Here is a 50,052-nt window from a genome sequence, read left to right as displayed (position 1 = left end):
GCAACCCCGAAAGTTGAGTTAATGAAGTTCTAGAGCAAGAAAATGTCCCTGTGCAGATTATGAAACAGGCCCTCACTCAGAATGAAGATGTTGAACAGAAAGTTGCGAAAGCCGCAGACGATTTGAAGTTGGTAAACATCAAACTCAACAATGAAATTGCTGAGCGAATAGACATCGAATCTGAACTCGCCAATACGAAGACCGATTTGGCAGAAGCACGCGACGATTTATCAAAAGCCCAGGTAAAAACGGAAGAAGCGCAACAAAGTGCGCTTCAGGACCCACTCACGGGTCTTCCGAACCGTTTATCATTTGAACAGGGCCTCAACCAGGGGTTGATCCAGGCAAAACGGCACGGATGGGGACTTGCCGTCCTATTTATTGACATCGACAAATTCAAGAGTATTAACGACTCTTATGGTCATGATATTGGAGATCAGGTGCTGCTGATGGTGGCAAATCGTTTAAAGTCTTTTGTACGCGATGAAGACATGGTCAGTCGCTGGGGAGGTGACGAATTCGTATGCCTGTTGTTCGGAGTCAAACAAGAATCTGACGGAACTTACATTGCAGAGAAGATGATAAGTCTTATTTCAGAATGTTCCGAATTTAATGGGCATGTTATTTCTATAATGGCCAGTATTGGTATTGCAATTTATCCAGCAGATGGAGATACGAGCGATATTCTTTTCAAAAATGCCGATACAGCAATGTATAAAGCCAAGGGCACAGAGAAGCGTGTTGTGCTGTTCCGAGAACTTGGCGAACGGAGAACGGGCTAACAATGAGTGTGCTGGGTGAAGCCTCTGCGCTACAGGTGGCGATAAGATAAGATGACGCTACTGGACTGCCCCGCAAGCCCCAACTGCGTTTCCAGCCAGGCCACGGACCCGGCCCGCCGGGTGGAGCCTCTGCCATATCCTCCCGCCCAAGAGCATCTGGCCCTGAAGACCCTCCTCCAGGTGCTCCGCGACCTGCCGCGCACGGAGATCACCGAGCAATCTCCTTCCCTGGTCAAGGCCGTGGTCCAAAGTGCCCTGTTTCGCTTCAAGGACGATCTGGAGTTCCATTTCGACCACGAAGCCGCGGTCATCCACATCCGCTCGGCCTCGCGCACCGGATACTGGGACCTGGGCGCGAACCGCCGCCGCGTGGACCGAATCCGCGCGGACTTCGTCGCGCTTCTGGCCAAGATGTCCTGACGCTCCGCCAAATCGACATTTTTCGTGTACCGGATTGTCCATCGCCGCGAAGTCTACAGGTAAATCGATCGAAGGAGAAAAGGCATGATTACTTTGAATCCAAGTATTTTGGAACACGACGGCAAAAAAGCCTTCGTTGTTTTGCCTTACGAGGAATTCCAAAAGGTTCGGGAGGAACTCGAGGATTACGAGGACCTCAAGGATCTTCGCGCGGCAAAAACAGAAGAAATGAACGCCCCCGTCACCCTACTCGGCACTGTTCGGGAAGAACTGAACATCTGAGCCAAAACCGGCGGCATCGCTTTGTCGTGACCGCGCCGCCGATGTGTCTGGCATCAGTCCGACTTTTCTCGCCCCGCTAACACGTCGAACTACTCCGCGCGGACTTCACCGCGCTTCTGGCCAGTCAGTCCTGACGAGCTTCCCCGCAAGCCTCACTCTCATACGCAACTTGATCATGATCTCAAGGAAGAATGGCAAAAGCTTTCTTGTCAATAGTCCGATACACTCTGAAATCTCGATCATCCAGGGTCACGACGTTCAATATCCGAGATTCCGAGGCAAGAACAACGAGGCTGGCATCAGCGAAATCCATGGGCAGGTCGGCATATTTGCCCATGAGGGTCTTGGCGGATTCCAGTGCCTGAAGATCCGTTGGAACGATCGTGACAATGCCCCGCAGGACATAATCCATGGCAGCCTGCTGGGCTTTCAGGGAAAAGTTCAGAAGATACAGGACTTCCGTCAGCACGGGCTCCGTCGAGTACAGCTTGCCGGAAAACGCGCCAAACCACTCGACGCACGCCCCATGAGAGGTTTCACTTGCGTCGATCAGCGCAACCCAGGGGCCGGTATCCAACAGGGCTTTCACGACTCGTGGCCCTGCATTCCTTTAAGAATGTAGCGGCGGTGGTTTCGGCCCAGATCAGGAATTCCGCTGTTGACGACGCCGATCAGGTCCGACGCCTTATTGATGGGCTTGTCCTCCTGCCCCTGGACGACGTCGAAACGTTCAAGAAAGTCCTTGATGGCCAATCTGGCGATGTCCGACTTTTTCAAACCGGTTCGCACTGAAAGATCTTGGACTTGTGTCATGTATTCTTCAGATATGCGGATTGTCATTTGCATAATCGCCCCCTTTGTAATCAAAACGACTACAGGCTATGCGTCCGACTCCACCAAGTCAATAAAGCTGTGATCAACCATAAAATCACTAACCCATCAGACCAGCCCGGATCTGAACGACCAAGGAAAATCATGAGCAAAACCATGCCTCAACTTTCCGATAAACAAATACACGGCATCCTTTTCGACAAAGACGGCACGCTGTTCGACTTTCACCGAACATGGCACTCGGTCATAACCAAGGCGGCGGCCATGGCTTCCGGAGGCGATGAAAGGCTTGGCCGCATCTTACTGGAAGCGGGAGGATTTGATCCGGCGACGTGTCGGTTTCAGGCTGATTCGGTCATTGCCGCGGGCCATGCCGGAGAGCTGGCCGAGCTTTGGCGGGGGTTGGGCGCAGTACTTCCTTTGGACGACTTGCAAGGGCGATTGGATGCGCTTTTTGCCGAGGAGGCCCTGGCAAGCGCCGTGCCCGTGACGGATCTGCGCCCGCTGTTCGCGCGCCTGACCCGACTAGGCCTGCGCCTGGGCATCGCCACCAACGACAGCGAAGCCTCGGCCTCGGCCACCGTGGAGCGCTACGCCCTGAAGGAATTCGTGGGCTTTGTCGCCGGATACGACAGCGGATACGGAGTCAAGCCCGGACCGGGCATGGCCCTGGCTTTTTGCGAGGCCGTGAATCTGCCTCCGCACCATGTGGCCGTGGTGGGCGACAGCGGCCACGACATGGCCATGGGGCGTTCGGCCGAAGTCCGCTTGTGCGTCGGCGTGCTCACCGGCGCGGGAACCATGGCGTCCCTGGCTTCCCAGGCCGACGTGGTCCTGCAGGACATAACCGGGTTGCTGGAGCTTCTGGACTGACAGTCATCAGAAAACACCGTTCTCGACAGTCCGTTCAAAAACCCCAAGTGCAAGGAGCAAAAAAAGTGCAAGCTCGAAGCGTATTAATTGATACGTGAGAGTTTGAGCTTTTTGCGGTAACGCGGCAATTGGTTTTTTTTCAGCGGACTGTCAGCGGATCAACGAAATGTGGCGAAACCCAAAGGCAGTGAGGACTGCCCGGGCTACCAGCAGGGCGGCCACGACCACGGCCATGATGCAGACGGAAAAGGCCGCTGCCTGATTGACCGCGCCGCGGTCCTCCAGGAGCAGGACCGAGACCGCGGCCACCTGGGTGGACGGGGTGACCAGGAAGATCACCGCGGAGAGTGTGACCATGCTACGCATGAAGAAGAACACGGCCACCCCCACCAGAGTCGGCCACATCAGGGGCAGGGTGATCTTGCGCATGGTCCGCGCAAAGGTCGCCCCCAGGGTGGAGGATGCCTCGTCAAAGGTGTGGCTGATCTGCTTCATGCTGGTGGAGGCGATCAGAAAGCCCTGGGCGTGGTAGTAGTAGACGTTGCAGATCGCTATCAGGAACAGGGTGCCGTAGAGGGGATAGATGGGATTGCCCGGGGAGTTGAAGGCCAGGATGTAGCCCAGCCCCAGGACCATTCCCGGTACGGCGGCCGGGACGATGCACAGGAAATACAGGGGCGAATCCAGCACGGTGCGGAATTTTTCCGTGACGTACGCAGCCAACCCCGTGGCCGCCACGCCGACGACCGCGGCCATCAGCCCGATGGAGATGCTGTTCCACAGCGGCTGGATGCCGCCCTGGACGTCGAATCGATAGTGCCGCAGCGACAGGTCCATCCGGTACGGCCAGAGATGAGTGAAGCTGGCGAAGATCACGATGCCCACCACGGCCAGGATGGCCAGGCTGATCAGCACCGCGTACCCGGTGAACAGAGTGTCCCGGAGGCGATCAGGCCGGACGTCCAAAGGCTGGGAGCCCTCGGAAATCTGGGCGTACCCCCGGCGGTTGATCCATTTCTCGAAGGCCACGGCAACGGCCACCGGAGCCAGGAGCACCATGCCGATGACCGTGCCCAACTCGAAATTGGCCTGGCCGATGACCTGATTGTAGACCTCCGTGGCCAGGACGCTGTAGTCCCCGCCCACGACCATGGGATTACCGAAATCCGTGATCACCAGGGTAAAGACCACGAAAGAGGAGGCGATCAGGGCGAAGCGGGTGGAAGGCAGGGTCACGGTCCAGAAGGTGCGCAGCGGACCGGCCCCCAGGATGCGCGAGGATTCGTAGAGCCGGTTGTCCGCCAGGGCCAGGGCCGCGGAGAAGATCAGGAAGGCGTAGGGAAAAACGTAAAGCACGCTGGAAATCACGATGCCCCAATAGCCGTAGATGGAAAAGTCCGTGCCCAGGGTGCGGTTGATCAATCCATTGCGGCCCAGAAGCAGAACCAACCCCTGGGCCTGGACCAGGGACGGAGCGAACAGCGGCACCAGGGCGATCAGCCGGAACAGGTTGCGCAGCGGCATTCGGGTCCTCTGGACCGCGTAGGCGAAGCCGTAGGCCAGAACCACGGTGATCACCGTGGTCACCACGGTCACCGCGAAGCTGTTGGACACCAGACGCAAAAAGCGTTGCGAGCCCATCACCGCCGCGTAGTTGGCCAGGCCAAGCCCGTCCGGGGTCTGAAAGCTGCGCCCCAGGATATGCACCAGGGGATACAGCACGAAGACCAGCAAGGGCACGGCGATGGCCGCGGCCACCAGCACCTTGAGCAGGGGTTCCCAGTTAAACGACACGTTGGGCGCAAGACCGTCGGCCCGCAAGTCCTGCACGCCCCCACCCCGGGATGGGTCCGGATTCATTGCCACTCCAGCACGCGCACGGACTCAGGGGCCACGGCCACGCACCGGGACATGCCCACTTCCAGCCCCTCGGCCACCCCGTGAACCTCGGCCAAGAGACGCACGCCGGGAAGGCTCGATCCGTCGCTCCCCGAACCCACGTCCTTCCCGTTGTGATGCAGATGTAGGCTCACCCGGGTCAGGTTGCCCAACCGCGTAATCTGCTCCACCACGGCATGCAGGCGACACCGGGCGTCCTGCTCGGCCAGAAGCTGGATGTCCTCCGGACGAATGCCCACGATAGTGGGCCTTGTCCCGGCCGGTCGGCCGTTTTCCGGCACCGGCAGGCCCAGATCCGCCGGAACGAGGTTCATCCGACCAATGAACTCGGCCACGAACCGGTTTCGCGGCCTACGGTAGAGATCCATGGGGGTCCCGACCTGCATCACCCGCCCGCTTTGCATGACCACGACCTTGTCGGCCATGGTCAATGCCTCTTCCTGGTCGTGAGTGACCATGATCGTGGTGATGCCCAGCCGCTGTTGCAGCTCCCGGATTTCCACGCGCAGTTCCTCGCGGACCTTGGCGTCCAAGGCCGAGAGCGGCTCGTCCAGCAGAAGCACCGCCGGTTTCGGGGCCAGGGCGCGGGCCAGGGCGATGCGCTGCTGCTGGCCGCCGGAAAGCTGGTGAGGATGCTTTCCGGCCTGATCATTGAGATGCACCAGGCTGAGCATCTCCTCCACCCTCCGTCCAACATCCTTCTTGGACCAGCCCCGACATTCCAGACCGTAGGCCACGTTGGCCGCGATGGTCATGTTCGGGAACAGGGAATAGGACTGGAAAACCACCCCGAAGTTGCGATTGCGGGCCGGAACCCGGGACAAGTCCCGGCTGTCCAGGGAAAGTTCCCCGGCATCGTGCGGCTCCAGCCCGGCGATGACCCGCAACAGGGTCGTCTTTCCGCACCCCGACGGCCCAAGAAAACAAACCAGGGACCCGTTCCCGATGGAAATGGAAACATCGTCCAGGGCCTTCAAGTCGCCGAATCGTTTGGTCACATTCCGAATATCCAAGGCCATCGCGTCACCTCGACCGATCGATGTTTCAACGGAAAGCGGTCTTCAGACATTCGCCTGAAGACCGCGTAAAATTGGACGTTTTTTGAACAGCCTGCTTAGCGCTCCAGCTTGTCCTGCCACTGCTGCAGAATCCGGTCCCGGTTTTGCGCGGACCAGGCGAAATCCATGTCCACCATCACCGTGCCGATATCCGCGGGCAGTCCGGCCTTGCGAAAGGATTCCGGCATGGACCCGCCGCTGACCGTGACGATTTCCTTCCACTTGTAGTACTCGTCCACCGCCGCCTTGCTGACCGTCCAGTCCAGGAACCGCTTGGCCGCTTCCTTGTTCTTGGATGACTTCATCAGGCCGGAGGCTTCCAGCTCGTTGCCGGCCCCTTCGGAGGGAATGACCATGGTGATGGGATAGCCTTCGTCGATGTTCTTGATGGCCCGCAGGGCAAAAGAGGCCCCCACGGCGAACTCCCCGGCACTGGCCACGTTGCAGGGCCGGGAACCGCTCTTGATGTACTGGGCGATGTTCTTGTCCAACTCGGCCAGATACTTCCACCCGGCCTCCTCGCCCTTCATCTGTAGGATCGAGGCGATCTGCAGATACCCGGTGCCGGAGCTGGCCGGGTTGGGCATGACCACTTCGCCCTTGAATTCGGGTTTGAGCAGATCTTCCCAGGAAGCGGGCATGGGCAGATTTTTGCGCTGGAGGACTTCGTTGTTCACGCAGAACGCGGCCATGTACCCGGTCTTGGCGAACCAGCGGCCGTCAGGGTCGCGGAACCGGGCCGGAATCCGCTCGATGCCCTTGGGTTGATACGGTTCCAGCATCTCCAGAATCCGGGGATCAACCATGTTCGTCACGGCCCAACCCCAGATCACGTCATGCCGGGGATTGGCCGCCTCGGCCAGCATCCGGGCATGCAGATCCCCGGTGGACAGCCGCAGCATGTTCACCTTCAGCCCCGGCAGATCCCGCTGCATGGCCGCCAAAAACGCCGCGGCCTCGTCCTCTTCGTAGGACGTGTAGACAGTGATCTCGTCGGCCCGGACCTGGGCCGCCGAAAAACCGATCGCCGCGCAGCAGACCACGGCGCAAACCAAAACGAACCGCAACGCGTAAGAGCCAAAAATCTTCATCCGATTGCTCCTTTCTGGGTTTGGGTAAAAAGAGAAGTTCGCGAAACAGCCTTCAGAGCCGCCTCCTCCCTGCAACTACCCTTAATCCAAAGCCCGGAACAATCACTTCGCGTTACGTTTGAATGACAATTGCGTGACGGTGACAATAAAACCAAGGAAAGCGTGAGACGGTATCCGGTCCGAAGATGAGGCGATGTCTTGACTCCAACACCGACACGGGATAACTAGTCAGCTAACTAGTCTTTTGGTTGCCCGTCGATTCAATTCCAAAGCAGAGGTGAAGTGATGCAGACATGGCCGGTACAAGATGCCAAGGCTCGTTTCAGTGAGTTCCTTGACGCCTGCGTCTCCAAAGGTCCCCAGGTCGTAACCCGCCGGGGAACCGAAACAGCGGTGCTGTTGCCCATTGATGCATGGCGACGCCTCCAAGCCGCGGCCCGTCCATCCCTCAAACAAATCCTGCTGATGGAATCTCCACGTACTGAATCTCTTGCTCCGGAGCGGGGCCGGGCGCGTCGCCGTCAGGCTCAAGAATGGGAGTAAGCCATGTACTTGCTGGATACCAATGTCGTCTCGGAACTGCGCAAACCTCGCCCGCACGGAGCCGTCATTGCCTGGCTTGAATCCGTTGACGAGCGTGACCTGTACGTGTCCGCGGTGACGATCGGGGAAATCCAGGCGGGCATTGAATTGACCCGGGACCAGGATGCCCTCAAGGCCAAGGAAATCGAGGCCTGGCTGGATTTGCTCACGGATGCCTCCAATATTTTACCCATGGATGTCCCCGCGTTTCGACTTTGGGCGAAAATGATGCACCGCAAATCCGACACCCTCTATGAAGACGCCATGATCGCCGCCATCGCCGCCGTACACGGCCTGACCGTCGTCACGAGAAATATCTCCGATTTCAAAGTCTTCTCCGTACCCACCCTCAATCCGTTCACCTTCAACGCGCACACGTAAACGACACGGAAACAGTAATCCGGTATCGTCGTTCAGATCATCATTCGCCCTCTTCACCCCGCCATCGCGGCCAAACCTCCGCCGCGCGATCCGCTTTCCCCTCCTCTCGACACTCTTTCCCCGGCCCGGTGCAGAGCCAGAAAATCCCTGGCCCCTTCCTTGCCCAGATACCGGTCCAGGGTTCGCCGGTCGGTTTGGAGCAAGTCGACCAGGACCAGGCCGTCCAGGACGTCGCTGAATTCCCGGTCCACGTTGAATCCCAGCATTTTTCCGCCCAACTTCAGATACTGGCGCAGCAACACCGGAACCCCGGTCTTGTGGCGGTCGATGTCCGTGATGATGTCCGAGACGTCGTCGATGGTCTTGGACATCATGGTCAGCAGGGAGTCGTCCAGGCGGAACAGCCGACGTTGGCGAAAGGGGCGGCGGGGGCGGACGTGGTCGGCCAGTTCGTGCATGTGGCCATGGGCCCGCAAAAAGCCCACCATCAGTTGCCGGGAAAAGCGGTGGTACTCGTTGTCGATGCTCACCGGGCCGAACAAGGTCCGGTATTCCGGATGGCGCAAAATGAACCGGGCGATGCCTTTCCAGAGCAGGAGCAAGGGGGCGTAGTTCTTCTGGTATTCCGGGCGCACAAAGGACCGTCCCAGTTCCAGGGCCGGAACTACCTTGTCCCAGAATCCGGACCGAAACGAGAACAAGGTGCTGGTGTACAGCCCCTTGGCTCCATGATTCTTCAGAATCACGTCCGTGCGCCCCAGCCGGTAGGCCCCGGCAATCCGCCGCTCCCGTTTGTCCCAGAGAAACAGGTGCAGATAATGGGCGTCGAAGATGTCCAGGTCCACCTCCTTGCCCGTTCCTTCCCCGGCCAGTCGAAAGGTCATTTCCCGCAGCCGACCGATTTCGTGCAACAGATGAGGGATGTTCCGGGCCTCGGCCAGATGGACGCAAAATTCATCGGTTTCCAGCAGGATCTGGTCCGCGGACAGGGAATGCTGTTCGAGATGCAGCGGGTTCCCGGCGGCATGCGCGGCCTCCGTAAGCCGTCCGCTTGAACGTTCCATTGGCGGCCCGTCCGACGCATTCGACGGCAAGAGCGGGTGATGGCCCGTCGGGTTATTACGTCGCGACTTGGCTCCGCATTGCAGAAGATAGGTCCGGTGCCGCAGATATCCGATCATGTCGGCGTCCGTGGGACAGTTGGCCAGGTGCTTCGGTCCCAGGGGCCGACCGATGCGCACGCGGACTTCCGAACCGGCTTTGCGCATCAGGGCATGGGGGAGCAGCACGGTCCGCAGCAGCGGATGGATCAGTCCGGCCACGTGGAACAGCGGACCGTTGGTTCCCTGGAAGAACATCGGCACCGCCGCGGCTTCGGTCTTACGGATGATCCTGGCCACGGATTCGCTCCAGGGCGGATCGGCCATGGTCCGCCGCCGAACCTGCAAGTGGGAGACCTCCCCGGCCGGGAATACCCCCAACAATCCGCCCTCTCGCAGCCAGGCCACAATCTTCTTCAGAGCCGCCCCGTTAACATGCACCGTGTTCGCCCCACCCAGGAAGGGGTCCACGAACAGGAACAAGTCCCGCAACACCTCCACCCGTTGCAGCAGGTGATTGGCCATGATCTTCAAATCCGGCCGCCGCTTGCGCAGCACCGCGGCCATGACCAGCCCCTCCAGCGCTCCGAAGGGGTGGTTGGCCACCACGACCACCGGTCCGTCCTTTGGAATGCGCTCCAATTCAGCGTCGTCCAGGACCACGCTGATGTTCAGGGCCTTCAGCGACCGGTCCAGGAAATCAACCTGGTCTTGGCCCCCCAGCGTCTGATCCAGACCGGACAGGACTTCCCCGTACTTGCGATTCAAATAGCTCAGGGCCAGCACTTTCTCCAGGGAAGGCTTGGCCAGGCCGAACAATTTGTTGGGCAGCGGGCGGATAAAGGGTGAAGGCAGGTCGATCAGGCAAGGCGAAGCAGTAGCTGTGGCGCTCATCACGGACATCCTCCGGCTCTAGACGGTTGGTTTGGAGTGAGATGCCCATCCCCTACCCAAGCTTCCGGCCAGAAACGTGACCATCCGGTGACCGCAAGGTGGATTTTAAGTGACAAAACGTAATGTCACCAAAACTTCACGAACATGACATCTTTGTTCACCGGACGATCATCAAAACGACACGGAGGCAATTTATCCGGTTGCGAGTTGTCATTGAAGAATCCATGGAGGTTCTCTTGTACCCACAATCTCATGCTCACTCAGCGGCTCTCTCCGCGCAAGAACTCGGCCAATCCAGCCTGGATCTCGGCGTGGTCCAGGATATCTTCGAACATGCGAAACCGCTCGGTCACCACGAAAAAGCTTCAAACCTGAATTTGGGTTTTGGTTTTTTCTACTATGGACTGGCCCGAGCCCTTCGGCCCAAACATACTCTGGTCATCGGCTCCGGCCACGGCTTCAGCGTGATCTGTCTGGCACTGGGGCTCAAGGACAACAAAAAAGGGCGGCTGACCTTCGTCGACCCGTCCTATTCCCTGTCCCAACACGGCCCGTTCAAGACCATCGGCGGCCAAGACAACTGGTCTGATCCGGAAGCCGTCCGATCCCGCTTTTCCCGCTTTGGCCTGGAAGACATCGTTCAGCATTTCAAGATGACCAGCATGGAATTCTTTACCGCTTACAAAGACCTCAAGCTTCCGAAAATCCAACTGGCGTTCATCGACGGCAACCACTCCTACAAAAACGTGCGCGAAGATTTCCTGGGGGTCCACCGCAACAGCACGAAAAATGCGTATGTCCTGCTCCATGACACGAACATCTATATCCGTGAAATGCTCAACCATTCCGGAGTCAAACGCTGGTTGAAACATCTTCGCGACCACCCAAAACGCTTTGAGGTCGTGGACTTTCCATTTTCCTCCGGCGTGGCCTTGGCCCGCATCCGCGACAACACCCCATGGAGGCCTGAACAGTGACCGCGTCCCTTCTTGTTATTCTGCTGCTTGGCTTGGGAGTCTTTCTTTTTTGGCGCTTTTATTGGTTTTTTCGCAATCCCGAGCGCCGGGAGCCGACAGGCGAGGGACTGCTCAGCCCGGCTGACGGCAAGGTGGTCTACGTGCGCAAGGTTGAACCCAGGGAACCGGTGCTGACCATCAAAAAAGGCCAGGAAGCCCGGATCATCGACATTCTCAAGGAAGACGACGCCAAACCCAAGGTGATCATCGGCGTGTTCATGAGCCCGTTTGACGTCCACTACAACCGGGCACCCATTAGCGGAGAAGTACAGACAATCACCCACTACCCGGCCCAGTCCACGAACCTGCACATGGGCCCCATGCACTGGCGCAGCATCCTGAACCGCCTGCCCCTCTACCGCAACTGTCTGCATATCATCCAGAACGAACGGACCGTGACCAGGATCAAAGGACTGTTCAAAGGTTCGGACCTGACGGCCTACATCATTCAAATCGCGGCCAAAAGTGTCAGCGGGATCGACGTCTTCATTCCCATCGGAGGGTCCGTGCAACGGGGAGAGGTGTTCGGAATGATTCGGATCGGCTCTCAAGTGGACCTGGTCGTCCCCTGGAGAGCGGACATGGAAGTCAAGGTCGTCCCCGGAGACAGGGTGCGGGCGGGTGAAAGCATCCTCATTGCCTGAGGTCCAGAGGCTTTCAGGCGTACCAAGTCAGCTAATCAGGGAGGTGAATCATGGAACCGATGACCAAGGCCGATCTGCACGTCCACTCCAAGTACTCCAAGCGTCCGTCCCAATGGGTGCTGCAAAAGATCGGATGCTCGGAAAGCTACACCGAGCCGTTGCACATTTATCGCATGTTGCGGGACAAGGGCATGGACCTGATCACCATCACGGACCACAACACCATCGAGGGCAGCCTGGACATCGCCCACCTGCCGGACACCTTTGTCAGCGAGGAGATCACGGCCTACTTCCCCGAGGATCGCTGCAAGGTCCACGTCCTGGCCTACGACATCACCGAGGCCCAGCACCGGGAAATCCAGAAATACCGGGACAACGTCTTTGATCTGGCCGGGTATCTGCGCCGGGTCGAAATCCTGCACGTCCTGGCCCACCCGCTGTTCTCGGTCAACGACAAGCTGACCAAGGCCCATTTTGAACAGTTGCTGCTCCTGTTCAAGCATTTCGAGATCAACGGGGCCCGGGACGAACACCTGAACATCAACCTGAAGCGCATTCTTGGAGGTCTCTCCCCGGAGGACATCCAGCGCCTGGAGAACGTCCACGACCGGGCCGCCCTGCCTCCCGAGCCCTGGATCAAGCACCTCACCGGCGGCTCGGACGACCACAGCTCCCTGAACATGGCCCGGACGCACACGGTGATGCCTGGACGCCGGGACACAGCCGACTTTCTGAACGGCGTCCGAAACGGCGAGGCCATTCCGGAGGGCGTTTCCTCCTCTCCCCAGACTTTGGCCCACAACCTCTACAGCATCGCCTATCAGTTCTACGCCCAGAAATTCGAGCTGAGAAAACACGTCAACAAGGACATTCTGCTCAAGTTCATCGACCGCAACCTGTATCCGGGCCGGGAGGAGGAATCCGGGCTGCTGGGCTCCCTGCACGCCCTCTGGTCCCAGAGGATTCGCCCCAGAATCGGACCCGGCTCCCGTCGCAACCCTCCGGAGCAGCTCCAGGACCTGCTACGCTACGAGACGGCCCGGCTGATCTGGAACGACCCGGAACTTATGTCCATCGTCCGCTCCAGCGACAACGGGCGGGAGGGTCAGGGCAAGGCGTGGTTCTCCTTCGTGAACCGCTCCGCCAACCAGGTCATGAAGCATTCAGCGGACCACATGCTGCGCAAAATCGCCCAGGGCAGCATCTTCAACATCTTCCACTCCCTGGGCTCGGCCGGAGCCCTGTACACCCTGCTGGCCCCCTACTTCCTCTCCTACTCCATGTTCGCCCACGACCGGAAATTCAGCCGGGAAATTCGGGAAGCCCTGGCTGCGGACAAAAGGATGTCCAGGGAAGAGCAAGCTGGAGGGCGGGAAGCCCGAGATGATGCCCGGAACGGGTCACGCGTGGACGCCGCCCCCCGGGTGGCCCATTTCACGGACACCTACTACGAGGTCAACGGCGTGGCCCTGACCCTTCAGCAGCAGCTTTCCCTGGCCCAGGCCACCAGCAAGGACATGACCATCATCACCTGCGCCCCGGACGAGGCGGTCCGGGCCGCGGACGGCGTGCAAAACTTCACCCCCATCGGCGTCTTCGAACTGCCGGAATACCCCGAATTGAAGCTGTTCTACCCGCCGGTGCTGGAAATGATGCGCTTTTGCTTTGACAAGGAAATCACGCACATTCACTCCGCCACCCCGGGCCCCATTGGCCTGGCCGCCCTGGCCCTGGCCAAGCTGATGCACCTGCCCATCTACGGCACCTACCACACCTCCCTGCCCCAATACACCCAGTGCCTGACCCAGGACTTTGCCATGGAAGAACTGATGTGGCGGTTCACGCTCTGGTACTACGACCAGATGGACCTGGTCTTCGCTCCGTCCCACGCCACGGCCAACGAACTGATCGCCAAGGGCCTGCGCCCGGAAAAGGTCCGGGTCTATCCACGGGGCATCGACATCGAGCGCTTCCACCCCTCCAAGCGCAACGGTTTCTATGAAAAGCGCTTCCAGCTTCGCGACGAGACCAAACTGCTCTACGTGGGCCGGGTGTCCAAGGAAAAAAACCTGCACGTCCTGGAGCAGGCCTTCCGGGATCTGGCCCGGGAACGGAACGACGTGCGGCTGATCATCGTGGGCGACGGCCCGTATCGGGAGGAGATGGAGCGCAACCTCGGCGGCACGCCCGCGGTTTTCACCGGCTACCTGGACGGCGAAGCCCTGGCCCAGGCCTACGCCTCGGCGGACGTCTTCGTCTTCCCCAGCACCACGGACACCTTCGGCAACGTGGTCCTGGAAGCCCAGGCCTCCGGCCTGCCGGTGATCGTCTCCGCCGAAGGCGGACCCCAGGAAAACCTGATTCCCGACCAGACCGGATTCATCGTCCCCTCCACCACGGCCCAAGCCTACCGCCAGGCCATGACCACCCTGCTGGACAACCCGGACCTGCTTCAAAAAATGAGCGCCCAGGCTCGAAACTACATGGAGAACCGCTCCTTTGGCCGATCCTTTGATCAGGTCTGGGCTTATTACGGGCAAACAGGGTGAAACGCGGGTGCTTCCAAGAGGGTGGCCTTGCCATGTCGGGCCATCCGGCTCCCTTAGCTGCCCGCGGCCCCGCAAAGCATTCGCCAGAGTTACGGAAGGGTTTGAATTTTCCGTCCTGATCGGCTTGCGGCATTCAGAACATGTTCGGCCCATTTGTTCAGGCTTGATCCGCTCCTGGCTGCGGCTTTTAATGCCGCGGCATGAACCGTGGGAGCTATGCGCAGCATCAGTCGGCCGCTGGCGGGCTTCTCCGGTACGCTGCCAAGCTGCTCGCAAGCGGTGACGTAATCATCAATGGTGGAATGAAAAATGGATTCAAATTCCCCTACGGACTCGGCGTGAAAGGTAATGATGTCCTCGATGTCACGAACCCGGCCGACGATGATCTTGTCCTCGGGGTCAAACTCCATGCTTGCCGTGTAGCCGCGATACGTCATGATGTTCATCATGTTCTCACCTCCAAACAATCGAGATATTCCCGGACGGCCTTGACCCGATAGCGCAACGCCTCCTTGCCCGGGTGAGGACGGTGAAACGTGGCTCTGAGCCCTTCACGTTCAAAGGTCACCGCCCAGGATGCATGCCTTCTTTACCTCGTGCCGCGTGAAGATGTGCAGGGAAAAAGACTACTCCAATTTCAGGAGAAAATTTTCCTGGCCGACCACGGCATCCGGGAAGCCATTTACGGACACAACCAGAGAGACATCAATCAGATTCTGGAGAATATCGTCTACATCGAGCTGTTGCGCAGGGGATACACAGTGCGGATCGGGAAGTCGAACGGTAAGGAGATCGACTTTGTCGCTGAAAAAGCATCCCAAAAAATCCATATCCAGGTCGCGTACCTGATCCCTGACCAAGCCGTGGCGGAACGGGAATTCTCATCGCTTCTGGCGGTTCGGGACAATTTTCCGAAAATGGTCTTGAGTCTGGACAGATTTGACTTGAGCCGGGAAGGCATCATCCATAAAAATCTCATTGACTTTTTACTTGATCAGGATTGGCCGGCGTAGCTGTCCTGCACCGGGAATCTTTCGTGGAAGGGGCTCCACATCCGGCCTCTAAATCACCACTCGGCAAGGAAGGTGGCAATACCAGCACCAAAGGAAGCCTCAACCCAATGAACCTACACCTCCAGGAACAACGTAAAGCCCACAACCGGGAAATCGCCAATCGCTTGTGCGGGCCGTACCGGCCGCCGCGGTATCGTCTGGTAATGCTCCCCATGGTGGTGTTGCGGCGTTTGGGTTGCGTGCCGGGGCCGAGCAAGGAGGCGGTGTTGTGGCAGGATGCCAGGCTGAACATCCTGGACATGTCGGCAAATACCATGAACAAGCTGTTTGGCTAAAAAATCATGGCTTTTTGCAAGAGGTCTCTTCAGCAGGCCTGCCGCTTCCGCACGCCCGGACGTAGTCCAGCAGTTCGCGGGCAAAGGGCGAATGGACCTGAACTGCGTCGTATCCGGGGTCGCCGTTGACGCATTGCAGGGCCAGGTGGACCCGGCCTTGGGGGCAGAGGGTGATCCCGGAAAAGAAGAATCCCATTTCCTCGAAGCCCTGGGTCATGGTTGCCGCGGCCGGGAGGTCCAGGGGGAGCATCAGGAATATCACGGACAGGCCCTGGGCGCACAGCCGACGTTGTTGACGGGCCACGCGGTCTACCGCGTCCTTGCCGTAATCCAGCACGACGATCCAGGCCCATCCTTCCTTGGGATCGGTTTCCACCCGGATCCGCGCGTTGCCGCCCTGAAGATCGTTTTGCCCGGTTTCACCCCATGTCCGGGAGGTGCGCCCCGCATCCGCCCCGGTCATGCCCAGGTGCTCGCGGATGCGATGTATCATGGCCGCGTGCCGCCTTGGGACGAACAGGGGGGCGGGAGGCAGCGGACGCAGGGGCAGGATCAACTGGAGATTGGCGATGCGATGCGGCTCCTGCGCAGCGTCAGAGTGTTTTTCGGCCTTGCTCCAGGATTTGGACGGAGGGCTGGCCCCCAGGAGCAGGGCGCATTCCCGAAAACCGACGGCCAGGGCGGATCGCTGGGAAAGGACATGGTTGCAGACGGCCAGGGCATGGAGGCCATGCAGGTCGCGTTCACGGGCGTTGGCCAGCAGAGCCGCCGCGAGTTCGTCGGAGCAGTGTCGACCCCGCACGCGTCGGTCCACGAGCGCGTAGGTCATCTCCTCCACCAGCCCCCCGGGCGCTTCATCCACGAGCGCCCCGTGCCCGAGAATTTCCCCGCGCGGCGTTACCGCCACCATGGAGCGCATTTCGCCCTGCTCGAGCATTTCCCGGACCCGTGCCGGGTAATAAATGTCCGCGTTGAACAGAAGGGAGCCATGGGCACGCAGGGCCAGCCGGGAAATCCCTTCCGCATCTTCCGGTCCGGCCGGGCGGATGATCGTGGTCAGTGCGGGATCCTTGGACACCGGATCTTGCTGGGCATGGTCAGGCTGACCGTGGGCCGCGGATCCGACCGGCAGGTTGATGAACAAGGTGATTTTGCGCCTGTTGCCCTTGAGGGTCGCGAAAACAGCCTTGTCCACCATACCGCGGAGCAGGTGGGCATGCATGCCGGTCATGTCTTCCTCGGATTGCAGTCGGTGCGGATCAAACCGGGGCAGGGCCTCTTCGTCAAGGGGCAGTCCCTTGGACAGGATGCTTGTTTGCAGCCCCAAGGCGGTCCGGCCCAGGGTGACGCGCAGCATGTCCCGCTCCCCGCCGTAGCCCAGGCTGACGGCGTGGCAGACCGCCTCTTCCAGGGCCAGGCAGATCCGGGAGAGATCCCTGCCGTCAAAGCCAACAGCCGAGGCATACTCCCGGGCCGCGGCCACGGCCGCGGCGGCGAAGCGCGTTTTTGCCGGAAGGTGGAGAATAAGCGTTTCGTAAACTCGCATACCGTATCCTCTTTAAAGCTTGGCACACAACGCGCTTGGTGCGCAAGGCAGTGGTCGGTGAAAACGTGGTTGGCGGTCAGTAAGACCAAGGTGTTGCGGAGAAGGCCGCGAGTCATCTTGGTCCGGACCGGGGACTTAGTGCCTTCAGCTCTGGCCTGCGTCTTCTCCGGCCAATGGCCGCGCGGCGTGCAGCTTGCCAAAAAGCGCCTGATTGGGGAAAAAGCGGGCCAGAAAGCATGCAGCCAGAACAAACGTGATCAGTTCGGCCAGGGGGATGGCCAGGATGAACGGGATATCCGGAAACGCGTAAAACAGGGTCAGCAGGAGCATCACTGGCAAGACCAGGCTGCGGGCAAGGGCGATGATCGAAGATTGCAGCGGCAGATGAAGGGCGGTCAAATAGGACGTGATGACCAGATTCAGGCCGTTGACCGCGAAAACTGGCCAGAAATACCCCAAAAGTCCGACGGTCAAATGGATCACGTCCTGATCCTCCGGGCCGAGAAACGCACGGACAAGGGGGACCGGATGGAAGACCAGAAGCCAGATGCAGGTCGAGGCGAGCAGCAGGGCCACGGCAAGGCAGATCAGCAGAAAGCGGCGAATGCGCCGGACCTTGCCCGCGCCGTAATTCTGGCTGATGAATACCCCGCCCGCGTCGCCAAGGGAGAAAACCATCATCAGCCCGACGATCATCATATAGTTCACCACGGTGATGGCCGCCACGCCGTTGACGCCGAACCGCGTCATGAACATCCAATTCAGGAACAGGGCGATAATCGAGGCGGATATCTCGTTGATGCATTCGGAAAGGCCGTTGAACGCGGAACGAAACAATTCACGCCATTTTGTCTGTCGGAGGTGGAAGATCAACCGGCGTTGAGGAAAGAGAAAGTAAGCGCACAGCACCAGGAAGGGCAGGGCCTGGGAGATGCCCGTAGCCCAGGCCGCGCCGGCGATGCCCCATCCGAAACGGACGATGAACAGATAATCCAGGACAAGATTGGTCATCGAGCCAAGGATCAGCGCCAGGGCGGCAAGGCCCGGATATCCGTCCACCCTGACGAAAAAATACATGACCACGGTCAGCAAATGCGCCCAGGTAAACCCCATGATGATCCGGAAATAGGTCCGCATCATCGGGAGCACGTCCTCATTGCCGCCCAGGGCGCGCAGCAGCGATGTCTCCAAGAGCAGGCCCAAACCCGTGACCAGCAGAACAAAGACAAGAGCAGCCAGCAGGGTCTTGGAGAAGATCGCGCCGGCAGCGGTCGCATTGCCCTGGCCGATATACGTTCCGGCCCGAACCGTCCCGCCCATGCTCAGCATGAAGGTGATGCCGAAAAGGATTCCAAGGAACGGGATGATCAGGTTCACTGCGGCCAGCGCGGTGGCACCCACATAGTTTCCAATGAAGATGCCGTCAACGATGCTTGCCGAAGTCATGGCCATGAGGCCCCCCAGAGAGGGCAGCCAGAGTCGAAAGAAGCTTGTCAGGACCGAACCGGTCAGAATCGGGTTGATGCGGGACATGGAAAGAATGTTTCAATTGCCGGGTCGCGTTTGAACTGATCGGTGGAATCAAGCGTCCACATTGAGATTACGGAACAGGGATTCGAGGTCGGCGGCCGTGATGACACGCCCGGCACGCGATGTCCACTACCTCATGCCCGCATAGCAGGGCAATTTTGTTCTCACGTAACCATTTGAAAAATTGGAGGCTGGTTGACCCTGCTTGGGGCGGATCGATTGTCTGACTGAACCAGGAATCGTTCATCAAGGCGTTGCCCAATGCAAAGAGCACAAGTCGTTATTTTTATAACGCAACGGCTTGATGGTACGAAGCCGGCGATGGAGTTTCGAGCCGTTCTAAACAGGGTCAATCAGCCGCCATTGCAGGAAAAATTTTGTGAGAAAAAATTGCCCTGGCCCACATAGTGCCTGCGCCCCCGACAGGGACCCAACAACCGCCTTCATGACAAGCGGGCTGACTCCGTTACCAAGAAGGCGCACCCTGTCCTGCCGTGCCCCCTTGTCCAGGATGAACCCTGGGTCGAATCCCATTGCCCGCTGCAGCTCCGGCACCTGGAGCATGCGCAACATAGGGGTATCACCCTTCCAGGTGACCAGACCGAAGCGGTCCATTGTTGTCAGGGTGCGTAAGGGACGATCAAGTTGCTGCCAGTAACTGCTCAATAACTACGGGCAGGTGAACCACACCAAAACACCTGGCCCCCGGCCTGCGCCGGGGTGACGACTGCGGTAAATCGCCAACGCAGCACTCCATTCCGTCATACCGGCGAAGGCCGGTATCCAGGCAGCACAGTATTCCGATGCCAGGCTGCCCTGGCTTATTGAGCAATTACGGCTGCCACCCTCCTGAACCGTCTGTCCATAGTTGGCGAGCTAGGAAAGGCACCCGCATGCCCAGCGCCTGGATTGCCCTTTCTGCTCTCTGAAGAGTGCCTCTGGCCCTTCGCCCATTATCGAGTGGGCCGCATCTCCATATCCCGTCAAGATCGAGAATACTTTTTGCGGTGGACGGCGTCTTGCCTGTGGGCCTTATGGGTTCTGGCATTTGTTTTCGATCACAAAGGACGAAAAGCCTTTTCCTGGTCTGTGGGACTCCGAAATCCGAGGAATCAAGCGTCTGGGCAAAACGTTGTAGCCAAGCGATTGGATATCATCGACAAGGAGTATCCAGCATATCTCGCCATGCCCCTTTTCGACAGCAAGAGCGAGTGCGGACCTACCGCTGTCATCCGTGGCATTGACCCCAGTTCCGCGTTGAAGCTGGAGCAGCACGGCGTCTTTGGCACCATGCGTGACAGCCATTCTGAAAAGTGGAGACAGTGAAGCCAATGGTGGTCCCGGTTCTTCGGAGTGTTCGACTGCCCCGTCAAGGGGCTCAAGGGGCGCGGCCAGACCGCCGGTTTGTGAGGCGTTCCCGGGGTGGGGGCCAGTTGAGCAGCAGATGCAGGTCTTACCGGAACCGCTGGGGCCGATCAAGCAGAAGCCCCGGTTTGGACGCGTTACGTTTGAACCACCCTAAACGCAGCGCTTTCATCCTCCCCGGCCACGCTGCCCCTCCTTCCAGGCACAACGAAATCGACACGCAACCTCCATCGTTTCGTAACATTGACCGGATATGTTTGCTGATATTGCTTCACCTTATCGGCCATTACCTTTCCGGTCATTGATTCCCAGTTCCCGGCAATGTCCCGCTCTCGTTATTTCCCTTCCCACGGGCCGGACTTGGACAGACCGGACACCCCGGACATGACCATTTGATCAAAAAGCGCGGCCCGGTTTTCCCCGATTCAGACAACCGCGCCCGGAGATGAACACCTGATCCTTCGAGCCGGAAGCAAAACGACCACCTGGGAGGAAACATGCGCATCGCCCTGATCACCGACGTCTGGACCCCGCTGATCAACGGCGTGGTCACCACCCTGGAAAACACGGTCCGCGTCGCCCGGGAGAAAGGCCATGAAGTCCTGGTGCTCAGCCCGGATCAGTTCCCCGGCCTCCCGTGCCCCACGTACCCGGAAATCCGCCTGGCCCTGTTTCCCTGGCGCAAGGTGACCCGCATCCTGGACGACTATCGCCCGGACGCAGTCCACATCGCCAACGAAGGCCCCATGGGCTGGGCCGGTCGGTATTATTGCTGGAAGCGCGGCCACGGGTTCACGACGGCCTACCACACCCGCCTGCCGGAATACATCCGGTTGCGGTTTCCCGTACCGCTCCGGGCCTCCTACGCCTTTTTCCGCTGGTTCCACAAACCATCCAAGGCCGTGATGACCGCTTCCCCATTGTTGATGGAAGAATTGCGCTCCCGCGGCTTCTCCAACCTGAAGCTGTGGTCCCGGGGCGTGGATACCGGGCTCTTTCGCCCGCGAAGCAAGGACTATCTGGACGCTTCGCGTCCCATCTCCATGTTCATGGGCCGGGTGGCGGTGGAGAAAAATATCGAGGATTTCCTCCGCCTGGATATTCCAGGCACCAAGTACGTGGTCGGGGACGGCCCGGCCTTCGTAAAACTCAAAGCGGCCTATCCGGCCGTCCGGTTCGTCGGAGCCAAACGCGGCCAGGAACTGGCCGCCCATCTTGCCGCCGCCGACGTCTTCGTCTTCCCCAGCACCACGGACACTTTCGGACTTGTCCTTCTGGAGGCCATGGCCTGCGGGTTGCCCGTGGCCGCCTACCCGGTAACCGGCCCCCAAAGCGTGGTCGTCCACGGCCAAACCGGATGGCTTTCCAACGACCTGGGCGAGGCCGTACACCGGGCCCTGCCCCTCTCTCCCCAGACCTGCCGCAACCACGCCGAAACCTATTCCTGGGAGCGCTGTACCGAGCAGTTTTTGGGTAATCTCCATTTGTTGAATACGTAGCGCGGAGATGGCTCAACATGTTTGGCCATGAGGATGCCCTGGGCCATGAAGACCTGGGAGTAGGCTAGCCCAGAAGAGTAGTCGTCATGGTCCCGACCACGGCGCGGCTGTCCCTTTGAGGTTGCTTGCCATGGCTCCCGGATTCTGGCAGTGAATATGTGCAATACCAATCCAAACGATAGACGTAATAACTATTTTGTATGTTTATGGATTTCTGATTTTGCTCTTCGTTTTGCGGCTTATAAACAACTCAACCAGGATGAACGGAAATGAAAAACATAAGGCTCGGCGTGAAGCTCATCGGCGGTTTTATCTGCGTTGCAATGATTGTGTTGATCGTTGGTGGTTTCGGCTTATGGGGCACGCGAAATTTATCGAGCCACATCGAGGAAGTCGGGCAGGTGCGTCTGCCGTCCATTCAGTCCTTGCTGGAGGTGAATCAGGCGATGCAAGGAATAATCATCCCTCAGCGCACGCTCATGGCGGCGTTTCTCAGCATGGAGGAGCGGCAATACCAACTTGAACACTTCCAAAGTTTCCAACAGGACATCTTCAAACACTGGGAGCGTTTCAAAACCCTGCCGGCAACGGCGGAAGAGGATCGACTCACGGAACGGTTTGATCGAGAGATTGTGAATTGGCGGAATCTGAACACTGAATGGCTTGGCCTGCTGGAGGAGTTTCATGCCTTTGGAATTCTGAACACGGGCCACGTTCTCGAAAATTTGCGCTTGTTTCGCGGCGATCATTTCCAGGCTGAGGCGCGGGTTCTTGATCATATCCTGGAATCCGGCATGTTTGAAGGCGGAGATGACCCCACGGCCTGCAATTTCGGGCGCTGGATGGCCAATGTTGATTTTCAATCCCCTCAGTTGGTGGAACTGCTCAGACAAATGCAGGTTCCCCATAACCGTTTTCACCAGGCGGTGGGTTCCATTCAACAGGCGTTGCTCCTTGGAGACGACAGCGAGGCCCTCAGGCTGTACCGTGAAATGATGCGCCCGGCTGCTGAAGAAGTTTTCAGCCGTTTTGATGAACTGATTGCGATGGTCGAGCAGATTAATGACCTTCGCAACCGAATCAACGCCCTGGTCATGGGACCGATCTATCAAGAAGCCCGCCAAGTCATGGACATTGCCGATGAGCTTATCCGGGTCAATGAAGATACCGCCGCAGAGGCCGTGGACTTGGCCGTGGCCGACGCGACAACGGCACGTCTGGTGGTGGTGGCGGGAATGATCCTGGGCGTGATCCTGGCCTTGGGCCTGGGCGGGCTTCTGACCATGGCCATCACCAGGCCGGTCAGGAAAGGCATGGATTACGCCGTGACCGTGGCTTCCGGCAACCTGAACGCCGAGTTGGAAATCGACCAAAAAGACGAGATCGGAACTTTGGCCGTGGCCTTGCGGACCATGGTGGTCAATTTGAAGGAAAAGATCCGCGAGGCCGACGAAAAGGCCGATGAAGCGGCGCAACAGATGGACAATGCCAGAGCCGCGTCCAAGGCGGCCGAGGCGGCCAAACTCGAAACGGAACAATCCAATCAAAACATTCTCCAGGCAGCGGAGACCGTGGAACGGGTCGTGGAACGGATGACCTCGGCGTCCGAACAGCTGGCCGCCCAGGTCGAGCAGGCCAGCCGTGGCGCTGAAGAACAGAAGGGCCGTACCGGTGAGACGGCGACGGCCATGGAAGAGATGAACGCCACGGTCCTCGAAGTGGCCAGAAACGCATCCCGGGCTTCAGAAGAGTCGGATAAGGCCCGAAGCAGGGCACAGGACGGATCGCAAATCGTCATCAAGGCCATTGCCGCCATTAACCAGGTCGAACAAAGGACCCAGGCCATGAAGAACGATCTGGCCACCCTGGGCCGTCAGGCTGATCAAATTGGAAAGATTATGAACGTGATCGACGACATCGCCGATCAAACCAATTTACTGGCGCTGAACGCAGCCATTGAGGCGGCGCGTGCCGGCGAGGCGGGCCGAGGTTTTGCCGTTGTCGCGGATGAAGTCCGCAAGTTGGCGGAAAAAACCATGAACGCCACCAAGGAGGTCGACGAGGCCATCTCCGCCATCCAGGAGGGCACCCAAGGTTCCATCAGAGGCATGGAACAGGCGGTTGCCGCAGTTGAAGAAGCCACAAAACTAGCCAACGAGTCCGGAAAGTCCCTGCAGGAAATTGTCTCCCTGGTCGAGGCCGCTGCGGACCAGGTTCGCTCCATTGCCGCGGCGGCAGAGCAACAATCGGCCGCCAGCGAAGAAATCAATCGCAGCGTGGAGGGCATCAGCCGCATTTCTTTGGAAACAAGCGAAGTCATGGACCAGTCAGCGCAGGCTGTCTCTGAATTGGCCCGGCAAGCAGTGGAACTGCGGACGTTGGTGCAGGAACTGAAACAGAATTGACTCTCGTCAAGCAAGCCAACGGCAATTCTTTGACAACCAGGGATGGGAAACTTTCAAACGCACCCGTGGAGAAGAGTGCCGATTTGGTCCTGATCAAACTTTCGGCCACGGAACCATTCTTTTTCTTTTGAATTGCCATGAGGTTCGCCCTTTCAGAGCCTGGTGGAAAAGTCATTTTCCACCAGGCTCTGAAAGTTGACGGTTGAAAATTGGATAAAAACAGAATTTTGCATTTTATCTTGTCTCAATATGCGTTTCGGGCAGCTGGCTCGCCAATGCATGATTCTTCATCGGTGCATGCCCCAACGGGGCATCGTCCACCAGCCCGGGTTTGGTCAGCCAAAGGCTGGACTACCCTGGGATCATTGAAATAAATAAAAACAACCCCAACGGGGTTGCGTCTGTTGAAATTGCTGGTCGTTTCCACGTTTAAGGACGCAACCCCTTTGGGGTAGGTTACGGAAATATGGCGCATATCCCAGGGTAGCGGCTCAGCCGCAACCCTGGGCTGGGGGACTGAATCCCGTTGGGATTCCCAGAAGATAATAACAGTCCGGAACGCATAATGAGCCTTCATGAAGACTGTGACGGGAATGTCTTGATCAGCTCCACGCACACGCATTTATCATGCTCCACCCCCAGCAGCTCGCAGATCGTTCCGCAGATTTCGATCTGCAGAGGACGGGCGGCCGGGTCGAGACTGAACCGTTCGCCGATGGTATAGAGGGGGACGGTGCGCTCCTCGGGCAGCAGGCCGTTGTGGGTCATGTCCGCGTTCATGCCGTGGTCCGCGGTGACCAGCACCTGACAGCCGTCGTCCAGCCATCCCGGAAGGTATTCGGCCAGCAGGGCGTCGGCCTCCCGGGCGCTGTTCCGGTACAGGGCCGAGTCCGCTCCCTGGAGATGGCCGGCATGATCCACGGCCATGGAATGGACCAGCAGAAAATGAGGGTGATGACGGCGGCGCAGACTTTCGGCGTCGGCGAAGAGGTGGCAGTCCGGATAGCGGTCCAGAAAGTAGAAGTGGGCGTGCTGGATGAGCAGGTTCGGGTCGCTGACGTGGCGATCCCGAGCCGGGTCGAAGGGCGTGCGGTTATACAGTTCGCTGACCCACTGGTAGGCGGCCGCCGCCGTAGTCAGGCCCGCGGCCCGAGCATAATGAAAAATGCTTTGCTCACGGGACATCCGGGCATGACCGTTGTGCGTCACCCCGCTTTGCACCGGGGTCTTGCCGGTCAAAATGCATTCGTACAGCGGCCTGGACAGGGCCGGCAGTTCGCACTGGACCGGATACAGGCACGCCTTTCCAGCCTCGCACAACCCCTGAAGCGCACCCATGCACTCCCGAGCCGTGGCGTGATTCAATCCGTCCACAAGAACCAGAACGACAGTGTTCCGCATGGTTTTTCCTTATCAAGGTTGCGACGCTCAGATCCGCTCGGGCTGTTCGCGTCGTCTCAGGATTTCATACGCCACGGCCCCGCAGACGGTCATGGCGATGAGAATCACCCCGATGGCGTTCACGGCCGGGGTCAGCCCCAGCCGGACCCGAGTGGCGATGTTGATGGTCATGGTGTCCTGAATGCCGACCACGAACAAGGTGGTGTTATAGTTCTCAAAGGACTGGAGAAAGGCGATCAGGCAGGCCGAAAGAATGGCCGGGCGCATGTACGGCAGAAGAATGCGCCTGACCACCATGAAGTGGGAAGCGCCCAGATCCAGAGCCGCCTCCTGCTGGGTCTGGTCGAATCGCTCCAGCCGGGCCAGAAATAGCAGCATGCAGTAGGCGGCGATAAAGGTCGACTGGGCGATGACCGTCAGGAACAGCCCTCCGCTGACGTGAAAGTACTCGGTCCAGAACACCAGGGTGGAGATGCCCAGGATCACTCCGGGCGTGAGGATCGGAGAGACCATCACCCCGTAGAGAAAGCCCTTGGCCCGGCTTTGCAGATTGGAAAGCAGCAGCGCGCCTGACAGGCCCAGGGGCACGGCCAGGGCGATCACCCCCAGACCGATGATCACGGAATTGAGAATCGCCCGGCCCATCCGGGCATCCTGGAACAGCCCCACGGCCCGCTCCTGGGCGTCGAAACCGAAAAACCATTTGGTGGTGAACCCCTCCCAGGGGAGCATGGTCGGGAAGCGACTGTCGTTGAACGCCGCGGCGACCATGAAGATCAGGGGCAGGAAGAGATAGACGAAAAAGAGCGCCAGGTAGATTCTGGTCAGCCAGGTAAAGAGGCGATGGGAGGTCATCGGGCGATATCCTTCAGGCCGACCTTGAACAAACGCATCATGGCCAAGATGAACAGCACGCAGAGCAGGAGCAGGACAAAAGCGTAGGCAGCCCCGGTGTTCCAGTCCCCGCCGTCGAAAAACCAGCTGTAGATCACCTGGGTGAACCAGCGCGCCCCGGTACCGCCGGGCAGGGACTGCATGATCTGGGGCACGGCCACGGTGCCCGCGGCGAGCATGAAGGTCATGATGCAGCCCACGGCGATCCCGGGTTTGGCGTGGGGAATCACCAGCCGCCAGTGGATCCGGAGCCGGGACGCGCCCAGATCCCGGGCCGCTTCGATCTGGTTGCGATCCAGGGACTCCATGGAGTTGTACAAAGGGAAGACCATGAACAGGATATAGGCGTAGACCATCCCGATCATCACCGCGCCCAGCCCGCCGAAATTCACCGCGCTGTCGGTCACGCCCAGAAACAGGAGCAGTTGATTCAACAGGCCGTTGCGGGAGAGGATCAGAAACCAGGAATAGGTGCGCAGGATTTCGTTGACCCAGAACGGAACGATCAGCCCCAGAACCAGCAGCGGCACCACCCTGGCCCGGGCGGCCTGGGCCAGGTAGTAGGCAATGGGATAGCACACGGCCAGGGACAGGACCGTGACCAGCAAGGCGGACCAGATGGTCTTGATAAAGATGGAGCGGTGGACCTGATTACCCCAAAATGTCAGATAGTTGGCCAGGGTGTAGACGTCCTCCGGACCGCCGCGCAGGGAAGGTGGAAGATTGGGCCGCAGGGACATGTCCACCATCATCACCTGGGGCAGGACGACCATGAGCACGACCCAGAACGCGCTGATCCCCAGGACGCAGCAGCCGATGACCGGACCGAGGCGGTGAAACAGTTCCTTCATGCGGCCTGGGCTCCGGGAGAGAGAGCCACGGCGGCGTCCGCCGGGAAACCGAAGCGGATGGCGCTGTCGATGGCCAGGTCGGCCTGGGTCCCGTCGTTGGTCATGTGCAGGATGGTGTTCCGCTCTCCGCCCGTATCCACGAACAGATGCACATAGGCCCCCTCGAAATCCACCCGGCGCAGCCGACCGCTGAGCACGTTCTCCGGAACGCGGCCGTTGACCAGGTGACAGCGCTCCGGCCGGACGAAGAGCACCGCGGGCTGTCCGACAACCAGACCGCGCAGATTCCGACCCGTCAGTCGGCCCTGGGGCGTGTCCACCACGGAGTACTGCTCGCGCACCTCGGTCACGGTCCCGGAAAAAGGATTGTTCTCGCCCACGAAGGTGGCCACGAAGGGCGTGGCCGGCTGGTCGTAGAGCACCGCGGAGTCGGAAACCTGCTCGATAATCCCGTTTTGCATCACCGCGACCCGGTCGGACATGGTGAAGGCCTCGCCCTGGTCATGGGTGATATAGATGAAGGTCACCCCGGTGCGGCGCTGGATGGCCCGCAGCTCGGCCCGCATATGTTGGCGCAGCTTCAGGTCCAGGGCGGACAGCGGCTCGTCCAAAAGCAGGACCGAGGGATTCACGGCCAGGGCCCGGGCTATGGCCACCCGCTGGCGCTGACCCCCGGAGAGCTGGGACACCAGCTTGTCCTCCTCGCCGGTCAGAGCGACCAGTTCCAGGAGTTCCTGGGCCCGCTTCCGCCGGACCTTCCTGCCCACGCCGCGGGCCTCCAGGCCAAAGGCTACATTCTCCCAGACCTTCATCAGCGGAAACAGGGCCAGGTTTTGAAAGATCAAGGCCGTGGGCCGCTTGTTCGGCCCGATGCCGCGCATGTTGCGCCCCCCGATCAGAACGTCTCCTGAGGTCGGTTCGATGAATCCGGAAATCAGCCGCAGCAGCGTGGTCTTGCCGCAACCCGAGGGGCCGAGAAACGAGAAAAACTCCCCGGCCCGGATTTCCAGGTCAACCTTGTTCACGGCCAGAAAATCGCCAAAAGCCATGGTCACGTCCCACAACTCCACGTTTTGCCCTTGCAGTTCCGTGGATGCGACGTTTTCCGGCCTGTCGCGGGCACTGGAGGGTAATGCGTGCATGAAGTCCTCCGTGTTTCTTTGGAATAAACGGGCCACGTCGTGCAAACAAGGCAGGGCGATCCCATGGAAGTGGATCGCCCTGCCGGGAATTTCATCCTGCTCCGAGTGGTCTTACGCGGAAAGGAAGCGATCCCGGAATTCGTTGCGGGCCGCGATGAACCAGGTCGGCTCCGGCGGGTACCACCACAGGTTCTCGATGGCATTGCCCGGATAAGCCGCGGCGAAATTGGCCGCGTAGGCGTCACCGGCCAGTTCCGCCGCGCCCTGGGTGCAGGAATTGTAGCCGGAAAGCCGGACGTGGATCGCGGCGTGGGCCGGTTGGTAGTACCAGTTGATCCAGGCGTAGGCCGATTCCACGTTGTCCGCGCCCGCGGGCACGCCGAGGGAGTCCATCCAGGTCATGGCCCCTTCCTTGGGCGCCAGGTAGGTGTACTTGCCCTTGCTTTCGGAGCGCATGCGCATGGCCGGGCCGTCCCAGGTCTGGCCGATGACCGCGTCGTTCTGCATGAACGCGGCCTCGGTCTCCTGGGCGTTGGACCAGAACTGCACGATCCAGCTTTTATGCTTCACGGCGAAGTCCAATATCCTGCCGTACACTTCGCGCATCCGGCCTTCGTCAGCGTAAGTGTCCCGCATGCGGTTGGAGGACACCTCGCCGATGCTGTCCAGGTACAACCCCATGCCCAGCATGCCGGAATGGGCCCGAATCGTAACCCGGCCCTTGTTCCCGGGCATCCACAGGCTGCTGAAGCCCAATTCGCCGTAGACCGGCTTGATCACCTCGGTGTTCAGGCACAGGGCCTCGGTGCCCCAGTTAAAGGGCACGGTGTACCGGCGGCCGTTCTGGACCCCGCCCAGGGTTTTGGAACTCTCCCACATGGAGGGAATTACTCCGGACACGCTGATTTTGGACTCGTCCAGGGGCTGGAGCAGTTCCTGCTCCACCCAGGCCGGCGTGTAGGTGATGGAGGGCATGACCACGTCGAATCCCCGTCCCCGGGCGGCCCGCAGCCGGTTGAGGACCTCGTCGTTGGAGCCGTAGGTGGACAGATTGACCTTGATGCCCGTGGCCTTCTGGAAGGAATCGATCATTTCCGGGTAGACATAGTCGGACCAGCTGTAGAGGTTCAGCTGGCCGGTGGAGGCCAATACGTCCCGGCTGATGAAGGCCGGCGCGGCCGTGGCCAGGGCCCCCGCGGCCACGTATTGGATGAACTGACGGCGGGTGACGGAGTTGGAGTCGAATGCTGCTGTCATGGACGTTTCTCCTCAATACCTGGGGTTGAAGTTTTCGGGTTGTTGCAACGCACGTCCGTTCTCTGAAAGAATACGGAAATGAGTAATCCCACAATGTGACGACTTCATGTCGCGTTCGTGACGTTTCAAACACGAGCCCCCCTCCCCAAACCCGACACAATCGTAACAATGCCATCATGTTCCTGTAACATCGAGCGGGCATAGTAGACACTCTTTTCATTCCCCATCAATTCGCAAACCCCGTGAAAACACCGGAAAGCGAAGGGCAAACATCCATGCATACCTTTTCCGAACAGGACAATCCGGAACGATCTGAAGAGTTGCGCCTGGAGGTCGGCACCCGGCGACGGGACTATTCCGGGCCGGTTCGAGCGGTGATCCTGGACTGGGCCGGCACGACCGTTGACTACGGATGCATCGGCCCCACGGAGGTGTTTCGAAGGGCCTTCGCCGGATTCAGCGTGTCCGTGGGCGATGAGGAGATCAGGGCTTTCATGGGGCTGAAAAAAATCGACCATGTTCGGGCCATGACGCATATGGAAACCGTGAGCGCCCGGTGGCGGCAGGTGCATGGCCGCGATCCGAACGAGCAGGACGTGCGGAACATCTACGCCAGGATCGAGCCGTTGATGCTGGACGTCGTGACCGACCATGCCGAACTCATTCCGGGAGTGCGGAACCTGGTCGCCGTCCTGAGAGCCAAAGACATCAGGATCGGCTCGACCACCGGATACACGAGGTCCATGGTGGAACGCCTGATGGCCTCCGCTGCCGACCAGGGCTACAAGCCGGATACGGTCGTTTGTTCCACGGACGTGCCGGCGGGACGTCCGTATCCCTGGATGTCCTACGTCAACGCCATGACCCTGAACGTCTTTCCCATGGCCGCCATGATCAAGATCGGCGACACCGTCGCGGACATCGAAGAGGGGTTGAACGCCGGGATGTGGACCATCGGCCTGACCATGTCCGGCAACGAACTCGGCCTGTCGCGCAGGGAGGCCGAAAGCCTGGACCCCGAAGAACTGAACTCCCGTCTGGACGTGATCGCCCAGCGCTTCCGCCGCGCCGGAGCCCACTACACGGCCCGCGGCGTCTGGCAAGTGCCTCCCTTGATCGAGGAAATCGAACTTCGCCTGTCCCGTGGCGTCAGGCCATGATCATCCGACCAGTTGCCATCCGGAAATTGGCCGCGACACGACTGAATATCCAACCGGAAAGGAGATGTGCGCATGGAACCGAGCCAGATTGAAATCCCGGACAATCCCTATTTGTTGTTGACTCCGGGGCCGTTGTCCACCTCCCACGGAGTGCGTGCCGCCATGCTGCGCGACTGGTGCACCTGGGACGCGGAATACAACGACATTGTCCAGGTCATCCGGAAGCGGTTGACATGTCTGGCCACTCCGGCCTCCGGATACACCACCGTCCTGATGCAGGGCAGTGGGACGTTCAGCGTTGAAGCCTGCCTCGGCACGGTTGTTCCCCACCACGGCAAGCTGCTGGTCCTGTCCAACGGACACTACGGGGACCGGATCGCCATTATCGCCAAACGGCTGCTGATTCCCTTCGATGTCTTGGATTTCGGCGACACCGGACCGCTGGATATGGAAGCGGTCAACAATACGCTTCGAGAGGATCGGGCCATCTCCCACGTGGCCATGGTCCACTGCGAGACATCCACCGGCATGCTCAACCCCGTTCAGGACGTAGGCGATCTGGCGATCCGCCACCACCGGTCCCTGATCGTGGACGCCATGAGCAGCTTTGGCGGAATCCCCATGAACGTAAATAATCTCTGGGTGGATTATCTGATCAGCGGCCCGAACAAATGTCTCCAGGGCGTACCCGGATTCGGTTTTGTCGTGGCCAGGCAAAGTCAATTGGAGCAGTGCGCAGGGAATGCACGCTCCCTCAGCCTTGACCTGTTTGATCAGTGGCTGGAAATGGAGCACCGTGCAGGCAAATGGTGGTTCACGTCGCCGACGCACGTGGTCCGGGCCTTTGCCCAGGCCCTGGTGGAGCTGGAGGCCGAAGGCGGCGTCGAGGCCCGACATGCCAGATATGTCCAAAACCAGGCCATCCTCGCCCAGGGCATGCGCGAACTGGGATTTGCAACGCTGCTTGCGGATGAACACCAATCCCCGATCATCACGGCCTTTCTTTCTCCCTCCCATCCCGGCTACGAATTCGGTCGATTCCATGCGGAACTCAAGCAGCGCGGATTCGTGATCTACCCGGGCAAAGTCACCAAGACGGACACATTCCGCATCGGCAACATCGGCCACGTCTTCCCCGACGACATCCTCGCCCTGCTCCAGGCGGTGCGGGAATCCATGTATTGGGCATGAACCTTGTTAAAAGAAGGTCAAATGGAACCACGCCAAAAAAACTACTTCATCGACACCAACGTGCTTCTGGATGATCCGGAAAGCATCGCCATCCTGCGCAACGGGATGGAAAACAGAATTTTCATCCCCCATACCGTGCTTGAAGAGCTGGACAAGCACAAGACCGACTCCCGGCTGGGGCATCAGGCCCAGCAGGCCTTGTCGTATCTTCTGGAGCACAAGGAGGAATTCGACCTGCTGGAACGAGGCCCGGAAGGCAACACCGCCTCCTGCCTGGCCGACAACAGGATTCTCGACGAGATCCTGCTGGCCTCGGTGGAAGCGCCGATCCTGGTGACCAACGACAAGACCATGCGCATCAAGGCGCACAAGCTGGGCATGCAGAGCGAGCCCTATTTTCGGGCCAATCCGTTTTACAGGAATGAATCCCAGAGATACACCGGCTTCATTGCCGAGGGCGAAGACATCGTCATGAATTCCTTTTCCTGGGAAAACGGCAAGCCCGTGTTCAACGGCCCGGAGGAACGCCGGACCATCAGCCATCAGCACAAGATCTGGAACGTCGCGCCCCGCAACGTTTACCAGAACCTGGCCATGGAACTGCTGCTCTCCCCGGACATCGACCTGGTCACCCTGGAATCCGAAGCCGGATTCGGCAAGACCTTCCTCTCCCTGGCCGCGGCCCTGCACTTGGTGCTGAGCGAGAAACGCCATCACAAGATCTATATTATCAAGCCCTATGTGGAGATCGGTCGGTCCATGGGCTATCTGCCCGGGGCGGTCAGCGAGAAAATGGCCCCCTACGTGCGCAACATCCGCGACCTGATCCTGAAACTGCACGCCATCCGCCCGGCGAACAAGCTGTTCATCGATCCCGAAGCGCCCATTCCCGAGTTCGACATCAAACGCCTGGAAATCCTGCCTCTGGCCTTTATCCGCGGCATGAACATCGAAGACGCGGTGGTCATCGTGGACGAGGCCCAGAACATGTCCCGGTTGGAGGCCAGGGCCTTGCTGTCCCGGATGTGCGGGAACACCAAGGTGTTCATGATGGGCGACTCCCGCCAGGTGGACGCGCCCTATAATTCGGAGTTCAACAACGCCCTGAACTGGACCGTGCGCAAGCTCAAGGGCATGGATCGCTACGCCCACCTGGTGCTCAAGGGCGCCCACTCCCGAGGACCCATCGCGGACATGGTCCTGGCCTCCAGCCTGTAGCGGCCCGTGGCGACGCCTCCAAACGCCGAAAGCCGACCGCGTCTTTTTGAACGCGGTCGGCTTTCGTTTGATTAGAAAAAAGCGGACGGAATCGCCTTTCCAACCGCCGTTTACCCCCGCCCGGCTTCGCGACCGTTCGGCTGCTTCTGGCTCTTCATGAACTCGGAGTATTCCCTGACCTGCTGCTCATGCCGTCTGCGAATTTCCAACAATTCCATTTGGCGTTTACGGTAGTCTTCCTGCGCCTTTTCCAGATTCATCATGGCTCACTCCCGTGTTTTTTCGGTTGTCATCTGACCGGCCCGGATCGCGATGGTCGCCCATCCGCTCCAGCACTCCCTACTCCGGGTCTGGACTCCCGTGCCGTGGACAGTTGTCTTCTTAGCGTGAGTCGCTTTGAAACACATGACCATTTCGTGACGTTTTTACGGCGATTTCATGACACCTGCCTCCATCCGGCAGCGCTTCTCGCAGCTTCGTGTTTTTCCCTTCTGAATGCCCCTTCACCAGTTTTTTGTCACACAAACGTCACCCAGGAGAGTTTCCACGGCCTTGCGGCATGGAACGATAATACGATAAACGCCGCTGTACTGAACTATCCATTATCCGCTTCACACTTTACCCCCATCGCCTATGCACTCCATTGCCTCTCCCGACCGTCGCGGCTCCCTGGTCCGCTTGACCGGATTGATTATTCTGCTGTTCGTGCTCAACAGCGCGATCGGCCTGTTCAGCCTGCGCTTGGCGAGCCAACGGCATGCCGCGGATTTGGCGACATTGAATCTGCTCATGGAAACCCTGGACAACACGAGACAGGCCCAGGTGCATTTCAAGAACCAGGTGCAGGAATGGAAGAACGTTCTGCTCCGGGGAACAGATCCAGAGGATCTGAAGCGCTACGCGGCGGCCATGCGCCGGGAGGCGTTCCGGATGCGGGAAAGGCTGGATTCCGCGCTGGATGGCATGACGAAACTGGACTTGACCGAAGCCGGGCTGGTTGGGCCGCTCCAGGCGGAGCACCACATAATCCTGGAGGCGTACGAGGAGCGGATAGCCCATTTCGGGGAGCATCTTGCCCGGCAAGCCGCGGACGTGGATCGCGAGTTGCGCGGAATCGACCGGGAACTGAACGTGAACCTGGACGGTTTGGTGAGCGAGCTGCTCATCCGCGCCGCCGCGCTGCGTCTGGAGCTGTCCCGTGAGTTCATGGCCCGGGACGCGACAACCACCCGTGTCATGGTCATCGGGGCCGGGGCGACCACCATTCTCCTGCTGGTCATGCTCGGCCTAGCCGTTCGCCGCGGCTGAACCGCGGGCCGCGTCTCGAGATGCTGATCGAAATCCTGGGGACGATGACGGCCGGGCTGGGGCTGTTTTTCATCGGCGTCAAGCTGGTGGGGGACCATCTCAAGCAACTCAGCGGTCGCAAGTTCCGGAAGATCGTGACCAAGGCCGTGAACAACCCGGTACGAGGCGCTTTGCTGGGCGTTCTGGCCGGGGCCGCCACTCAAAGCACCAACGCCGTGGCCTACATCGCCACGAGCATGACCACGGCCGGACTCATGTCCTTACGCGGCGCGATGCCCGTGGTCATCTGGGCCAATCTGGGCACTTCGGCCCTGGTGCTCGCGGCCACGGTGGATATCCGCGTTCTGGTCCTGTACCTGCTGGGCATGGTCGGCGCGGCGTTCTACTTCAATCTGGACAGATCAAGTCGATTCCGGCATCTGATCGGCGCGCTGCTGGGCGTGGCCCTGCTGTTTCTGGGGTTGCAGTTCATCAAGCAAGGCGCTGCCCCGCTCCGGGAAATGCAGGCAGTGCGGGATCTGCTGGAACTGGGGGCGGACTCCTACCTCATGGCCTTCGGCATCGGCGCGGCCCTGACCCTGGTCGCCCAGTCCTCGGCGACGGTTTCCATCGTGGCCGTGGCCATGACCAGCGTCGGCCTGCTGACCATGCCCCAGACCATGATGGTCATCTACGGAGCGGGACTGGGATCAGCCGAAAGCCTCTGGTTTCTCTCCAGCAACCTCTCCGGCACTTCCCGACGGATCGTTCTGCAGCAGATCATCCTCAAGCTCGCCTCCACGGCGATCATGCTCGTCCTGTTCGGACTGGAGCAGTGGCGCAACATCCCCCTGATCCAGGCGCTGACCTCATGGATCACTCCCTCCATCAGCCTGCGCGCCGCCTGGGTCTATCTGTTGCAACAACTGCTGGGCTGCATCACGGCCTCCCTGCTTCTGGGACCGACCCTCAAACTGCTGGCCAGACTGGCGCCGGCCACACGGGAAGAAGAACTGGCCAGACCGGTCTTTTTGTACGATCAGGCCCTGGGCGACGCCGAAACCGCTCTGGATCTGGTGAGCAGGGAGCAAAACCGCCTCTTCGGAGACTTGCACGGGTATATCGTCACGGCAGACCATTTCGCTGAGCCGACCCCAAGGGATGTCCTGGCCCTGTACCGCGGCAATACGGGCGTATCCCGCGAAATCGACCTGTTTCTGGCCGAGCTGATTGACCGCAACCAAGACCGCCAAACCATGCACCGCATTCTGAACCATCAGGCCCGCAACAGGGTGCTCGATGACCTCCGGGAAAGCCTTTTTACCCTGGGTCGAACCCTGGAACCCACGGACGACGGGCGCGAACCGACCAGCTTGGCGCACACCCTGGCCGAGGGCATGCACGTCATCCTGCGCACCATGGCCGACACGCTGAATTCGTCGGAAAAAATCGACCTCGACGAGAACGAGGCGACCATGCTGACGGCCCTGACCTCTGACCGCTCCGCGCTCATGGAACGCCTGCGCCACGACCTCCTGGGCCACGGCGAAAAACTGCCGCATTCCGTCCAGGAATCCCTGTTCGCGGCCACCAGCCTCTTTGAACGGACCATCTGGCTGCTGGGCCGCTACATCGCCCTGGTCGTTCCCATCGGCGCGTTCGACATCGCACGGCATCAAGGCACGGAAAACGGCACGCGCAGGTGAAAGGCGCTGTCCATGCCTTCCTGACTTTCGACGCCGATGGAGCCGTCCGCCTAGTTGAACAGGGAGAAGATGCGGGCCAAGTCTTCCCGGTACTTGCGCCCCATATCGGCGTGCAGGTCGATCACGGTTTCCACCGCTTCCGAGAACAGGTTCAACTCTTCGAGCAGATCCCGCGCCTCGGTCAACAATGCCCGCACCTCACGCTCACGTTCCTGAAAAAGGGTGAAGTGCGACCTGAACAATTCGTCGCGATGCCCCCTCACCAGAACGTTCTTTCATTCCACGGCCTGGGTCATGAACGTCGCGGCGGCCTGGAGGGTAGTGGTCTGCGCGGCGCTCAAAGCGCCCATGTCCGGCATTTCCCTAATATATGAACGATCATCAGCTTTTAAGAAAAACTGAATAACCTTAAAAGAATAGAGTTATCCCACCCAAGCCATGCCAAAGAAATAACCTAGCATGTTCCAGGTGGCGGCCATGTTACTTCTTCGTGAAAATCCGGTTACGTTCTCTTCGGACCGGCCTAGCCCCTTGGAATCCGATTCCTGACGGAAGAGTCCCGGTTCCCGGCCCTTGGACTGAGCATGGGTTTCACTGAAAAAAATCACGAGAACGACATCAAAATGTCATCAGCACGCCGCAACCAGCGTGAAACATCTTCATTCGCGGCGTGAGAGGCGGTGAAGAGGCGATAGGATTGTCCCGACCAACTGACAGGAGGAAGAAATCGTGAACCGGAACGCCAAGCATCTGATCCTGTTGGTGGCGGCCACGGATGGGCCCGGTTCGATTCAGCGAATTCGGGAGCAAGCCCCCTAAACTGATTATGTTGGACGTGATGATGCCGGGCATGGACGGTTTCGAAGTATGTAAATGTAAACAGCTGACAATGAGCCCGACCACCTCGCCCATTCCGGTGATCTTTGTTACGGCCAAACGGGAAATGGAGGATGAAACTCGCGGATTCGACCTTGGGCCGTGGCGGGATATTGGCGATGGCCGAGAGAGTATGAAGGATCACGAAGGCGGTACACCGAAACAAAAATGGCTCCCCGGGAGGCAAGTTCGAGCCCGAGGAGCCATTGCGGAATGGAGGTGCGGTTGGAATATCGCCTGGGTAAAAAAATCCCGCATGTCGACGGGATTACATTCTCGTGACAATTTCAATCGCCTTTCACGTGAAGGAAGCGTGATGTTGGTGCATGCGGTCAAAGCAGCCCGGATCAGGACTTAGTCGGAACGCGCCCTGGACGTTGCCGTTGAGGGGGGATTCATGGCAAAGACACGTTGAGCGCGGATGTTCGACCGCGCTGGCATCCCTCAACCGGTCAAGGAGTCCAGCATGATCAGCCTCGCGGTTTACAACATGAAAGGCGGAGTCGGAAAGACCACGACCACGGTCAACCTTGCGTATCTCTGCGCACGGGAAGGGAGGCGGACATTGATCTGGGACCTGGATTCCCAAGGCGCGGCCACATTCTACCTGAACGTCGAGCCGGACGCGGAAATGAAGGCCAAGCAACTCCTCAAAGCGCACAAGGATATGGACGCCCTGATCCGCCCCACGGGATATCCCCGCCTGGACATCCTCCCGGCCGGCTTTCAGATTCGTCACCTGGACGCCCTGCTGGAGGATGAAAAGAAAGGCCGGAAGCGTCTCGTCAAGATCTTCGAGACGTTCAGTCAGCGCTTCGACGTCGTTTTCCTGGACTGCCCGCCCAGCATTTCCTTCTTGTCCGAGACCATCTTTCGATCCGTGGACTGCCTGATCATGCCGGTCATCCCCACGGTCCTCGCCCACAAGGCCTATGAACAGGTCCGCGCCTATATCCGGGAAACAACGGACCACCCGCTGCGCATCCTGCCGTTTTTTTCCATGTTCGACTGGCGCAAGAAAATCCATCGCGAGGCTTTTGACCAGGGCACCAAGCCCGGCGGCGGCTACCTGCGCACCTGCATCCCCACGCGATCCGTCATCGAACGGATGGGAGTCCATCGCGCTCCATTGCCGGTCTCCAGCCCGAAATCGGACTGCGTTGCGTCCTACGTCGACCTTTGGTCGGAAATCAAAACCAACCTCAAAAACCCCCCCCGCTTTGATTCGTGACCCGTGCCGAACCATCCAATTCCTGAAGAGACTGACACAGAGGCTATTGATCGGTTCGCGGGGACGCGATAATAGTTTAACCATGTCGTACCGTGATCAAATTCACGTGATCCGTCGCGGAAAAGCACTCAAAACCGACTTGCGTCCCCGCACACCAAACCTGGAGAAGCATTATGGATCCCGCCGCGCTGATCCCCGAGGCCCTGCCCATTCCCGTTGAATGGGGCTGGTTCTACGCGTTTTTGCTGCTCACCTTCATCATCCACCTGCTGTTCATGAACGTCATGCTCGGCTCGTCGGTCATCGCTCTGGTCCATCACCTGCGGGGCAAGCCCGAGACCGAGCCGTTGACCGTGGACATTTCCCGAAAGCTCCCTTTCATCGTGGCCTTCACCGTGAACTTCGGGGTGGCCCCGCTGCTGTTCCTCCAGGTGCTCTACGGTCAGTTCCTGTACACCAGCAGCGTGCTCATGGCCGTATACTGGCTGGCCGTGGTCGGGCTGGTGATGCTGGCCTACGTCAGCGCCTATATCTACGATTTCAAATACGTCTCCCTGGGGGCCATGCGTACGGTGTTCATCGCCGTGACCGCGGTCTGTCTGCTGGCCACGGCCTTTATCTACACCAACAACATGACCCTGATGCTCAGGCCCGAGGTCTGGCCGGAATATTTCAACCGGCCCGGGGGGACCATCCTGAACCTGGGCGATCCCACCCTGATCCCCCGCTACCTGCATTTCGTGGTCGCCTCCCTGGCCGTGGCCGGGCTGTTCCTGGCCCTGCTCTGGCAGCGCAAGGCCGACCGCGGCGAAACCGGAGCCAGGCGCTGGGTGGCCCACGGAATGGCCTGGTTCGCCTACGCCACCATGGCCCAGATCGCCGTGGGCATCTGGTTTCTGGTCGCCTTGCCCCAGCCCATTCTCCTGCTGTTCATGGGCGGGTCGGGCCTGCATACGGCCGTCCTGCTGGTCGGTGTCTCCCTGGCCGTACTCAGCGTGATCACGGCCATGCGCCAAAAGGTCTACCTGACCACGGGGCTCCTGGTAACCACGGTCACGGTGATGGTCTTCCAGCGCGACCTGCTCCGGGACGTCTATCTCAGCCCGTATTTTGACATCAGCGACCGGGTCGTGACGGGTGAACAGCTGCCCCTGATCCTGTTCATCGTCACCCTGGTCCTGGGAGTCGGGGCCATTGCCTGGATGCTCAAGCAGGCCGCCATGGCCGGAAAGGAGGTGCGCTCATGAGTTATCCGGTCTGGGAACTGTATTGGGCAGGCGGCGGCCTGCTCATCGCGATCATCGCCATTATCCACGTGTTCATCGCCCACTTCGCCATTGGCGGGGGGCTGTTTCTGGTGCTCACCGAGCGCAAGGGGTTGCGGGAAAACAACCAAGGCATCCTGGACTACACCCGCCGCCACGCCAAGTTTTTCCTGATCGTGACCATGGTCTTCGGAGCCCTGACCGGGGTGGGCATCTGGTTCACCATCTCCCTGGTCGCCCCGGCGGCCACTTCCCAGTTGATCCACACCTTTGTCTTTGCCTGGGCCATTGAGTGGGTCTTTTTCCTGGCCGAGATCGTGGCCATCTTCGTCTACTTCTACACCTTCGGCAAAATGGAGCCCCGCAGGCACATGCTCATCGGCTGGCTGTATTTCTTCTTTGCCTGGATGTCCCTGTTCATGATCAACGGGATCATCGGCTTCATGCTCACCCCCGGGGACTGGCTGACCAGCCGGGACTTCTGGGACGGTTTCTTCAACCCGTCCTTCTGGCCGGCCCTGGCCTTCCGGACCTTCATCGCCCTGATCCTGGCGGGGCTCTACGGCTTTGTCACCGCCACCTGGGAAAAGGACCCGGAACTGCGCGAAACCCTGGTCCGCCACTGCGCCAAGTGGCTGCTGGTTCCCTTCGGCTTTCTGCTGCTCTCCGGCTGGTGGTACGTGTCCATCCTGCCAGAGGGCCCCAAGGCCATGATCCTGGGCCGGAACCCGGAAATCGTGCCCTACTTTCAGGGTTTCCTGTGGATCTCGGCCCTGTTGTTCATAGGAGGCCTGATCATGGCCGTACGGATGCCCGCGGGGATCAAGCGGCCCATGGCCCTGATCCTGCTGGCCATCGGCCTGTTCTACATGGGCAGCTTCGAGATGATCCGCGAGGCCGGGCGTCGGCCCTACGTGATTTACGGCCACATGTACTCCAACGCCATCATCAAGGGCACGGAGGACGCCATTACTGAGGCCGGATACCTTCAGTCCGCCAAATGGATCCAGCACCGGGAGATCACCGAAGAAAACAAGCTGGCCGCCGGGCGGGAACTGTTCCGGGGCCAATGCTCGTCCTGCCATTCCATCGACGGACCGCTCAACGACATTCGCCCGCTGACCGCCAAGTTCGGGGTCTTCGGCATGGACGCGATGATCTCCGGGATCGGCCGGGTCTATGAATACATGCCCCGCTTCGCGGGCACGCCCCAGGAACGCGACGCCCTGGCCAACTTCCTGGTCCACGCGGTCCATGAGCGGGAAGCGCCCCAGCCTGTTCAAAGGCCGGAACAAACAGCCGAAGTGACCATCCCGCCCTTTGATCCGGACCAGGACGAATACGTGCTGCTGGCCTGGTGCAACCTGGGCGAGAAGTGCATCACGGACTGCGACGCCCACTGGTCCCTGCTGCCCCCGGGCAGCACGCTCTACGCCCAGCTGGTCCGCCGGGACTTCCAGCCTGAGATCGTCACCGAGAACGTGGTCATCACCTACGCCGCTCCTCCGGGTTCCATGGACCCGGCCTCCCAGGTGGAGTTCTGGGACTATGCGGATTCCCTGATCGGCAAGGACCTGCCGCGCAACGTGGGGCCCACCGGAATGGGACTGACCGGGGAAATGACCCTCAACCCAACCTTCCGGACCTTCATGGCAGGCGGGATCCCGGTCCTGCCCTACGCGGACGACGGTTCGCTGAACCCTTACCCGATCTTCACCTTCGAGGCCCGCAACGCCGAAACCGGGGAACTCCTGGCCATGACCCAGGCCATTGCTCCGGTCTCCACAGAGGTGGGCTGTCACAACTGTCACGGAGGAACCTGGCGGCGGGACGGAGCCATGGGCATTGCCGCGGACACGGCCTCGGACGTCCTGGCCGTGCATGACCGCCGCCACGGAACCACCCTGCTGGCCAATGCCGAGCAAGGCAGCCCGGTACTCTGCCAAAGCTGCCACCCGGATCCGCTGCTGAGCGCCGAAGGCGACCCCCAGCGACTGAACCTGCCAGCGGCCATCCACGGCTTCCACGTCCACTACCTGCTGGACCGACCCGGCCCGGAACCCTGCCACGCCTGCCACCCCACCGGCCCGGACAGCTTCACCTACTGCGCCCGAGGGGTCCACGCCAGCGAGGTCGGTCTGACCTGCACCCATTGCCACGGCACCCTGGAAGACCACGCCCTGACCCTGCTCAAGGGCGAAAAACAGGCCGGCAAGCCCCAGGCCGAACGGCTGATGCGCGACCTGCGGCCCCGGGTGGTCAGCGCGGTGGAGGACATCAACCCGCGCACTCCGTGGAACGACCAGCCGGACTGCCTGTCCTGCCACGTGGACTATGAACGCCCCGCGAGTCGCGACGTTTCCGCCTTCAACGACTGGGTCCGAGGCCCTTCGGGACTGTACCGTCTGCGCACCGACGAATCCGGCCTGATGTGCCAGGCCTGCCACGGCCCCACCCACGCCGAATACCCGGCCGTGAACGCATTCCACCCGGACCTGGACGCCATCCAGCCCTTGCAATACCAGGGCACCAAGGGCGTCATCGGCAGCCGGGACAACTGCGCGGTCTGTCACATTGAGGAAATGTACTACGACTTCCACCACCCGAATACGGTGAAGTATTGAAGATTCTGAATTCAAAGTTCTGAATTCAGAATTCAGGAGTCAGAATTCAGAATGCAGGAGCCTGTAGGGGCACGGCGGGCCGTGCCCCTACAGGTGGAAAAAAACAAAAGGCAGCTCTCGCGAGCTGCCTTTTCTGCGTGATTCATGCGGTCATCAGCCACGCGAATCCTTGTTCATTTTTTGCAAACTAAAACGAAATGCAAGTCAAACCCAGAAGGCCTTCCCACCTCCTGAATTCTGACTCCTGACTCCTGACTCTTCAACTCTTCCCTTCCTCTACCGCGCGATCATCGCCCTCAAAATATCCGCGCAACCTTCGGCGTTGTGGCTCATCTCGTGCATGTATTCGAAAAAATGCAGGAGTTGGAAGACGTCCTTGAATTCCATATCCGCGCTGAACAGTTCCCGAAACAACATGGACTTCATCTTGCGCACATCGTTGTGCTGGCTACGCACGGCCCGGTAGAGATCCTTGACCGCCTGACGGTCAGCGAAGTCCGTATGGAGCAGGCGAAGCGTTCCTTCCAGGGCCGGCTTGAGCAGCTCCACGGTTCGAATCGCCCCATCGACCATGGTCAGGCCGCCGGTGCGCAAGGCGTCGGGGATCTTCACCGTATGGATGTTCAGCCAATCCAGGGCGTCCTGGGCCGAATCCAGAATGTTGTCCTGGGCCCGAGTATAGTTCAAAAACAAGGTCTTATCCACGGCCATGAACAGTCCGCGGGGCAAATGGTTGCGGGTATTGCGCTTGATCTTGTCCGCCTTGTCCTCAAGCTGATCCAGTTCCTGCTTCAGGATCTGAAAATCCTTACACGAACTGCCCCCCCCGATATAGCACAACAAGGACTCGTTGATGATCGTCATGGAGGCTTCCACCTGACTGTAGTGCTCCAGCAGACCGTCCATGGGAGAGCGCCCGCCGATCATGCTCAAAAAAGGAATTCGAACCCGCATACGTCACCTCGTTTGCGCGCCGTCGAGCCTAAAGCACGAACCAGCGCAGTAATTGAAAAATTACCACGGAAGTAAAAGCCGCCACAGGCACCGTGAGCAACCAGTACATCACGATTTTCCCCAGAACGCGAAAATCCACAGCGGCAAACCCTCTGGCCAGCCCGACTCCCACCACGCCGCCCACCGTAGCGTGGGTGGTGGACACCGGCATGCCCAGGTTCGAGGCCATTAAGACCGTGGTAGCCGCTCCGAAGCCCACGGAAAATCCGCGGGTGTTGGTCAGCAGGGTGATCCGTTCCCCCACCGTGGACATGACCCGCTTCCCGAGCACCATGACCCCCACGGCAATGCCCATGCCGCCGAACAGCAGCAACCAGATCGGCACCTCGGCCGAAGCCGCCAAGCCCCCGGTCCGGGCGATGACCCAAATGGCCGCCACGGGGCCGATGGCATTGGCCACGTCGTTGGCCCCCAGGGAAAGCGCCATGTAGCAGGCCATGCCGATCTGCATCCGTCGAAACAGTTCTTCCATGGTTTCCGGGCCTTGCTCCACGCCATGCAGCAACCGCCCCACCACCACGTAACCGATACCCCAGACCACCGCCGCCACGACGCAGGCAATGCCGAAAATGGCGTACATATTGATTCCCAGGGCCTTGCCCATGGGCATTTTCAGCAGAAAAGACGACATGACCAGGACCACGGTCATGGCCAACCAAAAAGGAGCCCACAGCTTAGCGTTGCGGACGAAGTCCCGGGCGCTCAACACCTTCTTGCGGATGTGCGAAAATACCAGATAGGCCAGCAATGCCCCGAAAAACGGCGAAATAATCCAGGACAACACGATGCCGAACATGGTTCCCCACCGGACCACCTCCGGCCCGCCAGCCACGAATCCAAACCCGAGAATACTGCCCACGATGGAATGGGTGGTGGAGACCGGAAAACCGAACACCGTGGCCAGAAGCACCCACAGACCGGCCGAAAGCAGCGCCCCCAGCATGCCCAGCATGAGCACGTTCTGATCCTCGATCATCTCCGGGTTGATGATCCCCCGGGAGATGGTCGCGGCCACGTTGGCCCCGAGAAAAACGGCACCCACGAAGGCCAGGGTAGAGGCGATCACCACCGCTTGGCGTACGGAGATGGCCCGAGACCCCACTGAGGAGGCCATGGCATTGGCGGCGTCGTTGGCGCCGATGCTGAAGGCCATCAGCAGGCCTCCGACAATGGCAAGAATCAGGACGATGGTGACGATGTCCATTATGTGTGGGGTGGGTTGAGTTCCTGAATGGTTTCGAGCTCTATGATCGCCGCTCCGACGCCAGCTCGTTGCGGCGTGAAGGGTTCCGCCGTAAGATGAGGAAACAAGCACCAAGGGGCGGTTATGGAGCAACCGTCAGGTATAGAATCTTCACCTGTTTGTCAAAATATCGTCAACATCTTGTAACAAACGGCCTATAACAGAAGATCAGCTCCTTCCGTCGGCCTGTATGCAGCGCGGGATCTCAATAAACCTTCCCGAGCGTCCCAGGTCGTCCCAAGCCGTCTCGGGCATGTCCCGACCTGTTTGCTTCAACCATAATTGTCAACGTATCGGGTGCAAATGCGACGTCTTGCCCCGAACTTCTTGAGGCCCGCCATGGCGAAATCATCCCTGCGTTTTCGAATTCTGGCCCTGTTCTGGGGGTTGTTACTGGTCGTGTTCATCCCCATGTACGTTTTCCTGGCCCAAACCGTCCGTTCGGACCTGATCGACCACGGCCAGGACCGGGCCAAAAAGTTGCTCAACGCCACCTGCTGGCAATTCCTCTCCGCGGGACTTCACGGCGACGAAGCCGCGATGCAGGCCTGGGTCACCGAGCTTGGGGGTCGGATGGACGTCCGGTTGACCTATACCGTCGATGGCCGGGTCGCGGCGGACAGTCATGTCCGGGCCGACCGCCTGGCGGAGGTGGAAGACCATGGAACGCGCCCGGAAATCATGGTCGCCCGGGAAGGTCGCGTCGGTACGGACATCCGGCTGAGCGACACCATCGGCAGGGACTTGATCTATGTCGCCCAGCGCTGCCCCATGAGCGACGAAACCGCCGGAGTGCTGCGCATCGCCCTGCCCCTGTCCAACCTGTACGACCAGGTGGACATTCTCAAAAAGCGCTTCTTCTTCATTCTCGGAATTTGCCTGATCGCCTCCCTGTTGCTGAGTTTTTGGTTCACCCAGACGATTTTCTCCTCCATCAGGCGGCTGATCAGTCTGGTTTCCGACGTCGGCAAAGGAGCCTATGACCGCCGCCTGCACGTTGACCAGGGCAGCGAATTCTCCCCCTTGGCCGAGGCCGTGAACACCATGGCCGAAGAAATTTCCCGGCACGTGAACCGCATGGAGGAACAAAAAGCCCAACTCGAAGCCTTATTCAACGGCTTGAGCGAGGCCGTGCTCACCCTAGGCCAGGATGGACGGATCGTTTCCGCCAATCCGGCTTTTCGCAAGTTTTTCCCCAAATTACAGAAACTGGAAGGCAAAACCACTCTGGAAGCCACCCTGGAGCCGGAACTGGCCTCGGCCATGGAGCGCGTCCTGCACGGCACGTCGGACCAGGAAGAGCGCCTCTTGCTCCATCGCCCCGGCGGGAACGAGCTGGAGGCCAGAATCAACACCTATCAGGACCCCTCCGGCGGCCAACGGGCCGTGCTGGTGGTCCAGGACGTCAGCCTTCCCAGAAGGATGGAGAAAATTCGCCGGGACTTCGTGGCCAACGTCTCCCATGAGATGCGAACCCCGCTGACGTCCATCAAGGGCTACACCGAGACCCTGCTGGGCAACCCGCAGCCGGACCCGGAAACCACCCGCTCCTTTTTGCGGATCATCCAGCGCAATGCCGAACACATGGCAAACATCGTCACGGACCTGCTTAAGCTGGCCCGTCTGGAGGCCGAGGCTCCCAGCAATACATTGGAGATCATGGACGCCGGCGAGTCCCTGCGCTCGGCCATGGAGATGTGCGCCCCCCTGGCCCAGGGCAAGCAAATCCGGTTCGAAAACAATCTGGAGTTGAGCAGGCCCCAGGAAGATGCCCCGGGAGGCGTATGGGTGCTTGGCGACAAGTCCCGGCTCGTTCAGGTTTTTCAAAACATCCTGGAAAACGCCGTCCGATTCAGCCCAGAAAAAGGCAAGGTGACCATTTCCTGCCGTCCGGAAGGCGAGTACGTAGTTTTCGCCATTCGGGACCATGGAGCCGGGATTCCCCGCGAACACCAGGAACGCCTCTTTGAACGGTTCTACCGCCAGGACGCGGCCCGTAGCGAGGGCAATGGCGGCACGGGCCTGGGGCTGGCCATCTGCAAGCATATCGTCCGCCACCACGGCGGTCGAATCTGGGTGGAAAGCACCCCGGGCGAAGGCGCGACATTTTTGTTCACCCTCAAGGCCGTGCCGCCGCAGAGCAGGAAACCCGAGGCAAACTGAGCAGGATACTCGCCCGCCTTCTTTGCCCGAGACTCAGCAAGGGACCGGGCGAACCTCTTTTTCCGCGGACGGCAAATGCCCCGCGAGACGCTGGATGTCCTCCAGATAGCCCCGCCACCCGCGAAGATAAAAGGCTAAGGCGCGCGAAAAATTTTTACCCACCAAGCCGTCCAGAAAGAGTTGTGAAATATCCCGTTCGCGCTGGAGCACATATTGGGAGAGCAAAAACACCCGCCGCTCCTCCTGGCTCATCTGGCGCATCAACCGCTCCAACACATGCCGCGCCCGAGGCTGATACATCCAGAAGTACATTAAATCCAAAGAATTGACGACAACAGCCAGGTTCAGACTCTCTTCCTCCCTCGTCGCCGCGCAGACGAACCGCTCCGGCTTTTCCAGGACGCTGAGCACTTCGCTATCCGGATGCCGCAGTTCCAGAGCGGCGTAGACATCGAACATTCCACGCAGCTTGGCCGCGTAGTCCAGGGTCCGCTCCCGGAAGTTCACGGCCCGGTCTGCCAACCCCTCGATGAAGCCGGCCACGACGTCCGAGGCCAGCTTGGATATAACCGCGGCCCAATTCTGGAGCACCGCTCCCACCGCCGGCACGCCGGCGGCCCCCAGCGCAAAGCCGAGCAAGAAATTCAAAAGCAAAGCCAGCGGGATGGAGAGTATCGTCCGAAACAGATTGCCCACGGCAGCGACCTTTGGCAGTCCGCGAAACAGATTGTGCCCGGCCAGGTACAGCCCGTTGACCGCGGCCATGACGGCATACAGCGCCAGCGGCCCGGACTCGGCCGTGATCCCCATCCCTCGATCCAGAAGCATGGTCTTGACCAGCAAATCCAGCAGCGGCACTGAAAACCCGGTGTACATCAACGAATCCGCGATCCGGTTCCATTTGACGTATTCGCTCCAATGCAAAAACGGAGTCCTCCGCAACCCTCCGGCCCCGAGCACGGCCTGGATGATGTTGCGCACCCCGGTGATTCCGAACCAGATCAACGCTCCGAAATACGCAAGCACCCACCAGTCCTTGGTCACGGCGAAGGTGGCGAAGGCTGGAACAAAACCGCACAAGATTTTCAACCAGTTTTTGAGATGCGTATTCAGGTAGCGCGAATGCGGGCGCTCCTTCGCCTTGGAAGCCGTGGCGCAGTCCAGGAGCAGCTTCTTTTCCTCCTCGTTGGCATACCCGCCCAGCAGGCGAATATTGCTTTGGTCGGGCGGAACGCAGCGATACCCTTCAACTAACCATTCCTCGTTCATCGGACGACGCCAAAAACTTCGAGCGCCTTGCTCTCGCAGACCCAGCCCCAGACATTGGCTTTGCCTTTGGTTACGGCGACCAGAACTGTACGTTCGGCGCAGAGCCACATCAATCCGAATGGGAATGCAGCGCCTGCCGTTTCCGGAGGCACAGGCCCGAGGAGACTCCTGGATCGCCCTGTACATGGTTTCCGGAGTGCTTTCATGGGCAGCCATTCGTCTGTTCTGCGGCTCGCCGCGCAGACGTTCAACCTGCTGCCGACTCTTCTTCGGCAACGTATCCAATACGACCAACCCCATCCCCGGAACTTTGGCCGATCCGCCGGTGGAGTCCGTTCCGATGCGAGACTTGAGCATCGTGTTCCGGTAATACCCCCGAAAATGCTCCAGTTCCTCAAGAATTCTCCGCAGTGCAGCCTTTTGCTCCGGATCACGTTCCGGATCGTCCTCCACCCGGTGCACGATGTCCATGACGCAACGCTTCAGGCGCACGGCATTGCCGGAGTTAAGAGCGGATTGCAGTTCCAGGATGCGGGCTTGATCCGGACACCGCCCGTATGCGGCATCCTTGAAATTGAAGGCTTCCAGGCGGGTTATCCGTCCCTGAGCCTGGTCCAGCAATTCCAGAACGTCTTCGGCCCATAACCCGCTAAGCCCCAGCGTGATCCTGAACCGGGCGTGCAGGCGTTCCAAACGGGCCAACAGTTCCGGCAAGGACGCCCGTAAAAACGGTGGAGCCTGGTCGTCATCAGCCGGAATGAACGGGTTGAAAAGATTGGGGTTTCGAGACGGACGGAGATAGCCTTCAATCACGGCCTCGGCGTCGAACCGATTCATATCCTCGGCCAGTTCCATGGCCGCACGACGCTGGGCATCCCCGCCAAAAGCGCAACATTCATGCAGATCGTCCAGCCGCTCCCTAAACAGCGACAACAGTGAGTCATGGATCAGTTTGCCTAAGTGGTGCAAGGAAGGCTGTCCGGTGCCAACCAGATGGAGCAAGTCGTCCTTGGACAGTTCGGGCATCAGAACACCGAAACGACGATTGATCTCCAAACGATGCGTTGCGTTGAAGGCGTCCAGGACCGCAAAGACATAGGCCTGTTTGAAGTCGGAAGCTCGACGGCCCTCGTCCATGAACTCCTGGACGTCGGGTTGGCGGATGAACTCCAGAAAATCACGGGTGTCCGTAAAGCCTCGAGGCGTCCAGATCAAGCGAAGATACCTTCCGCGAAATCGCGGCGAAAACTCCAGCCCGACCCGAACGTCCACTTCCATGATCTCCGCCGCGCGCATTAGTTCCTCGGCCACATCCGGAGTCAGGGAGTTGTAGTAGATCACCCTGAGCCGACGGATGCCCTTGATCCAGGCATCCATGATCAGGTGAGTGGCGGACTTGCGGCCCTTGGTGTTGGCGTCGTGGACATGATCGTCAAAGGCTATCTGGTTCCAGGCCTCCGGCATTTCCACCAGGTGGTATTTGAGCAACTGACGGGCAATGGCCCTAGGGCGTCCGGTGGCCGCGTCCCGGAAATCCCGAGCGAGTTGGAGCTTGGCGCTCTCGTCCTCGGCCCGAACCAACTCCTTCATGATCTGTAACAGCACCCGAGCCGTATTGTTGCGCAACGCCACGCCGGACATGGAGAAAATCTCTTCCCGCAACGCCCGCAGGGTGCGTAAACGTTCCTCTACATCGCTGCGCTCCAAGGACCGAAACAACCGAACCACGGCGTAGGCCACTCGCAACCCGGTGCTGGCGGCCATCTCCTTGATGCCGTGAGGGTGCAGATACGGGGTAAGCAGGCTCTTCAAGTTGGGCTCATCCTCACCCTGCAAGACATCGTTGACGATGCCCAGCAACTCGAAGTCCTTCCGATCAAAATAAAGGCGGTCCACAAGGGTCGACAGTTTCACAAAATATCCACGAAGTGTTAAAAAATTGGCAAAATCGAGAAACAACGCACTCCTGTAACCTAAGTGTAACAATATCCCGAACAATGCACAATTCTCCCCCCCTCGCGAGGCAGATGAGGAATGCCCCGTTCACTTCGGCATTTGAACGCAAAAACGCCCGCTTAGTTATCTAAGCGGGCGTTTTTGTTTTGAGAAATGATCTGGCGGCGTCCTACTTTCCCACGGTTAGAACCGCAGTATCATCGGCGCTG

43 protein-coding genes and 2 pseudogenes are annotated in these 50,052 nt (G+C 59.6%); 25 read left to right on the top strand and 20 right to left on the bottom strand.

The features are described from left to right. Positions 1-59: 59 nt before the first annotated feature. The 3 genes from GY33_RS19250 to GY33_RS0112165 all read left to right on the top strand — a co-directional run bounded on the left by GY33_RS19250 (position 60) and on the right by GY33_RS0112165 (position 1,484). Positions 60-782, top strand: a complete 723-nt coding sequence (locus GY33_RS19250; protein WP_051822583.1) for a GGDEF domain-containing protein — start codon at positions 60-62, stop codon at positions 780-782. Between the two features lie 51 nt (positions 783-833). After that, positions 834-1,202, top strand: coding sequence for a DUF1499 domain-containing protein (locus GY33_RS0112170; RefSeq protein ID WP_051822582.1), 369 nt, complete (start codon positions 834-836; stop codon positions 1,200-1,202). A gap of 84 nt (positions 1,203-1,286) precedes the next feature. After that, positions 1,287-1,484: a hypothetical protein gene (locus GY33_RS0112165; RefSeq protein WP_031387597.1), complete on the top strand. Its 198-nt coding sequence runs from the start codon at positions 1,287-1,289 to the stop codon at positions 1,482-1,484. 181 nt (positions 1,485-1,665) lie between these two features. Here the strand turns inward: GY33_RS0112165 and GY33_RS0112160 are convergent, their stop codons facing one another. Together GY33_RS0112160 and GY33_RS0112155 are read right to left on the bottom strand one after the other, a co-directional pair. Beyond that, positions 1,666-2,073, bottom strand: coding sequence for a type II toxin-antitoxin system VapC family toxin (locus GY33_RS0112160; RefSeq protein WP_031387596.1), 408 nt, complete (start codon positions 2,071-2,073; stop codon positions 1,666-1,668). Then, positions 2,070-2,297 carry a hypothetical protein gene (locus tag GY33_RS0112155; protein ID WP_152555183.1) on the bottom strand — a complete coding sequence of 76 codons (228 nt, stop codon included), beginning with the start codon at positions 2,295-2,297 and terminating at the stop codon, positions 2,070-2,072. Before GY33_RS0112155 ends, GY33_RS0112160 begins: the two co-directional genes overlap by 4 nt. A gap of 174 nt (positions 2,298-2,471) precedes the next feature. On the opposite strand from GY33_RS0112155, the gene GY33_RS0112150 reads away from it, so the two are divergent. Continuing rightward, the gene (locus GY33_RS0112150; RefSeq protein WP_031387594.1) at positions 2,472-3,188 is read left to right on the top strand and encodes an HAD family hydrolase; all 717 of its coding nucleotides are present in this window, start codon (positions 2,472-2,474) and stop codon (positions 3,186-3,188) included. A 150-nt stretch (positions 3,189-3,338) separates the two neighbouring features. On the opposite strand, the gene GY33_RS0112145 is transcribed toward GY33_RS0112150, so the two are convergent. The 3 genes from GY33_RS0112145 to GY33_RS0112135 form a co-directional block, all read right to left on the bottom strand. Beyond that, a complete protein-coding gene (locus GY33_RS0112145; protein WP_051822581.1) occupies positions 3,339-5,048 on the bottom strand; it encodes an ABC transporter permease subunit in 1,710 nt (569 codons plus the stop codon). Next, positions 5,045-6,085 carry an ABC transporter ATP-binding protein gene (locus GY33_RS0112140; RefSeq protein WP_200874870.1) on the bottom strand — a complete coding sequence of 347 codons (1,041 nt, stop codon included), beginning with the start codon at positions 6,083-6,085 and terminating at the stop codon, positions 5,045-5,047. The genes GY33_RS0112145 and GY33_RS0112140 overlap by 4 nt, the downstream gene beginning before the upstream one ends. Positions 6,086-6,201: 116 nt before the next feature. Then, positions 6,202-7,236, bottom strand: a complete 1,035-nt coding sequence (locus GY33_RS0112135; protein ID WP_051822580.1) for an ABC transporter substrate-binding protein — start codon at positions 7,234-7,236, stop codon at positions 6,202-6,204. A 285-nt stretch (positions 7,237-7,521) separates the two neighbouring features. On the opposite strand from GY33_RS0112135, the gene GY33_RS20560 reads away from it, so the two are divergent. Together GY33_RS20560 and GY33_RS0112130 are read left to right on the top strand one after the other, a co-directional pair. Beyond that, on the top strand, positions 7,522-7,779 hold the full coding sequence (locus GY33_RS20560; protein WP_084185142.1) for a type II toxin-antitoxin system Phd/YefM family antitoxin: 258 nt from the start codon (positions 7,522-7,524) through the stop codon (positions 7,777-7,779). 3 nt (positions 7,780-7,782) lie between these two features. Further along, on the top strand, positions 7,783-8,199 hold the full coding sequence (locus GY33_RS0112130) for a type II toxin-antitoxin system VapC family toxin (protein WP_031387590.1): 417 nt from the start codon (positions 7,783-7,785) through the stop codon (positions 8,197-8,199). A gap of 53 nt (positions 8,200-8,252) precedes the next feature. Here GY33_RS0112130 and GY33_RS0112125 read toward each other — a convergent pair whose 3' ends face one another. Then, positions 8,253-10,193 carry a lysophospholipid acyltransferase family protein gene (locus GY33_RS0112125; RefSeq protein ID WP_051822579.1) on the bottom strand — a complete coding sequence of 647 codons (1,941 nt, stop codon included), beginning with the start codon at positions 10,191-10,193 and terminating at the stop codon, positions 8,253-8,255. Between the two features lie 236 nt (positions 10,194-10,429). Between GY33_RS0112125 and GY33_RS0112120 the strand changes: the two genes are divergently transcribed. From GY33_RS0112120 to GY33_RS0112110, 3 genes are read left to right on the top strand one after another with little or no spacing between them, the layout of a single operon-like run. After that, positions 10,430-11,170: an O-methyltransferase gene (locus tag GY33_RS0112120; RefSeq protein ID WP_051822584.1), complete on the top strand. Its 741-nt coding sequence runs from the start codon at positions 10,430-10,432 to the stop codon at positions 11,168-11,170. After that, the gene (locus tag GY33_RS0112115) at positions 11,167-11,853 is read left to right on the top strand and encodes a phosphatidylserine decarboxylase (protein ID WP_031387587.1); all 687 of its coding nucleotides are present in this window, start codon (positions 11,167-11,169) and stop codon (positions 11,851-11,853) included. The genes GY33_RS0112120 and GY33_RS0112115 overlap by 4 nt, the downstream gene beginning before the upstream one ends. A gap of 50 nt (positions 11,854-11,903) precedes the next feature. Continuing rightward, positions 11,904-14,402, top strand: coding sequence for a glycosyltransferase (locus GY33_RS0112110; RefSeq protein WP_031387586.1), 2,499 nt, complete (start codon positions 11,904-11,906; stop codon positions 14,400-14,402). Positions 14,403-14,491: 89 nt separating this feature from the next. On the opposite strand, the gene GY33_RS0112105 is transcribed toward GY33_RS0112110, so the two are convergent. Further along, positions 14,492-14,851, bottom strand: coding sequence for a type II toxin-antitoxin system HicB family antitoxin (locus tag GY33_RS0112105; RefSeq protein WP_235185519.1), 360 nt, complete (start codon positions 14,849-14,851; stop codon positions 14,492-14,494). A gap of 87 nt (positions 14,852-14,938) precedes the next feature. On the opposite strand from GY33_RS0112105, the gene GY33_RS19245 reads away from it, so the two are divergent. Both GY33_RS19245 and GY33_RS0112095 read left to right on the top strand, forming a co-directional pair. Next, on the top strand, positions 14,939-15,415 hold the full coding sequence (locus tag GY33_RS19245) for a DUF4143 domain-containing protein (protein WP_084185139.1): 477 nt from the start codon (positions 14,939-14,941) through the stop codon (positions 15,413-15,415). Positions 15,416-15,522: 107 nt separating this feature from the next. Then, positions 15,523-15,750 (top strand): hypothetical protein, encoded by a 228-nt coding sequence (locus GY33_RS0112095; RefSeq protein WP_031387584.1) that lies wholly within the window; start codon positions 15,523-15,525, stop codon positions 15,748-15,750. 4 nt (positions 15,751-15,754) lie between these two features. Here the strand turns inward: GY33_RS0112095 and GY33_RS0112090 are convergent, their stop codons facing one another. The 3 genes from GY33_RS0112090 to GY33_RS22005 all read right to left on the bottom strand — a co-directional run bounded on the left by GY33_RS0112090 (position 15,755) and on the right by GY33_RS22005 (position 19,973). Then, positions 15,755-17,296 (bottom strand): ATP-binding protein, encoded by a 1,542-nt coding sequence (locus tag GY33_RS0112090; protein WP_031387583.1) that lies wholly within the window; start codon positions 17,294-17,296, stop codon positions 15,755-15,757. A 144-nt stretch (positions 17,297-17,440) separates the two neighbouring features. Continuing rightward, the gene (locus tag GY33_RS0112085) at positions 17,441-18,829 is read right to left on the bottom strand and encodes an MATE family efflux transporter (RefSeq protein ID WP_051822578.1); all 1,389 of its coding nucleotides are present in this window, start codon (positions 18,827-18,829) and stop codon (positions 17,441-17,443) included. Between the two features lie 829 nt (positions 18,830-19,658). Next, positions 19,659-19,973 carry a DNA cytosine methyltransferase gene (locus GY33_RS22005; protein WP_152555184.1) on the bottom strand — a complete coding sequence of 105 codons (315 nt, stop codon included), beginning with the start codon at positions 19,971-19,973 and terminating at the stop codon, positions 19,659-19,661. A 715-nt stretch (positions 19,974-20,688) separates the two neighbouring features. On the opposite strand from GY33_RS22005, the gene GY33_RS0112065 reads away from it, so the two are divergent. The 3 genes and pseudogenes from GY33_RS0112065 (at position 20,689) to GY33_RS22050 (ending at position 24,095) form a co-directional block, all read left to right on the top strand. Further along, the gene (locus tag GY33_RS0112065) at positions 20,689-21,690 is read left to right on the top strand and encodes a glycosyltransferase family 4 protein (protein ID WP_031387579.1); all 1,002 of its coding nucleotides are present in this window, start codon (positions 20,689-20,691) and stop codon (positions 21,688-21,690) included. Between the two features lie 269 nt (positions 21,691-21,959). Then, a pseudogene (locus tag GY33_RS22055) lies at positions 21,960-22,301 on the top strand (MCP four helix bundle domain-containing protein); the annotation flags it as partial. 483 nt (positions 22,302-22,784) lie between these two features. After that, the gene (locus GY33_RS22050) at positions 22,785-24,095 is read left to right on the top strand and encodes a methyl-accepting chemotaxis protein (protein ID WP_235185517.1); all 1,311 of its coding nucleotides are present in this window, start codon (positions 22,785-22,787) and stop codon (positions 24,093-24,095) included. Between the two features lie 573 nt (positions 24,096-24,668). On the opposite strand, the gene GY33_RS0112045 is transcribed toward GY33_RS22050, so the two are convergent. From GY33_RS0112045 to GY33_RS0112025, 5 genes are all read right to left on the bottom strand, one after another. Then, positions 24,669-25,496 carry an alkaline phosphatase family protein gene (locus GY33_RS0112045; protein ID WP_031387577.1) on the bottom strand — a complete coding sequence of 276 codons (828 nt, stop codon included), beginning with the start codon at positions 25,494-25,496 and terminating at the stop codon, positions 24,669-24,671. A gap of 27 nt (positions 25,497-25,523) precedes the next feature. Beyond that, positions 25,524-26,351, bottom strand: a complete 828-nt coding sequence (locus tag GY33_RS0112040) for an ABC transporter permease (RefSeq protein ID WP_031387576.1) — start codon at positions 26,349-26,351, stop codon at positions 25,524-25,526. Continuing rightward, positions 26,348-27,241, bottom strand: a complete 894-nt coding sequence (locus GY33_RS0112035) for an ABC transporter permease (RefSeq protein WP_031387575.1) — start codon at positions 27,239-27,241, stop codon at positions 26,348-26,350. The genes GY33_RS0112040 and GY33_RS0112035 overlap by 4 nt, the downstream gene beginning before the upstream one ends. Further along, positions 27,238-28,383 carry an ABC transporter ATP-binding protein gene (locus GY33_RS0112030; RefSeq protein ID WP_200874868.1) on the bottom strand — a complete coding sequence of 382 codons (1,146 nt, stop codon included), beginning with the start codon at positions 28,381-28,383 and terminating at the stop codon, positions 27,238-27,240. The genes GY33_RS0112035 and GY33_RS0112030 overlap by 4 nt, the downstream gene beginning before the upstream one ends. A 111-nt stretch (positions 28,384-28,494) precedes the next feature. Then, the gene (locus tag GY33_RS0112025) at positions 28,495-29,640 is read right to left on the bottom strand and encodes an extracellular solute-binding protein (RefSeq protein ID WP_031387573.1); all 1,146 of its coding nucleotides are present in this window, start codon (positions 29,638-29,640) and stop codon (positions 28,495-28,497) included. 275 nt (positions 29,641-29,915) lie between these two features. Between GY33_RS0112025 and phnX the strand changes: the two genes are divergently transcribed. The 3 genes from phnX to GY33_RS0112010 all read left to right on the top strand — a co-directional run bounded on the left by phnX (position 29,916) and on the right by GY33_RS0112010 (position 33,209). Beyond that, positions 29,916-30,800 carry a phosphonoacetaldehyde hydrolase gene (phnX, locus tag GY33_RS0112020; protein ID WP_235185516.1) on the top strand — a complete coding sequence of 295 codons (885 nt, stop codon included), beginning with the start codon at positions 29,916-29,918 and terminating at the stop codon, positions 30,798-30,800. Between the two features lie 72 nt (positions 30,801-30,872). Continuing rightward, positions 30,873-31,991 (top strand): 2-aminoethylphosphonate--pyruvate transaminase, encoded by a 1,119-nt coding sequence (gene phnW / locus GY33_RS0112015; protein WP_031387571.1) that lies wholly within the window; start codon positions 30,873-30,875, stop codon positions 31,989-31,991. 21 nt (positions 31,992-32,012) lie between these two features. Further along, a complete protein-coding gene (locus GY33_RS0112010; protein WP_031387570.1) occupies positions 32,013-33,209 on the top strand; it encodes a PhoH family protein in 1,197 nt (398 codons plus the stop codon). A 110-nt stretch (positions 33,210-33,319) separates the two neighbouring features. On the opposite strand, the gene GY33_RS21265 is transcribed toward GY33_RS0112010, so the two are convergent. Further along, on the bottom strand, positions 33,320-33,472 hold the full coding sequence (locus tag GY33_RS21265; RefSeq protein WP_153304588.1) for a hypothetical protein: 153 nt from the start codon (positions 33,470-33,472) through the stop codon (positions 33,320-33,322). A 370-nt stretch (positions 33,473-33,842) separates the two neighbouring features. Here GY33_RS21265 and GY33_RS0112000 point away from each other — a divergent pair, with 370 nt between their 5' ends. Together GY33_RS0112000 and GY33_RS0111995 are read left to right on the top strand one after the other, a co-directional pair. After that, complete coding sequence (locus GY33_RS0112000; RefSeq protein ID WP_031387569.1) at positions 33,843-34,517, top strand: hypothetical protein; 675 nt, start codon at positions 33,843-33,845, stop codon at positions 34,515-34,517. 20 nt (positions 34,518-34,537) lie between these two features. Further along, entirely contained in the window at positions 34,538-36,202 is a 1,665-nt protein-coding gene (locus tag GY33_RS0111995) for a Na/Pi cotransporter family protein (RefSeq protein WP_031387568.1), read from the top strand. Between the two features lie 50 nt (positions 36,203-36,252). Here GY33_RS0111995 and GY33_RS21260 read toward each other — a convergent pair whose 3' ends face one another. Continuing rightward, the gene (locus GY33_RS21260) at positions 36,253-36,399 is read right to left on the bottom strand and encodes a hypothetical protein (RefSeq protein ID WP_153304587.1); all 147 of its coding nucleotides are present in this window, start codon (positions 36,397-36,399) and stop codon (positions 36,253-36,255) included. Positions 36,400-37,052: 653 nt separating this feature from the next. Between GY33_RS21260 and GY33_RS0111975 the strand changes: the two genes are divergently transcribed. From GY33_RS0111975 to GY33_RS0111960, 4 genes are all read left to right on the top strand, one after another. Beyond that, on the top strand, positions 37,053-37,436 hold the full coding sequence (locus GY33_RS0111975; RefSeq protein WP_235185515.1) for a response regulator: 384 nt from the start codon (positions 37,053-37,055) through the stop codon (positions 37,434-37,436). 63 nt (positions 37,437-37,499) lie between these two features. Next, complete coding sequence (locus tag GY33_RS0111970) at positions 37,500-38,309, top strand: ParA family protein (RefSeq protein ID WP_084185137.1); 810 nt, start codon at positions 37,500-37,502, stop codon at positions 38,307-38,309. Between the two features lie 173 nt (positions 38,310-38,482). Next, positions 38,483-39,556, top strand: a complete 1,074-nt coding sequence (locus GY33_RS0111965; protein ID WP_031387564.1) for a hypothetical protein — start codon at positions 38,483-38,485, stop codon at positions 39,554-39,556. Beyond that, positions 39,553-42,198 (top strand): cytochrome ubiquinol oxidase subunit I, encoded by a 2,646-nt coding sequence (locus GY33_RS0111960; RefSeq protein WP_031387563.1) that lies wholly within the window; start codon positions 39,553-39,555, stop codon positions 42,196-42,198. Before GY33_RS0111965 ends, GY33_RS0111960 begins: the two co-directional genes overlap by 4 nt. 276 nt (positions 42,199-42,474) lie before the next feature. Here the strand turns inward: GY33_RS0111960 and GY33_RS0111955 are convergent, their stop codons facing one another. After that, positions 42,475-43,152: a DUF47 domain-containing protein gene (locus GY33_RS0111955; protein ID WP_031387562.1), complete on the bottom strand. Its 678-nt coding sequence runs from the start codon at positions 43,150-43,152 to the stop codon at positions 42,475-42,477. Positions 43,153-43,180: 28 nt separating this feature from the next. Then, positions 43,181-44,416 (bottom strand): inorganic phosphate transporter, encoded by a 1,236-nt coding sequence (locus tag GY33_RS0111950; RefSeq protein WP_031387561.1) that lies wholly within the window; start codon positions 44,414-44,416, stop codon positions 43,181-43,183. 342 nt (positions 44,417-44,758) lie between these two features. Here GY33_RS0111950 and GY33_RS0111945 point away from each other — a divergent pair. Together GY33_RS0111945 and GY33_RS21990 are read left to right on the top strand one after the other, a co-directional pair. Further along, positions 44,759-46,078, top strand: a pseudogene (locus GY33_RS0111945) (histidine kinase dimerization/phospho-acceptor domain-containing protein); the annotation flags it as partial. A 36-nt stretch (positions 46,079-46,114) separates the two neighbouring features. Further along, the gene (locus tag GY33_RS21990) at positions 46,115-46,618 is read left to right on the top strand and encodes a sensor histidine kinase (RefSeq protein ID WP_407637392.1); all 504 of its coding nucleotides are present in this window, start codon (positions 46,115-46,117) and stop codon (positions 46,616-46,618) included. A 33-nt stretch (positions 46,619-46,651) separates the two neighbouring features. Here GY33_RS21990 and GY33_RS0111940 read toward each other — a convergent pair whose 3' ends face one another. Then, positions 46,652-49,801, bottom strand: a complete 3,150-nt coding sequence (locus GY33_RS0111940) for a hypothetical protein (RefSeq protein ID WP_152555181.1) — start codon at positions 49,799-49,801, stop codon at positions 46,652-46,654. Between the last annotated feature and the right edge of the window lie 251 nt (positions 49,802-50,052).

It is taken from the genome of Desulfonatronum thiodismutans, assembly GCF_000717475.1.
GTDB classification, from domain to species: Bacteria; Desulfobacterota; Desulfovibrionia; order Desulfovibrionales; family Desulfonatronaceae; genus Desulfonatronum; species Desulfonatronum thiodismutans.
This window is presented reverse-complemented; position numbering and strand designations above follow the sequence as displayed.

Excerpts from the sequence above, each read along its gene's own strand:
- GY33_RS0111960 (WP_031387563.1), top strand. The coding sequence starts at position 39,553 with ATGAGTTATCCGGTCTGGGAACTGTATTGGGCAGGCGGCGGCCTGCTC.
- GY33_RS21990 (WP_407637392.1), top strand. The coding sequence starts at position 46,115 with ATGGACGCCGGCGAGTCCCTGCGCTCGGCCATGGAGATGTGCGCCCCC.
- GY33_RS0112030 (WP_200874868.1), bottom strand. The coding sequence starts at position 28,383 with ATGCACGCATTACCCTCCAGTGCCCGCGACAGGCCGGAAAACGTCGCA.
- GY33_RS0112045 (WP_031387577.1), bottom strand. The coding sequence starts at position 25,496 with ATGCGGAACACTGTCGTTCTGGTTCTTGTGGACGGATTGAATCACGCC.
- GY33_RS0112025 (WP_031387573.1), bottom strand. The coding sequence starts at position 29,640 with ATGACAGCAGCATTCGACTCCAACTCCGTCACCCGCCGTCAGTTCATC.
- GY33_RS0111965 (WP_031387564.1), top strand. The coding sequence starts at position 38,483 with ATGGATCCCGCCGCGCTGATCCCCGAGGCCCTGCCCATTCCCGTTGAA.
- GY33_RS0112065 (WP_031387579.1), top strand. The coding sequence starts at position 20,689 with ATGCGCATCGCCCTGATCACCGACGTCTGGACCCCGCTGATCAACGGC.
- GY33_RS0112155 (WP_152555183.1), bottom strand. The coding sequence starts at position 2,297 with ATGACACAAGTCCAAGATCTTTCAGTGCGAACCGGTTTGAAAAAGTCG.
- GY33_RS0112110 (WP_031387586.1), top strand. The coding sequence starts at position 11,904 with ATGGAACCGATGACCAAGGCCGATCTGCACGTCCACTCCAAGTACTCC.
- phnX (WP_235185516.1), top strand. The coding sequence starts at position 29,916 with ATGCATACCTTTTCCGAACAGGACAATCCGGAACGATCTGAAGAGTTG.
- GY33_RS20560 (WP_084185142.1), top strand. The coding sequence starts at position 7,522 with ATGCAGACATGGCCGGTACAAGATGCCAAGGCTCGTTTCAGTGAGTTC.
- GY33_RS19250 (WP_051822583.1), top strand. The coding sequence starts at position 60 with ATGAAACAGGCCCTCACTCAGAATGAAGATGTTGAACAGAAAGTTGCG.
- GY33_RS0112085 (WP_051822578.1), bottom strand. The coding sequence starts at position 18,829 with ATGTCCCGCATCAACCCGATTCTGACCGGTTCGGTCCTGACAAGCTTC.
- GY33_RS0111955 (WP_031387562.1), bottom strand. The coding sequence starts at position 43,152 with ATGCGGGTTCGAATTCCTTTTTTGAGCATGATCGGCGGGCGCTCTCCC.
- GY33_RS0112125 (WP_051822579.1), bottom strand. The coding sequence starts at position 10,193 with ATGAGCGCCACAGCTACTGCTTCGCCTTGCCTGATCGACCTGCCTTCA.
- GY33_RS0112040 (WP_031387576.1), bottom strand. The coding sequence starts at position 26,351 with ATGACCTCCCATCGCCTCTTTACCTGGCTGACCAGAATCTACCTGGCG.
- GY33_RS0112130 (WP_031387590.1), top strand. The coding sequence starts at position 7,783 with ATGTACTTGCTGGATACCAATGTCGTCTCGGAACTGCGCAAACCTCGC.
- GY33_RS0112145 (WP_051822581.1), bottom strand. The coding sequence starts at position 5,048 with ATGAATCCGGACCCATCCCGGGGTGGGGGCGTGCAGGACTTGCGGGCC.
- GY33_RS0112090 (WP_031387583.1), bottom strand. The coding sequence starts at position 17,296 with ATGCGAGTTTACGAAACGCTTATTCTCCACCTTCCGGCAAAAACGCGC.
- GY33_RS0112000 (WP_031387569.1), top strand. The coding sequence starts at position 33,843 with ATGCACTCCATTGCCTCTCCCGACCGTCGCGGCTCCCTGGTCCGCTTG.
- GY33_RS0112170 (WP_051822582.1), top strand. The coding sequence starts at position 834 with ATGACGCTACTGGACTGCCCCGCAAGCCCCAACTGCGTTTCCAGCCAG.
- GY33_RS0111970 (WP_084185137.1), top strand. The coding sequence starts at position 37,500 with ATGTTCGACCGCGCTGGCATCCCTCAACCGGTCAAGGAGTCCAGCATG.
- GY33_RS0111975 (WP_235185515.1), top strand. The coding sequence starts at position 37,053 with ATGGACGGTTTCGAAGTATGTAAATGTAAACAGCTGACAATGAGCCCG.
- GY33_RS0112010 (WP_031387570.1), top strand. The coding sequence starts at position 32,013 with ATGGAACCACGCCAAAAAAACTACTTCATCGACACCAACGTGCTTCTG.
- GY33_RS0112035 (WP_031387575.1), bottom strand. The coding sequence starts at position 27,241 with ATGAAGGAACTGTTTCACCGCCTCGGTCCGGTCATCGGCTGCTGCGTC.
- GY33_RS0112165 (WP_031387597.1), top strand. The coding sequence starts at position 1,287 with ATGATTACTTTGAATCCAAGTATTTTGGAACACGACGGCAAAAAAGCC.
- GY33_RS0112135 (WP_051822580.1), bottom strand. The coding sequence starts at position 7,236 with ATGAAGATTTTTGGCTCTTACGCGTTGCGGTTCGTTTTGGTTTGCGCC.
- GY33_RS0112150 (WP_031387594.1), top strand. The coding sequence starts at position 2,472 with ATGCCTCAACTTTCCGATAAACAAATACACGGCATCCTTTTCGACAAA.
- GY33_RS21265 (WP_153304588.1), bottom strand. The coding sequence starts at position 33,472 with ATGATGAATCTGGAAAAGGCGCAGGAAGACTACCGTAAACGCCAAATG.
- GY33_RS0111950 (WP_031387561.1), bottom strand. The coding sequence starts at position 44,416 with ATGGACATCGTCACCATCGTCCTGATTCTTGCCATTGTCGGAGGCCTG.
- GY33_RS22050 (WP_235185517.1), top strand. The coding sequence starts at position 22,785 with ATGGGACCGATCTATCAAGAAGCCCGCCAAGTCATGGACATTGCCGAT.
- phnW (WP_031387571.1), top strand. The coding sequence starts at position 30,873 with ATGGAACCGAGCCAGATTGAAATCCCGGACAATCCCTATTTGTTGTTG.
- GY33_RS0112105 (WP_235185519.1), bottom strand. The coding sequence starts at position 14,851 with ATGATGAACATCATGACGTATCGCGGCTACACGGCAAGCATGGAGTTT.
- GY33_RS0112095 (WP_031387584.1), top strand. The coding sequence starts at position 15,523 with ATGAACCTACACCTCCAGGAACAACGTAAAGCCCACAACCGGGAAATC.
- GY33_RS0111995 (WP_031387568.1), top strand. The coding sequence starts at position 34,538 with ATGCTGATCGAAATCCTGGGGACGATGACGGCCGGGCTGGGGCTGTTT.